The organism is Pantoea sp. 1B4, from assembly GCF_016925765.1.
Classification (GTDB): domain Bacteria; phylum Pseudomonadota; class Gammaproteobacteria; order Enterobacterales; family Enterobacteriaceae; genus Pantoea; species Pantoea agglomerans.
In genome coordinates, this window is sequence record NZ_JAEUWZ010000001.1 from 3055741 (window position 1) to 3113411 (window position 57671).

39 protein-coding genes, 2 tRNA genes, 3 rRNA genes, 10 pseudogenes and 1 other annotated feature (2 of these 55 only partly in view) are annotated in these 57671 nt (G+C 54.6%); of the genes and pseudogenes, 35 read left to right on the forward strand and 19 right to left on the reverse strand.

Annotation, left to right across the window (positions count from 1 at the left end; genetic code table 11):
- The 8 genes from JNO11_RS14685 to JNO11_RS14720 form a co-directional block, all read left to right on the forward strand.
- On the forward strand, positions 1–69 hold the 3' end of the coding sequence (locus JNO11_RS14685; RefSeq protein ID WP_146239940.1) for a hypothetical protein. It extends 330 nt beyond the left edge of the window; only the last 69 of its 399 coding nucleotides appear in the window; the start codon falls outside the window, past its left edge; the stop codon is at positions 67–69.
- A 541-nt stretch (positions 70–610) separates the two neighbouring features.
- The gene (locus JNO11_RS14690) at positions 611–1615 is read left to right on the forward strand and encodes a hypothetical protein (protein ID WP_325177459.1); all 1005 of its coding nucleotides are present in this window, start codon (positions 611–613) and stop codon (positions 1613–1615) included.
- 468 nt (positions 1616–2083) lie between these two features.
- Complete coding sequence (locus JNO11_RS14695; protein ID WP_325177460.1) at positions 2084–2461, forward strand: RNase A-like domain-containing protein; 378 nt, start codon at positions 2084–2086, stop codon at positions 2459–2461.
- 7 nt (positions 2462–2468) lie between these two features.
- Complete coding sequence (locus JNO11_RS14700; protein ID WP_325177461.1) at positions 2469–2765, forward strand: contact-dependent growth inhibition system immunity protein; 297 nt, start codon at positions 2469–2471, stop codon at positions 2763–2765.
- 90 nt (positions 2766–2855) lie between these two features.
- Positions 2856–3317, forward strand: a complete 462-nt coding sequence (locus JNO11_RS14705; protein ID WP_187494679.1) for a hypothetical protein — start codon at positions 2856–2858, stop codon at positions 3315–3317.
- 249 nt (positions 3318–3566) lie between these two features.
- Entirely contained in the window at positions 3567–3812 is a 246-nt protein-coding gene (locus JNO11_RS14710; protein ID WP_010672163.1) for a YmjA family protein, read from the forward strand.
- Between the two features lie 344 nt (positions 3813–4156).
- The gene (locus tag JNO11_RS14715; RefSeq protein ID WP_010257735.1) at positions 4157–4645 is read left to right on the forward strand and encodes a cold shock domain-containing protein; all 489 of its coding nucleotides are present in this window, start codon (positions 4157–4159) and stop codon (positions 4643–4645) included.
- A gap of 326 nt (positions 4646–4971) precedes the next feature.
- Complete coding sequence (locus JNO11_RS14720; protein ID WP_033786757.1) at positions 4972–5826, forward strand: PA4780 family RIO1-like protein kinase; 855 nt, start codon at positions 4972–4974, stop codon at positions 5824–5826.
- A gap of 164 nt (positions 5827–5990) precedes the next feature.
- Here the strand turns inward: JNO11_RS14720 and mgtA are convergent, their stop codons facing one another.
- The gene (gene mgtA / locus JNO11_RS14725) at positions 5991–8693 is read right to left on the reverse strand and encodes a magnesium-translocating P-type ATPase (protein ID WP_033778616.1); all 2703 of its coding nucleotides are present in this window, start codon (positions 8691–8693) and stop codon (positions 5991–5993) included.
- 658 nt (positions 8694–9351) lie between these two features.
- On the opposite strand from mgtA, the gene JNO11_RS14730 reads away from it, so the two are divergent.
- The 6 genes and pseudogenes from JNO11_RS14730 (at position 9352) to speG (ending at position 15126) form a co-directional block, all read left to right on the forward strand.
- Entirely contained in the window at positions 9352–10920 is a 1569-nt protein-coding gene (locus tag JNO11_RS14730; RefSeq protein WP_022624076.1) for an ABC transporter substrate-binding protein, read from the forward strand.
- Positions 10920–11972, forward strand: coding sequence for an ABC transporter permease (locus JNO11_RS14735; protein ID WP_010257745.1), 1053 nt, complete (start codon positions 10920–10922; stop codon positions 11970–11972). Before JNO11_RS14730 ends, JNO11_RS14735 begins: the two co-directional genes overlap by 1 nt.
- A pseudogene (locus JNO11_RS14740) lies at positions 11969–12827 on the forward strand (ABC transporter permease). Before JNO11_RS14735 ends, JNO11_RS14740 begins: the two are co-directional and overlap by 4 nt.
- Positions 12817–13647, forward strand: coding sequence for an ABC transporter ATP-binding protein (locus JNO11_RS14745; RefSeq protein ID WP_033778613.1), 831 nt, complete (start codon positions 12817–12819; stop codon positions 13645–13647). Before JNO11_RS14740 ends, JNO11_RS14745 begins: the two are co-directional and overlap by 11 nt.
- Entirely contained in the window at positions 13640–14317 is a 678-nt protein-coding gene (locus tag JNO11_RS14750) for an ABC transporter ATP-binding protein (RefSeq protein WP_033758674.1), read from the forward strand. Before JNO11_RS14745 ends, JNO11_RS14750 begins: the two co-directional genes overlap by 8 nt.
- 262 nt (positions 14318–14579) lie before the next feature.
- A pseudogene (gene speG, locus JNO11_RS14755) lies at positions 14580–15126 on the forward strand (spermidine N1-acetyltransferase).
- On the opposite strand, the gene JNO11_RS14760 reads toward speG, so the two are convergent.
- From JNO11_RS14760 to JNO11_RS14775, 4 genes and pseudogenes are all read right to left on the reverse strand, one after another.
- Positions 15127–15546, reverse strand: a complete 420-nt coding sequence (locus JNO11_RS14760) for a hypothetical protein (protein ID WP_010257757.1) — start codon at positions 15544–15546, stop codon at positions 15127–15129.
- An 85-nt stretch (positions 15547–15631) separates the two neighbouring features.
- Positions 15632–16568 (reverse strand): annotated as a pseudogene (mmuM, locus tag JNO11_RS14765) (homocysteine S-methyltransferase).
- Positions 16558–17967: an S-methylmethionine permease gene (mmuP, locus tag JNO11_RS14770; protein ID WP_033758676.1), complete on the reverse strand. Its 1410-nt coding sequence runs from the start codon at positions 17965–17967 to the stop codon at positions 16558–16560. Before mmuP ends, mmuM begins: the two are co-directional and overlap by 11 nt.
- 135 nt (positions 17968–18102) lie before the next feature.
- Positions 18103–18438, reverse strand: coding sequence for a DUF2002 family protein (locus tag JNO11_RS14775; RefSeq protein ID WP_003850360.1), 336 nt, complete (start codon positions 18436–18438; stop codon positions 18103–18105).
- A gap of 154 nt (positions 18439–18592) precedes the next feature.
- Between JNO11_RS14775 and JNO11_RS14780 the strand changes: the two genes are divergently transcribed.
- From JNO11_RS14780 to emrB, 12 genes and pseudogenes are all read left to right on the forward strand, one after another.
- Positions 18593–18910: a DUF883 family protein gene (locus tag JNO11_RS14780; protein WP_010257764.1), complete on the forward strand. Its 318-nt coding sequence runs from the start codon at positions 18593–18595 to the stop codon at positions 18908–18910.
- Between the two features lie 304 nt (positions 18911–19214).
- A complete protein-coding gene (gene nrdH, locus JNO11_RS14785) occupies positions 19215–19457 on the forward strand; it encodes a glutaredoxin-like protein NrdH (protein WP_010257769.1) in 243 nt (80 codons plus the stop codon).
- Between the two features lie 4 nt (positions 19458–19461).
- Positions 19462–19875, forward strand: a complete 414-nt coding sequence (gene nrdI / locus JNO11_RS14790; protein ID WP_010257771.1) for a class Ib ribonucleoside-diphosphate reductase assembly flavoprotein NrdI — start codon at positions 19462–19464, stop codon at positions 19873–19875.
- A pseudogene (gene nrdE / locus JNO11_RS14795) lies at positions 19845–21984 on the forward strand (class 1b ribonucleoside-diphosphate reductase subunit alpha). Before nrdI ends, nrdE begins: the two are co-directional and overlap by 31 nt.
- A gap of 8 nt (positions 21985–21992) precedes the next feature.
- Positions 21993–22952: a class 1b ribonucleoside-diphosphate reductase subunit beta gene (gene nrdF, locus JNO11_RS14800; RefSeq protein ID WP_010257777.1), complete on the forward strand. Its 960-nt coding sequence runs from the start codon at positions 21993–21995 to the stop codon at positions 22950–22952.
- 501 nt (positions 22953–23453) lie between these two features.
- A complete protein-coding gene (gene proV, locus JNO11_RS14805) occupies positions 23454–24650 on the forward strand; it encodes a glycine betaine/L-proline ABC transporter ATP-binding protein ProV (RefSeq protein ID WP_010672155.1) in 1197 nt (398 codons plus the stop codon).
- Positions 24647–25738 carry a glycine betaine/L-proline ABC transporter permease ProW gene (gene proW, locus JNO11_RS14810; RefSeq protein ID WP_010257782.1) on the forward strand — a complete coding sequence of 364 codons (1092 nt, stop codon included), beginning with the start codon at positions 24647–24649 and terminating at the stop codon, positions 25736–25738. The genes proV and proW overlap by 4 nt, the downstream gene beginning before the upstream one ends.
- Before the next feature lie 61 nt (positions 25739–25799).
- Positions 25800–26798 carry a glycine betaine/L-proline ABC transporter substrate-binding protein ProX gene (proX, locus tag JNO11_RS14815; RefSeq protein WP_010257785.1) on the forward strand — a complete coding sequence of 333 codons (999 nt, stop codon included), beginning with the start codon at positions 25800–25802 and terminating at the stop codon, positions 26796–26798.
- A 213-nt stretch (positions 26799–27011) separates the two neighbouring features.
- Complete coding sequence (locus tag JNO11_RS14820) at positions 27012–28199, forward strand: MFS transporter (protein ID WP_325177462.1); 1188 nt, start codon at positions 27012–27014, stop codon at positions 28197–28199.
- A gap of 303 nt (positions 28200–28502) precedes the next feature.
- The gene (gene mprA, locus JNO11_RS14825; RefSeq protein WP_003850381.1) at positions 28503–29033 is read left to right on the forward strand and encodes a transcriptional repressor MprA; all 531 of its coding nucleotides are present in this window, start codon (positions 28503–28505) and stop codon (positions 29031–29033) included.
- A 151-nt stretch (positions 29034–29184) separates the two neighbouring features.
- Complete coding sequence (gene emrA / locus JNO11_RS14830) at positions 29185–30357, forward strand: multidrug efflux MFS transporter periplasmic adaptor subunit EmrA (protein WP_325177463.1); 1173 nt, start codon at positions 29185–29187, stop codon at positions 30355–30357.
- A gap of 16 nt (positions 30358–30373) precedes the next feature.
- A pseudogene (emrB, locus tag JNO11_RS14835) lies at positions 30374–31911 on the forward strand (multidrug efflux MFS transporter permease subunit EmrB).
- Positions 31912–31947: 36 nt separating this feature from the next.
- On the opposite strand, the pseudogene JNO11_RS14840 reads toward emrB, so the two are convergent.
- Positions 31948–33130, reverse strand: a pseudogene (locus JNO11_RS14840) (tRNA/rRNA methyltransferase).
- Positions 33131–33289: 159 nt separating this feature from the next.
- On the opposite strand from JNO11_RS14840, the gene trxC reads away from it, so the two are divergent.
- From trxC to JNO11_RS14870, 5 genes and pseudogenes are all read left to right on the forward strand, one after another.
- The gene (gene trxC / locus JNO11_RS14845) at positions 33290–33709 is read left to right on the forward strand and encodes a thioredoxin TrxC (RefSeq protein WP_010257800.1); all 420 of its coding nucleotides are present in this window, start codon (positions 33290–33292) and stop codon (positions 33707–33709) included.
- An 81-nt stretch (positions 33710–33790) separates the two neighbouring features.
- Positions 33791–34468 (forward strand): tRNA-uridine aminocarboxypropyltransferase, encoded by a 678-nt coding sequence (locus JNO11_RS14850; protein ID WP_022624064.1) that lies wholly within the window; start codon positions 33791–33793, stop codon positions 34466–34468.
- A gap of 138 nt (positions 34469–34606) precedes the next feature.
- On the forward strand, positions 34607–37264 hold the full coding sequence (locus JNO11_RS14855) for a bifunctional acetate--CoA ligase family protein/GNAT family N-acetyltransferase (protein ID WP_010672150.1): 2658 nt from the start codon (positions 34607–34609) through the stop codon (positions 37262–37264).
- A gap of 117 nt (positions 37265–37381) precedes the next feature.
- Entirely contained in the window at positions 37382–38737 is a 1356-nt protein-coding gene (gene pssA / locus JNO11_RS14865) for a CDP-diacylglycerol--serine O-phosphatidyltransferase (protein ID WP_029519515.1), read from the forward strand.
- A gap of 26 nt (positions 38738–38763) precedes the next feature.
- A pseudogene (locus JNO11_RS14870) lies at positions 38764–39074 on the forward strand (YfiM family lipoprotein).
- Between the two features lie 9 nt (positions 39075–39083).
- Here JNO11_RS14870 and JNO11_RS14875 read toward each other — a convergent pair.
- The 9 genes and pseudogenes from JNO11_RS14875 to rluD form a co-directional block, all read right to left on the reverse strand.
- Positions 39084–40373, reverse strand: a complete 1290-nt coding sequence (locus JNO11_RS14875) for an MFS family transporter (RefSeq protein WP_010257813.1) — start codon at positions 40371–40373, stop codon at positions 39084–39086.
- A gap of 278 nt (positions 40374–40651) precedes the next feature.
- Positions 40652–40767 (reverse strand): 5S ribosomal RNA (rrf, locus tag JNO11_RS14880).
- Between the two features lie 212 nt (positions 40768–40979).
- Positions 40980–43893, reverse strand: a 23S ribosomal RNA gene (locus tag JNO11_RS14885).
- A gap of 209 nt (positions 43894–44102) precedes the next feature.
- Positions 44103–44178: transfer RNA gene (locus JNO11_RS14890), tRNA-Ala, on the reverse strand.
- Between the two features lie 142 nt (positions 44179–44320).
- Positions 44321–44397 (reverse strand) — tRNA-Ile (locus JNO11_RS14895).
- 73 nt (positions 44398–44470) lie between these two features.
- Positions 44471–46012, reverse strand: a 16S ribosomal RNA gene (locus JNO11_RS14900).
- Together the 16S, 23S and 5S rRNA genes with 2 tRNA genes alongside form the textbook arrangement of a ribosomal RNA operon.
- Positions 46013–46484: 472 nt before the next feature.
- A complete protein-coding gene (clpB, locus tag JNO11_RS14905; RefSeq protein WP_029519628.1) occupies positions 46485–49070 on the reverse strand; it encodes an ATP-dependent chaperone ClpB in 2586 nt (861 codons plus the stop codon).
- A 113-nt stretch (positions 49071–49183) separates the two neighbouring features.
- Positions 49184–49914, reverse strand: a pseudogene (yfiH, locus tag JNO11_RS14910) (purine nucleoside phosphorylase YfiH).
- Positions 49914–50892: pseudogene (rluD, locus tag JNO11_RS14915) on the reverse strand (23S rRNA pseudouridine(1911/1915/1917) synthase RluD). Before rluD ends, yfiH begins: the two co-directional pseudogenes overlap by 1 nt.
- A gap of 129 nt (positions 50893–51021) precedes the next feature.
- Between rluD and bamD the strand changes: the two are divergent.
- The 3 genes from bamD to pheA all read left to right on the forward strand — a co-directional run bounded on the left by bamD (position 51022) and on the right by pheA (position 53787).
- Positions 51022–51753: an outer membrane protein assembly factor BamD gene (gene bamD, locus JNO11_RS14920; protein WP_010248444.1), complete on the forward strand. Its 732-nt coding sequence runs from the start codon at positions 51022–51024 to the stop codon at positions 51751–51753.
- A gap of 281 nt (positions 51754–52034) precedes the next feature.
- The gene (gene raiA / locus JNO11_RS14925) at positions 52035–52370 is read left to right on the forward strand and encodes a ribosome-associated translation inhibitor RaiA (protein ID WP_003849030.1); all 336 of its coding nucleotides are present in this window, start codon (positions 52035–52037) and stop codon (positions 52368–52370) included.
- Between the two features lie 101 nt (positions 52371–52471).
- Positions 52472–52601: a sequence feature (Phe leader region), on the forward strand.
- A 22-nt stretch (positions 52602–52623) separates the two neighbouring features.
- Positions 52624–53787, forward strand: coding sequence for a bifunctional chorismate mutase/prephenate dehydratase (gene pheA, locus JNO11_RS14930; protein WP_010248448.1), 1164 nt, complete (start codon positions 52624–52626; stop codon positions 53785–53787).
- Between the two features lie 56 nt (positions 53788–53843).
- Here the strand turns inward: pheA and tyrA are convergent, their stop codons facing one another.
- A complete protein-coding gene (tyrA, locus tag JNO11_RS14935) occupies positions 53844–54965 on the reverse strand; it encodes a bifunctional chorismate mutase/prephenate dehydrogenase (protein WP_010248465.1) in 1122 nt (373 codons plus the stop codon).
- Between the two features lie 5 nt (positions 54966–54970).
- Positions 54971–56050, reverse strand: coding sequence for a 3-deoxy-7-phosphoheptulonate synthase (locus JNO11_RS14940; RefSeq protein WP_010672116.1), 1080 nt, complete (start codon positions 56048–56050; stop codon positions 54971–54973).
- Between the two features lie 287 nt (positions 56051–56337).
- On the opposite strand from JNO11_RS14940, the pseudogene JNO11_RS14945 reads away from it, so the two are divergent.
- A pseudogene (locus JNO11_RS14945) lies at positions 56338–56875 on the forward strand (GNAT family N-acetyltransferase).
- 97 nt (positions 56876–56972) lie between these two features.
- Here the strand turns inward: JNO11_RS14945 and rplS are convergent.
- Together rplS and trmD are read right to left on the reverse strand one after the other, a co-directional pair.
- A complete protein-coding gene (rplS, locus tag JNO11_RS14950) occupies positions 56973–57320 on the reverse strand; it encodes a 50S ribosomal protein L19 (RefSeq protein WP_003849035.1) in 348 nt (115 codons plus the stop codon).
- Between the two features lie 44 nt (positions 57321–57364).
- Positions 57365–57671, reverse strand: the end of a protein-coding gene (gene trmD, locus JNO11_RS14955) for a tRNA (guanosine(37)-N1)-methyltransferase TrmD (protein WP_010248477.1). The gene runs 458 nt beyond the window's last position; the window shows 307 of its 765 coding nt (coding positions 459–765); its start codon lies off the right edge, out of view — the gene reads right to left on this strand; the stop codon is at positions 57365–57367.

The window sequence follows — 57671 nt, forward strand, 5'->3', positions numbered from 1 at the left end:
TTGATTTTAAAAAAAATAGACTCTTTATCTGAGCACGAACTTAAAAAGAAAGCTGAAGAAGCAGAGTGAGTTACTAGAGATTTAGCATTCACTTTAGTTATCAGATTTGGCAGCGTGAATGGCTTAAGCTATGAAAAATGGCAGTGCGCTTTTCATCCGCTGGATAAACCAGCATGGCGTTCGATGCCAAAGGGCTATCAAATGTTGACATTTGGAATGTTCCCCTACACTTTCTATAATACGATTAGTGGGTGCTATTGGTATACGCTTAGGTATACGATTAAAACTTGAATTCAAATAAAATTATATATAACAATTATTTGCGATACTTACTCAGACTCCGCCAGCGCGACCAGAACCATCATCGAAGTCCTGAGAGCCCGCAAGTTGAAAGCCTTGCGGGCTTTTAATGCTTTTATTCCCCCTTTCCCCATATAGCTAACAATGAAGTGTTAGCGCTTTTCAATGTCATATAGATTTGTCATTTAAACCAATAGTTTGCCTAGATCATTAGAAGTATTTACAATATCCGGCATGATTGATTAAAGTATCTATGGAAAAAATAGGCTTAAATTTTTAACTAAGCCGCTGTTTCAGTGGAGGAAATGACATGCCGCGCAATCTGGCACCCGCATACTGTGTAGTTCAACAACCTGGCAACCTCGGATTCCAGGCAAGAATGCTTTTCAATGACAGTAACTCTGAAGCAGCACGTCTCTTTATGCAGACCAATGCCGACACTCCCTGGTTGAGTCCGGGTCAGATAGTTATAGTGGCTAACCCTGCTTCTTCACAAACTACGCAAATGTTGAGCACATTAAGGCAGGCCAAACAGAAAACCAATATGGCGTTTGTTGGAGTAACTCCTGACGAAGCGAGTTTCATGCAGCAGCATTACGGTTTGATCGCTGCACTGACTACTGCGGGAGATAAAGTCTTTGGCACTATTGGTGACGTTGGTGAGAGATACTTTTCAGAGATCGAGAATACCCTCAAAAAAATAGAAGTCAGTTACCAAAACCAGTTCCGTACTCAGGGAACACTGATTAGTCAGCAATTCTACGCAGAGCGTAACCAACTCTTTAATCAGCTAAAAGAACTTGTGAACAAACCACTACTTAAATCATTGATACGTTATGCAGTTAAGTTAAAACCTTACGAAGACATGCGAAGAGCACTAAATCTATCCAGCCGCTCCATAGTACATGAATGGTCTACAGTGGGACTGGCAGGGATCCCAGGCTATTCAAGTTATGTAGGCAATGCAGCGAAAGCGGCAAAGTTCTTAAAATCAGGTGGTTACATAGGAATGGGGTTTGCCTTTGCTGGAACCACCAATGACGTAGTCAATGCCTGCGTTAAAGGACGTGAGAGCGAATGTAAAAGAACCGCATTCAAAGAGTATGGTAAGTTTGGGGCTTCGACCTTAACGGGTGTGGGAGCTGGTGCAGCCGGTTCTTTCGCAGGCGTAGGTGTATGCGCAGCAATAGGGATCGCCACGGCAGGAACCGGCGCGGTAGTCTGCGCAGCTGTTGGCTCAATAGCTGCGGGCTATGTAGGTGCTAAAGCGAGTGACTCTGTAATGGATACTATCTATGATTACATGGGAATTTGAAGAATGAAGTCGGCCATAATGGTTTTAATCATGCTTCCGTTGGTTTGCTTAGTGGTAAGCGTTTTTTTTGTATCTAATGAACAGGTCTCGCTACAAGGAATTGATCTCAGACTTCCAACAAAAGCATACACTGCCCGCCCCTTACTTGTTGCACTGCAATATGGGATACATGGGTTCACCTCTAATGACCTATTTTTTTTATGCGATTAAAAAAAAAATAAAAAAATTTTCTTTTTAAACAGGAAAGACAATGCTTATAGCTTTGCACATGAAGGTCAAAATCTAAAAAAAATAAACAACTTAAAACCATTATATTATACATTTTTATTAGGGTTTTCCTGTTGCTTTTCACTTTCTATTATTGCACTACTAATCAAAACTCAAATAATTTGATCATGTTAATAAAACATTCAGATAGATAATTTTCTATACCATATTTTATAGTCAACCTTAAAATTAGATTGTATAGTGTATTCTGTCTCTGGATTAAAACCGGGCGGGCATACGCTTTTAAAGCATATTGGAAAATCACCCCATGAACTTCATGAAAGAATCATCCAATCCAATGGGGTATTGGATCTATCTGGTTCGTTCTCGTCGCTGGAGATTGCCGAAGCAGCCATATCAAAGGCACTTCATAATAATCGGGAATGGATAAAACTATGGGCTGCAAGTAAACCACGACATAATATGACGATAAGTTACGATGTGGGTAAAACCGTTAGTTATGTTGTTCAGAAAGGGAGCAACACTGCGTATAAAGCAACTAAAATCAGAGTTGCGCTGAAGTATCAGACTTACAATAACAAACCTTATTATATAATCACTTCTTTTCCAGATAAGTGAGTTGATCATGAGCCGCGCACCTCTTGCCCCAAACTTAGATTTATGCATTGTTGGAACACTGAATCAGGACTTCGACGTTATCACTGGCGCTGATACGATGGAGGGTGCCATTGATGTAGTCGTTGACGAAGCTTCTCCAGAAGAAAGATGTAATTTACGTAAAGAAATTAATGACTTTCTCAAGCTGTCGGAAGAAGAGATAAAGGAAGAGTTTTCTCAACGCTGGCGAGATATTTCACCTGATTACGCCAGCAGTTTTTTGCTCTATTTCCTTGAAAGCATCAAAAGATACGATAAAAAGTGATGTTGCGTGCGCGCCCATTCGTGAACTGATTGGTAGGTTTGCTGGTGGTGCACTTGCTGCCTTTTAAATGGGACGTTTATGGTCACAGGAATGGAACAAATAGCCTCGGTTAAGCTCATTGAGAAAAGCAAAGCCTCTGATTTCAAACAGGCAACCTCTGAAGTTATTGTTGGGGATAAACCGACAGGTATCACCATTGATGGGCAGGAACTGGAAGCGGCTGTTAAGGTGGATAGTGACAGATATATTCTGTTCACGACTGATGATGTCATTTTCGAGGAATCCCTTACCGTCACGCTCATCAGTCTGAGTCAGGGAAAACTTGAAAGCCTGCAGATTGGCAATGAATACTCATCCGGTTCTTTCGAACAGCTGTCTGTGCATGACGAATATATCCGCTTCAATTTCATAGGCCATTCTGCATGGGTGATAAAAGTGAATGACAGCCCAAAGCTGCGTCTTCCTTTTGTTTCGGATCCGCATGGAGTCAAGCGCGCCTCGGGTCTAAAAACATACATCTCTATTGATGCAAAGCCCTGCCCCACTATCTGACTGAACGCCTTAATGGATGGGATAGGTGTAGGCCCGGCGATACCCATAATCTCTGTATCAGGCGTTTCGCTGGCAACAGATAACGCTCAGGCACTTTCCCAATCTGAAAGACCAGCCCTTCTCACACTCCCTTCCGCCCTCCCACTCCCCCCTTTACAGCCCCAACCCAAACACGAAATAATACCCCTCTACGCCGGGCCACCACGCCCTGCCAACGCTTAAACCCAAACTCAACTCTGCGGACAATTTATGAATAACGAAATCTCTCTCAAATACTATGATGTCGCAGATGAGTATGCGACAGAGTCCGCTAAGCCGGTGAGCGAAGCTGAACGTACCCCACTGGCGCATTACTTCCAGCTGCTGATCACCCGTTTGATGAACAACGAAGAGATCAGTGAAGAATCGCAGCAGGATATGGCGCGTGAAGCGGGTATCGATGAGCAACGTATTGATGAAATTGCCGAGTTCCTGAACCGCTGGGGCAACGAGTAACAAACACTCACCGGCTGACGAGCTTTGCACAGTTCGCCGGTTAATCTGCCTGACTCAACAACCTGATTCGACACAGCGCCGGTATCCCCGCAACAACGCCCAGTGCTGACAGCCACGTGTATCACGTGGCTGATGTCCGTTCCCGGCTCTACCGACCCATCACTTCGTTTTTATCTGCCGCTACACACACTCCATCACACTCGCCTTCATCCGCCACAAAGCCCCCCTTCCGCCGCTCACCCTCTGGCGCACCTGAAAATTATCATCCAGACTTATATAGTCTGCGCAGGCATTGTGTTTTACACTGCGCGCTGTAAAAAACTGAGTAGATTAAGCAGGCAAAAATGGCGATGAACGGAACGATCACAACCTGGTTTGAAGATAAAGGTTTTGGCTTTATCAAAGATGAAAACGGTGATAACCGCTATTTTCATGTGATTAAGGTCGCCAATCCTGATCTGATCAAGAAAGATGCGGCGGTGACGTTTGAACCCACCACCAACAACAAGGGCTTATCCGCCTATGCGGTGAAGGTCGCGCCGACAAGCAAATACATCTATATCGCAGGCGAGCGGCTCAAGATCACCTCGATTAAGTCTTATCTGGTCTACAACGAAGAAGTCCCGGTCGATGCCGGTGTTGATAAAGAGAACGCGGTGTTGTCAGTGGGTCTGTTGCTGAATAATATCCGGCCGAAAACTGACCCGAACGCCAATGAGATGCGCTCGCTGAAAAAGCTGGCGGTCACCACCTTCCAGGGTACGACACTGATCTTCTCCGAAGATGAGATCGACATTGAAAGCACGGTTAAAGTGCTTAAAGGCCTGAAGTAATCCCGCAGGCGGGCCGAAATTCTGTTGGCAGAATTCCGGCCTTCAGCCTCCCGCCAGCCTGCACTTCAGGCACATTTCTCTGACACGAAATCCCCGCCCACAGGGCTGATACATAACAAAGCGTTGCTCTGGCGGATAAAACCGTCCTGCTCTCCCCTCTAATCCATTGTTTATGATAAAACAAAGGTCAAAAGCGCAGCTCATCAAGGTTCATCCCCACAAAGCGACTTTCCAGGGTAGAATTAGAAACTTTGTTCAGTCATTGCCAATGTTTTCCATCATCGCAAAGTGATACGAAAAGCGGGTGAAATAAGGTATAAAGCCGCATGAAAATCCCAAACAGAATCCAGCCCCTGGTCGATGACGGCCTGATTGACGATGTCCTGCAGCGGCTGAAAAGCGGCAAAGAAGCAGACGTCTATACCGTGCTATGCGGCGGCAAGGTGCAGTGCGCCAAAGTCTATAAAGAAGCGACCCAGCGTAGCTTCAAGCAGGCCGTGCAGTATCAGGAAGGTCGTAAAACCCGTAACAGCCGTAACGCCCGCGCCATGCAGAAAGGTACAAAGTTCGGCCGTAAGCAGCAGGAAGAGTCCTGGCAGACCGCCGAAGTAGATGCCCTGTTCCGCCTGGCGAACGCCGGTGTTCGCGTTCCACAGCCTTATCTCTGCATCGACGGTGTGTTACTGATGGAGCTGGTGACCGATGCCAATGGCTCGGTCGCGCCACGTCTCAGCGATGTCTCTCTGTCTGAAGAGCAGGCGGTGACGGATTTCCACACCATGATCCGCAACATAGTCCGTATGCTCTGTGCCGGTATCGTTCACGGTGACTTATCCGAGTTCAACGTGCTGCTGGACGAACAGGGGCCGGTGATTATCGACCTGCCACAGGCGGTCGATGCGGCGGCCAATAACCATGCCGAGTCGATGTTCGAACGTGACGTGGACAACATCACCTCCTACTACGGTCAGTTCGCTCCGCAGCTGCTGAAGACGCGCTACGCCAAAGAGATCTGGCTGCTCTATGAAGATGGCAAGCTGACGCCGGAAACACCGCTTACCGGGAAGTTTGTGGAAGAGGAGCGCGTAGTGGATATGGATTCTCTGATGGATGAGATCATCACGGCAGAAGATGAATATTACGAGCGCCAGCGCGCCAGCCGTGAGCGCGACGAAGAGTAATTGCATCAATAAAAAAAGGCAGCGAGTCCCCTCGCTGCCTCTCACTTACCGCACTATCACAACGCCATCACCGCACGATGACCGTCAGCGCAATCAGAGTTAAGCCGATGATCATCACGCCGACAAAGACCGTATCGAGCCTGCCTTTTTTCATCTTCTCCTCCCTAGAACCACTGACCAAAGCGACGGATGTAGAAACGCTTCATGCCCTGCGCCACCAGGCAGTAGCTGAACAGCGTCAGCACCAGCCACGGGAAATATTGCCATGGCAGTGGCACCAGACCGACCATCGCACCCAGCGGTGAGAACGGAATCAGGATGCCCAGCGCCATCACCGCCAGCGTAGTCAGCATCACCGGTAAGGTGGCGCGGCTCTGAATAAACGGAATCTTCCGGGTACGCAGCATATGCACTACCAGCGTCTGTGACAGCAGCCCCTCAATAAACCAGCCGGACTGGAACAGCGACTGCACGCCTGCATGGTTAGCGCCGAAAACAAACCACATCAGCGCAAAGGTGGTGACGTCAAAAATTGACGAGGTCGGGCCCATCCACAGCATGAAGCGTTTGATGTTGCCGGCATCCCATTTACGCGGCTTATTCAGAAACTCACGGTCAACCTTGTCCCACGGCAGCGCCAACTGAGAAACGTCATACATCAGGTTCTGAATCAGCAGATGAATCGACAGCATCGGCAGAAACGGAATAAAGGCACTGGCCACCAGCAGCGAGAAAACGTTGCCGAAGTTGGAGCTGGCGGTCATGTTGAGATACTTGATGATGTTGCCAAAGGTCTCGCGTCCTTTGAGTACACCCTCATTCAGCACCTGTAAATCCTTCTCCAGCAGGATGATATCCGATGAGGCTTTCGCCACATCCGCCGCGCTGTCCACGGAAATCCCGGTGTCGGCTGCCCGCAGCGCAGGCGCGTCGTTAATGCCATCGCCCAGGAACCCGACGGTGTGACCGTTCTGCTGCATCAGCCGCACCAGACGGGATTTCTGCAGCGGCGTCAGCTGAGCAAACAGGGTGCAGCGCTCGGCTTCCTGCGCCAGCTCATCATCGTTCATCGCCTCAATCTGATCGCCCGTCAGCATCGCCGGATCGGTCAGCCCGACATCGGCACAGACCCGCAGCGTCACCAGCGGATTGTCACCGGTCAGCACTTTCACCGTCACACCGCTGTCACGCAGGGCTTTAATCGCTTTGCCCGCGCTGGCTTTAGGCGGATCGCGGAAGGTCAGCATTCCCTGGATAATCAGATCGCGCTCATCACTGTCGCTGAGCGGCGCGTGCAGCTCGCCATCACGGGTTGCCACCAGCAGCACGCGATAACCCTGCTGATGATAGTGTTCAGTCTGCGCCAGCAGCGCCGCACGCTGTGCCGCATCCAGTTCGACCACCGTGTCGCCCTGCCGCACGGCAATGCTGACGGCCAGCATCTCTTCCACTGCGCCTTTGCAGATCAGTTGTGAACGATGCTGAGTCAGATCTTCCACCAGCACCGACACCCGACGGCGGGTAAAATCAAACGGCAGCTCATCGATCAGCTGGAACTGGCTGCGCTGAGACTGTGAAATGACCTTGTCGCCCGCGCAGAGTAAGGCGCGATCCATCAGGTTTTTCGCGCCACTCTGGCTGCCGCTGTTGAGCCATGCCAGCAGCAGCACCTGTGCATCTTCGTTGCCCCGCGCATCCAGATGATGCGCCAGCAGGATGGTGTCCTGGGTCAGCGTGCCGGTTTTATCGGTGCAGAGCACATCCATCGCGCCGAGGTTCTGAATGGCGTTGAGCTTTTTAACGATCACTTTGCGACGTGACATCGCAATCGCGCCCTTAGCCAGGTTGGCGCTGACAATCATCGGCAGCATTTCCGGGGTCAGTCCGACCGCGACCGCCAGTGCAAACAGCGTGGCATCCATCCAGTCGCCTTTGGTGAAGCCGTTAATCAGCAGCACCACCGGAACCATCACCAGCATAAAGCGGATCAGCAGCTTGCTGACGCTGTTCACCCCGCGGTCAAACGCGGTCTGCGGACGGCTTCCGGTCAGCGATGAGGCCAGGGAGCCGAACCAGGTTTCGCCGCCCGTCGCTACCACGACTGCGCTGGCTGTGCCGCTGGCCACGCTGGTGCCCATCAGGCAGATATTCGGTGATGCCAGCCGCTCCTGGGCGGTCTGACCTCCGGCATCGATACCCGCATCGCAGCTCTGTTTTTCAACCGGCAGCGACTCGCCGGTCAGTACTGCTTCACTGATAAACAGATTACGTGAACTCAGCAGGCGGACATCGGCAGGCACCTGATCGCCGGTGCTGAGCAGAATGATATCGCCCGGCACCAGTTCGCTCATATCCACATCCTGACGCTGCGCGGTTTCGCTGCCCGGCTCACGGCGCAACACGGTGACCTGGCTGCGCACCAGTGACTTCAGAGCCTGCGCCGCACGGTTAGTGCGAAACTCCTGCCAGAAGCGCAGCAGCCCGCTCAGCATCACCATGGTGAAGATGATGATCACGCCGGAGAGATCGGTCTCCTGACCGGCGCGCAGCGGCAGAATATAGTCGGTAAACAGGCTCACCAGCGCCAGGACCAGTAATACGTAGATAAACGGGTTATTAAACGCCATCAGCAGCTGAATCAGCGCGGGTGGCGCTTTCTCATGCGCCACTTCATTACGGCCATACAAAGCCAGTCGTTTCGCCGCCTCAGCCTGGGTCAGACCCTGACGCTGGCTGCGCAGATTCGCCAGCGTCATATCAATGTGCTGGTCTGCCTGCTGCGCCACAGCAAACATTTTTTTACTTTTTTTATCATTACGGTTGCCGGATGAAGTGATCGCAACCTGTTCCAGTTTCATGTCGCTCATTTCGACATCTCCCTGATTTAAAGCAATAGTTGTCCTGCACGGGAAATATCGTGCATGGATAAAACCTGGCGTGGCCGGGTTATTTAATGGGGTGACTTTCAGAAACAGTCAGGTTATTCCGCCTGCGCGCTAAATAATGACCCGCGCAGGGTTACCTGACGCCGGTTATACGCGGCGTTTTAAAAGTCTGATATCAGCGATTGGGCGCAGCCTGGGCTACGCCAGACGGGGCGGAGGAAAAAGAGCGAATATAAACAGCAGCATAACGCGCACTCCTGGTGATAGCAGGATTAAAAATAAGGAGCGCGATCGTTAATTAAAGCGGGGATCGCTGCTCGCCGGTCGGCAAGCAGCAGAGGAAACTCAGCTTGCCAGAATAAAGGTTAATCTCGGGTGACTGTCCAACTGAATTCTCCTGAAGTTATCTGCCGCCATTATAAAGAGAGGCCGGCGTCGGTAAAGCAATAACGTATTGAATAACGGTTTCGTTGAGGATTTGTTTCTGCTCAGGTTGCCGCTTCGGTAACAGCGTGGCGATCTTCTTATAACCTCCAGGTAATGCTTATAACCTTTTGGCATATGATTAGCCCATATTCGACTATTCTTCGCATCGGCCCTTTCGTAAACTCGCGTAACTTTTTAGAGGCAAGGAAATTTCATGAAAACTATAATTCCATCATTGCTGGCGCTGACGCTGGCTGCCGCCTTCACAGCCCAGGCCGCAACACCAAAAGATACGCTGGTGATTGCACAATCAACTGACGACGCAGACAGCTTCGACCCGGCCAAAGGGTTTGAACTGACCAGCGTTCAGGCCTTTACTAACATCTATCAGCGTCTGGTGCAGTCTGACCCGCAGAATCCGGTGGATCTGAAACCTACACTGGCCACCTCGTGGCAGCCCGGCAGCGACAACCGCAGCCTGACCTTTGAACTGCGCAAAGATGCGAAATTCTCTACCGGCAACCCGCTGCGTCCGGAAGATGTGATCTTCTCGCTGGGCCGCGTGGTGAAGCTGAACCTCGATCCCTCTTTCATCCTGACGCAGCTTGGCTGGACCAAAGATAACGTCGATGGCTTCCTGAAGAAAGTCGACGACAATCATGTGCAGATCAGCTGGACCGCCAACGTCAGCCCGACCTACGTCCTGAGCCTGCTCTCTGCCCCGGTTTCATCGATCATTGATGAAAAAACCGCGATGGCGAACCAGAAGAACGGCGATTTCGGTAACGCCTGGCTGGCCACCCACTCGGCGGGCAGCGGTCCGTATCAGATCCGCAAAGTGGTGATGCATCAGGTGGTGCTGCTCAGCGCTAACCCGACTTCACCAGCGGGCGCGCCAAAAATGAAGAACATCCTGATCAAAAACGTGCCTGAACCGGCTGCGCGTCGTCTGCTGCTGGAACAGGGTGATGCCGATATCGCCCGTAACCTGGGTGCCGATCAGATTGCTGCGCTGAACGGCAAACCGGGCGTGAAGACGGAAGCGATTCCCATGGCATCGCTCTACTACATCCAGTTCAACATCGGCGCGAACGAGACGATGAAGAACCCGGCCTTCTGGGAAGCAGCACGCTACCTGTGGGATTACAAAGGCATCGCCAGTGAGCTGCTGAAAGGCCAGTTCGATGTGCATCAGAGCTTCCTGCCTAAGGGCTTCCTGGGCGCGATCAACGACACGCCATACAGCTACGATCCGGAAAAAGCCAAAGCGATTCTGAAGAAAGCGGGCCTGAACAACGTCACCTTCAAGCTCTCCACCAGCAACCAGCCGCCTTATCTGGATATCGCACAGGCGCTGCAGGGCAGCTTCGCCAAAGCGGGCGTGAAAGTGGAAGTGGTGCCGGGGCTGAGCTCCGAAGTGTCGACCAACGTGAAAGCGCATAAATATGAAGCGACGCTGAACGCCTGGGGCTCCGACTATTTCGATCCCAACACCAATGCCGCCTCGTTTGCTTACAATCCGGAAGATGGCAGCAAAACCATCGCCTTCCGTTCAGACTGGCACATTCCTGAGCTGAACAAGCAGGTGATTGCGGCGACCGCCGAGAGCGATCCGAAGAAACGCGTGGCGCTGTATGAAGCGATGCAGCGTGAAGTGATGAAGAACTCACCGTATGTGATTGGGATGCAGGCGAAGAACCTCATCGCCCTGCGCGACAACCTGAAAGGCTATGTGCAGGGCATTAACCCTGACATGGTGTATTACTCGCAGGTCACTAAGTAATGGCACAGTCTGTTCCTTCAGCCGGGTTCGCCCGGCTTTTTTGGCAGCGTGGCGGGCGACTGATCGGTAGCGTATTGTCGCTGCTGGTCACGCTGCTTGGCCTGCTCGCCTTCACCTTTATGCTGTCGCATCTCTCGCCGATCGACCCGGTGCAGCAGATCGCCGGCGATCACGCCAGTGAAGCGACCTATGAGCAGGTGCGTCATGACCTGGGTCTCGACCAGCCGGTGCTGATGCAGTTCTGGCGCTACGTCGAACATCTGGCACAGGGCGATCTGGGTGTCTCCCGTCTCACCAATCAGTCGGTGAGCGGCGACCTGATGACCACCTTCCCCGCCACCATCGAGCTGGCGACCTGCGCGATGATCTTCGCGGTGGTGTTCGGTGTGACGCTGGCGCTGCTGGCTGCCTGGAAACCGGGCAGCTGGATCGATAATCTCGCCCGCTTTGTCTCGCTGCTGGGCTACTCGGTGCCGGTGTTCTGGCTCGGCCTGCTGGGCCTGCTGCTCTTCTATGCGGTGCTGCACTGGTCCGCCGGACCGGGACGGCTGGATGATATCTGGGTTTATACCCTGGAGCCGAAGACCGGCTTTGTGCTGATCGACAGCTGGCTGTCGGGTGAACCGGAGATGTTCCGCAATGCGATTGCGCACCTCTGGCTGCCGGTGGTGATCCTCGGCCTGCTGGCGATGGCGGGCATTACCCGCCTGCTGCGTGCTGCGCTGCTGGAAGAGAGCAGCAAAGAGTATGTGGTGCTGGCGCGTGCTAAAGGCGCGGGTCGGGTGCGCATCCTGCTGCGCCATATCTTCCCCAACGTGCTGGGCACGCTGGTCACGGTGATCGCCCTCTCCTACGCTACACTGCTGGAAGGCTCGGTGCTGACTGAAACCGTCTTCGCCTGGCCAGGTGTGGGTCGCTATATGACCAATGCGCTGTTCTCCGGCGATGTGCCGGCGATTCTGGGCTCAACCCTGTTAATCGGCAGCTGCTTTATCCTGATTAACACCCTGGCGGATGTTTTAACCTGGTTAACCGATCCGAGAACCCGATGACGCAACAACTCTCTGAACTCGAAACGCTGCGACCACGCCGTCGCCGTCAACGCGTTACCTCGTTAACTGTTGGGCTGACGCTGGTGGCGATTCTTATCCTGATGGCACTGCTGGCGCCGCTGATTGCGCCGTTCGATCCGAACGTGCAGACCATGTCGAGCCGTCTGCTGGCCCCGTCGGCACAGCACTGGTTCGGCACCGACGGCTTTGGCCGCGATCTGCTGTCGCGCGTGATTTACGGCGCGCGTCCGACCCTGCTGCTGGTGTCGCTGATTCTGGTGCTGACCATTCCGGCCGGGCTGCTGATCGGCATCACCGCCGGTTACGTGGGCGGCTGGACCGAACGACTGCTGATGCGCATTACCGATATCTTTCTGTCACTGCCCAACCTGGTAATCGCGCTGGCGCTGGTGGCGATTCTCGGCCCTGGCCTGATGAACGGCGCACTGGCGCTGGCACTGACCAGCTGGCCGCCGTTTGCCCGTCAGGCACGCGCTGAAACCCTGGCACTGCGCCGCAGCGACTACCTTGCTGCCGCGCGGATGCAGGGGATTACGGGCTTTCGCCTGATGTTCGGTCATATCCTGCCGCTCTGCATGCCGACGGCGGTAGTCCGCGCCGCCCTGAGCCTGGGCGGGATTATCCTGGCTGCGGCCGGACTCGGTTTCCTCGGTATGGGCGTTCAGCCGCCGACGGCGGAATGGGGGGTCGATGGTGGCCGAAGGCAGTAAAGTCATTTTTGATCAGTGGTGGGTTGCTGCTGCACCGGGCGCGGCGATTCTGTTTGCCAGCCTGGCCTTTAACCTGACAGGCGATGGCCTGCGCGACCGACTGGATACCCGACATGCAAAATAAACTGCTCCATGCCGAGGGGCTGACCATTCGCAGCGACGATGCGCTGCTGGTCGATAACATCAGTTTTTCTGTAGGTCGCGAGCGCGTGGCGCTGGTCGGTGAGTCCGGTTCCGGCAAGTCACTGACCGCCCGCAGCCTGATGGGCTTACTCTCACCCGCGCTGCATCTGCAGGCCAGTCAGCTCCAGGTGGCCGGTGAGAATGCGCTGACGCTGAGTGAGCGCCACTGGAACCAGCTGCGCGGTAACCGCGTGGCGATGGTGATGCAGGACCCGAAGTATGCCCTTAACCCGACGCGCACCATTGGCTGGCAGGTTGAAGAGCCGCTGATCCTGCATCGCCGCCTGAGCCGTGCCGAGCGCAAAGAGAAAGTGTGTGAAATGCTGGATGCGGTCGGCCTGCCCGATCCGCGTCGTCTGATGCAGCAGTATCCGCATCAGCTCTCTGGCGGCATGGGCCAGCGCGTGATGCTGGCGATCGCCCTGATTACCGATCCGGACTTCCTGATCGCCGATGAACCGACCTCCGCGCTGGATCATGCCATGCGCGATCAGGTACTGGCGCTGATCCGCGGTCTGGTGGAGGCGCGCAACATGGGCCTGCTGCTGATCAGCCATGATTTGCAGCAGGTTTCAGAACATTGCGAGCGGGTGATGGTGATGTATAAAGGCCGGTTGCTGGATACGCTGCCCGCCGCCGATCTGCCGCACGCTACTCATCCCTACACCCGCACGCTGTGGGCCTGCCGTCCGGGCAAAGCGACCCACGGACAGACTTTACCGGTGCTGGACCGCGCTGCGCTGGAGGCGAATGATGATTAAGCTGCAGAATCTAAGCGTCGCCCACAAACAGGGTTACGAGCTGCGCACCGTGGTGCATGAGGTTAACCTGGAGGTTAACGCTGGCGAGTGTTTTGGTCTGGTGGGTCCGTCAGGCTGCGGCAAGTCGTCGCTGCTGTGGGTGCTGGCAGGTCTGAACCCACACTGGCAGGGTCAGATGCAGCTTGCCGGTCACGAGGTTCAGCCGGGTAAAGCCTTCACCGGCGCGCTGCGTCAGGAAGTGCAGATGGTGTTTCAGGATCCCTATGCCTCGCTGCATCCGCGTCACCGGCTGCGTCGCACGCTGGCGGAGCCGCTGAAGCTGCTGAAACGCGACAATATCAACGATCGTATCGATCAGGGCTTCCGTCATGTCGGGCTCGATCCCGCCCTGGCGGATCGCTATCCGCATCAGCTCTCCGGCGGTCAGCGTCAGCGCGTCGCCATCGTGCGCGCCCTGCTGCTGCAACCGAAGATCCTGCTGCTGGATGAGCCGACGTCGGCGCTGGATATGTCAGTGCAGGCGGAGATCCTCAATCTGCTCAACGATCTGAAACAGCAGGATGGCCTGACCATGGTGCTGGTGAGCCACGATCCCGACGTGATCGATCACATGTGCGATCGCGCCGTGCACATGTCGCAGGGTCGCATCATCGAACAGATCTCTGCCTGAAATCAGGCCGGACGGCGTTCACCTGCCGTCCGGCGCTGCTGCATCCGCCGCGCCTTTCTGTAACATCCCCTTCTTCCGCCATTAGCGTCATCCTCTCCATTGCCAGAACGGTGCGCTGTTCTCTTCCTCTGAGTCATTAGATTGCCACGCGACGCTGTAAACCTTTACAGGCTGAAGCAGGCACGCGAATGCGATAGCGCAAAACGCAGCGGCTGGCTGATGCGGTATACTCGCGACCATTATTTCATGAGAGGAAAAAGCAATGACGGTAAAACTACGTCCGCTGGAACGGGAAGACCTGCACTTTGTCCATCAGCTGGATAACAACGCCAGCGTGATGCGTTACTGGTTTGAGGAGCCGTATGAGGCGTTTGTGGAGCTGTCCGATCTCTATAACAAGCACATTCACGATCAGACCGAACGTCGCTTTGTGGTCGAGCACAGCGGGCAGAAAGCGGGATTAGTGGAACTGGTGGAAATCAACCATGTGCACCGCCGCGCCGAGTTTCAGATCATTATCGATCCAGCGCATCAGGGCAAAGGACTGGCAACCCAGGCGGCAAAACTGGCGATGGATTACGGCTTCTCGGTGCTGAATCTCTACAAGCTCTACCTGATTGTCGATCAGGAGAACGAAAAAAGCGATCCACATCTACACCAAGCTCGGCTTCGAGATCGAAGGCGTGCTTAAACATGAGTTTTTCATCAACGGTGAGTACCGCAACACCATCCGCATGTGCATTTTCCAGCATCAGTATCTGGAACGCCATAAAACGCCAGGCGGAATGGTGAAGCCGACCGCGCAGTAATCAGCCGCGCGCGCCAACCGGGTTCATAAAGGGACGCGGGTGTTCAGGCTTGAGGTCGTACATGCCGCCATAGAAGGGATCGACCAGCAGCCAGCCGGGGAAGCCACCCAGCGGGATATTGCCCAGCAGATACCACAGGTTAGCGCGTGCCTCGATAGGCACCGTGACCGGCACGTAGCCCGGGCTTTCCAGCATCAGCAGGTAGTGCTTTTTGCCGAAGTAGCGGCCGGTAGATTTTTCCAGTTCAACGGTCTGCGGCGTGAAACCCTGCGCAACCGCATAGCCACGCTCATCCTGCACGGTAAAGCGCGCGCCCTGCGGCAAGGAGTCGATGCGCACCAGTTGGGTTTCATTGCCGACAATGGTGGCACAGCCGCTAAGCAGCAGCGCGGCGGCCAGGGCCAGAATTCGCTGTTTCATGAAGGGGTCCACAGAGTGATCAGTGATCAGAGTGTAGACCGCCCTCTCCGCCTCAATCGGGCTATCATCGCCCGATTCAGCCAGCTTATTGCGGTTGACAAGCGCGGGCGATAGCCGCGATGTCGTTGGGTGAGGTGCGACAGCAGCCGCCAATCAGCTTCGCGCCCGCCTGCTGCCACTCTGCCAGCTTGTCATGCAACGTGCAGCCTGATGGCGCTGAGTGCCAGGTTTTGCTGCTGGCATCATACTGCTCGCCAGAGTTGGGATAGACCACCAGCGGCTTGTCGGTCAGTTTCTGCAACTGCTGCAGCGCAGGCGTCACGCTCTCAAGTGCCACACAGTTGATTCCTACCGCTACCACCTGCGGCTGCTGATTCAGCCAGCTCACGACGTCTGAGAGCGGCGTGCCGTCGCTGATGTGTCCGGCGTCACGCAGGGTAAACGAGAACCAGGCGCGGCCTTCAGGAAATTCAGCCAGCAGCTTCACCAGCGCCTGCGCTTCGGCAAACGAAGGCAGGGTTTCGCAGGCCAGCAGATCGGCACCCGCCGCCAGCAGCGCCTGCACGCGTGGGCGGTGAAACGCCATCATCTCTGCTTCCGGCAACGCATAGTCGCCGCGATATTCCGAACCATCCGCCAGGAAGGCGCCATAGGGACCGACCGATCCCGCTACCAGCAGCGTTTTCGCGTCGGGCCGTACCGCCAGATAATCGTGACGGGCGCGTCGCGCCAGTTCGACGCTCTGCGCGATCAACGCCAGTGACTCCCCCCTCATCAAGGCCACGTGTGGCAAAGCCCTGCGGCGTCGCCTGATAGCTGGCGGTAATGGCACAGCGCGCGCCGGCGACAAAATAGTCGTAGTGCACCTGATAGATCAGCTCAGGATTTTCCATCAGCACCTTAGCTGACCATAACGCATCGGCCAGATGACAGCCGCGGGCTTCCAGCTCGGTGGCCAGGGCACCATCCAGAATCAGCAGTGGCGACTCCGTTAAAGCCTGTGCGACAGGGTTATACGACATCATTGGCCTCCTCAGGCTTCGGGGATGATTTGTGAGTCAGATGGTAAGCGGCATAGCAAAACAGCACAAACGGGATGCCACACCACAGCGCGATACGCTGAGTCGGATCGAATGCCAGACCAACGCAGGCCAGCAGGCAGAGCAGGAAACCCAGCACCGGCGTCAGCGGATAGAGCGGCGCACGGTAGGCCAGATCGGCCAGCGATTTGCCCTGCTGAAGATGACGACGACGGAAAACAAAATGCGAAGCGCAGATGCTGAGCCAGACGGCTACCACCGCAAAGCCGGAGATGGCCGACAGCGCCACAAACACCGTGTCGGGCGCGACCACGCTGGAGACCAGCGCCAGCAAACCACCCACCATGCTGACGGTGATCGCCAGCATCGGCACGCCGCGCTTGTTCACCCGGGCAAAGGCGCGCGGCAGCGTATTTTCATTGGCCAGCGACCAGAGCATCCGCCCGGAGGCATAGAGTCCGGAGTTGGCCGCAGACAGGATAGCGGTCAGGATCACAAAGTTAATAATGTCAGCCGCCCACGGGATGCCGATCTTTTCGAAGACCAGCACGAACGGGCTTTTCACGATACCCGCCTGATCCATAGGAATCAGCGCCGCCAGCACAAATACCGTGCCGATGAAGAAGATAATCAGCCGGGCCACGGTAGTACGGATCGCCAGCGGCAGCACTTTCTCCGGCTGCTGGGTTTCACCGGCCGCAATACCGATCAGCTCGGTGCCGGAAAAAGCGAAGTTGACTGCCACCATGGTCATCAGAATCGGCAGTACACCGTTAGGCAGCCAGCCGTGCGCCGTCAGGTTGCTCAGGCCCGGTGCGGGCGTGCCATCCTTCATCGGGATAAACCCAAACATCGCCGCACCGCCGAGCACGATAAAGGCGACAATCGTCACCACCTTAATCAGCGAGAACCAGAACTCCCCTTCGGCGAAGAAGCGGGTTGAGATGACGTTCAGCAGATAGATGGCGCAGCAGAAGACCAGGCACCAGATCCACACCGGGATCTGCGGGAACCAGTACTGCATACAGAAGCCCGCCGCCGTCAGGCTGGAGCCGAGGGCGACTGTCCAGGTGAGCCAGTAGAGCCAGGCCACGGTGTAGCCGGTTGCCGGGCTGAGATAGCGTGCGGCATAGACGTGGAACGCGCCGGTTTCCGGCATCGCCACGGAGAGTTCGCCCAGACAGACCATCACCAGCCAGACCACCAGCGCGCCAATCAGATAGGCGAGCAGCGTCCCCGCCGCCCCGGTGGTGGAAATGATGTAGCCGGTATTAAAAAACAGGCCGGTGCCGATTACGCCGCCCAGCGATAACATCACCAGATGGCGCACTTTCATGGTGCGTTTAAATTGTTCCTGCGAGGGAGTTGGCTGTTCGCTCATCACTTTTATCCGTATGGACGTCTAAACATCTATAAGGAACAGTTTTATACGCGTCACAGCCGGTAATTGCAACGGCAGGGAAACAGGGAGGAGGTAAAGGCGGTTCAGTGCCCCGTCGCGGCGGGGCCTGATGCGTTAGCCGAAAACGCTCTGAATATAACGTTCCAGCGCCATGCGGGAACTAAATCCGTGCGGGATGCCGTAGTGTTCCTGTGAATCACCCGCCAGGTAGAGAGGGAATTGGGTGTAGTGATCGCAGGTCTTCATTTCTGAAGCAGGTTCAGCGAACGGCTGGCTCTTCTCTTTCAGTGTCGGGTGAATGACTAATGCCATGCGCCCCATGCGCGCTTCGCGATTCACATAAACATAGTTCTCTCCACGGCGATAACCATAGGCCCGTGGGGTAATTTCATCGACTTCGAAACCCGCTTTTTCCAGTACGCGCGCTACCTCATCTGGTCGTAAATACATGCTCGATCCTCTCCTCTTTCAAAAGCTTCGCAACCTTACAACAGCATGACAGAGTGGGCATTCGGAATTTTCCCTAAAGAACACTCCCGCGTCTCGTTTATCTCAAGGTCGTCTACACTAGTATTACGTTTTTAAATCAAAGGGAGCTAAAAAAATGTTTAATCGCACTGTAAAAAACGATGACATTGATATTAATCAGGATGTTAACGAACTGGCCGATTCACTGGAAGCGCTGCTGAAATCTTACGGCAGCGACGCCAAAGACGAAGTGGATTCTGCACGCAGTCAGGCAGAAAAGCTGCTGAAACAGACCCGCTCCAGACTGAACGGCGGCAGCAACCGTGTCTCACAGGTTGCCCGTGATGCCAGTGCACAGGTTGACACCTATGTCCATGACAAGCCATGGCACGGTGTTGGTATCGGTGCCGCTTTCGGTATCGTAGTGGGTGTGCTGCTGGCTTCACGCCGCTAAGCTCAACTCCAAAAAATCTCCTGAGCCCTGCCCTGTGCGGGGCTTTTTTTATGCCCTTTTTCTGGCCGATGACATTTACAAAAGATTTTTCCAGGCTGCAGGGCGCATCCCTGCTGGCTTTGCCGCTGTTGCGCAAATGCAAATCATAAAACCCTATATCTGGTGGGCTTGACCCACAAAACCACTACATCTAGTATTTATCTCATCAGCACGACACCAGATGTCCGGCAGAATGAGGCCCGCAACTTGCCGCGTCTGCTTTGTTTTCGGGCATCAGAACCGCATATAGAGGGAAATACGAATCATGCGCATTATTATTTACACTAAAGATAACTGTGTCCAGTGCACGGCAACCAAAAATGCGATGGACCGTCAGGGTCTCGCCTATCAGCTTATCAATCTCGACAGCCAGCCCGAGGCGATCGACAACCTGAAATCACTGGGTTACCGCCAGGTACCGGTTGTGATGGCAGATAACGATCACTGGAGCGGTTTCCGCCCGGACAAAATCGCCACGCTGCGCACGCTTTCTGCTGTCGGAGGATAAACACATGTTCCCGCTGGTCTATTTTTCCAGCCAGTCGGAAAACACCCACCGGTTTGTGACGCGCCTCGGCCTGCCTGCCCGGCGCATCCCGCTTGATGCCCGGCAACAACTGCATATCGACCAGCCCTATATTCTGGTCGTGCCCAGCTATGGCGGTGGCAGCAGTCGCGGTGCGGTGCCCGGTCAGGTGATTCAGTTTCTTAATGATGAGGCGAACCGACGCGGTATTCGTGGCGTGATCGCAGCGGGCAACCGTAACTTCGGTGCCGGTTACTGCCTGGCGGGCAGCATCATTGCAAATAAATGTCAGGTTCCCTGCCTCTACCGCTTCGAGCTGATGGGAACGCCTGACGATATCGCGAAAGTTAAAGCGGGAGTAACCCAATTTTGGCAACAACAGACACCCTCAACGGCGTGACGCTCGATTATCACGCCCTTAATGCCATGCTCAATCTCTACGACGCCGAGGGCCGCATCCAGTTCGACAAGGATCGCGAAGCGACACGTCAGTTTTATCTGCAGCATGTGCAACCCAATACCGTCCCCTTCAATAGCTGCGCTGAGCGTTTACGCTATCTGGTGGCAGAGAGCTATTACGAAGCGGAAGTGCTGAACCAGTACGATTTTTCGTTCCTGCTTGCGCTGCATGAGGTGGCGGAGAACTGGGGATTTGAGTTCAAAACCTTTCTCGGTGCCTGGAAGTACTACACCAGCTACACCCTGAAGACCTTCGACGGCAAACGCTATCTGGAAACCTTCGAACAGCGCGCCTGCATGGTGGCGCTGACGCTGGCTCAGGGCGATGAAAAGCTTGCGCGGGCCCTGCTGGAGGAGATCCTCAGCGGCCGTTTCCAGCCCGCTACACCAACCTTCCTGAACTGCGGCAAACAGCAACGCGGTGAGCTGGTCTCCTGCTTCCTGCTGCGCATCGAAGACAATATGGAGTCGATTGGTCGCGCCGTGAATTCGGCACTGCAGCTCTCAAAGCGCGGCGGCGGCGTCGCCTTTTTTGCTGTCGAACCTGCGTGAGTCCGGTGCGCCAATCAAACGTATTGAAAATCAGTCGTCGGGCGTTATCCCGGTGATGAAAATGCTGGAGGATGCCTTCTCTTATGCGAATCAGCTTGGCGCGCGTCAGGGCGCTGGCGCGGTGTGGCTCAATGCACACCATCCCGATATTTTCCGCTTCCTTGATACCAAGCGCGAAAACGCCGATGAGAAGATCCGCATCAAAACCCTGTCGCTGGGCGTGGTGATCCCCGATATCACCTTCCAGCTGGCAAAAGAGAACAAACCGATGGCGCTGTTCTCGCCTTACGACGTTGAACGGATCTACGGTCAGGCCTTTGGCGATATCAGCATCAGCGAGAAATATGACGAGATGCTGGCCGACGACCGCATCCGTAAAACCTATATTCAGCCACGCGACTTCTTCCAGACGCTGGCTGAGATTCAGTTTGAGTCGGGCTATCCCTACATCATGTATGAGGACAGCGTGAACCGCAGTAACCCGATTGCCGGTCGCATTAACATGAGCAACCTCTGCTCTGAGATCCTGCAGGTGAACAGTGCCAGCGAGTACAATGACGATCTCAGCTATCGCCGGATCGGCAAAGATATCTCCTGTAATCTCGGCTCACTGAACATTGCGCACGCCATGGATTCACGCGATCTGGCGCGTACCGTGGATGTGGCGATCCGCGCTCTGACCTCGGTGTCGATGATGAGCGAAATTGGCTCGGTGCCCTCGGTCGCCGAAGGCAATCGCCGTTCGCACGCCATTGGCCTGGGTCAGATGAACCTGCACGGCTATCTGGCGCGGGAAGGCATCGCCTACGGTTCACCGGAAGCGCTGGATTTCACTAATCTCTACTTCTACTGCATCACCTATTATGCGCTGCGCACCTCTAATCAGCTGGCACAGGAGCGTCAGCAGACCTTCGATGGCTTTGCGGAATCGCAGTACGCCAGCGGCGCCTACTTCGATAAGTATCTGCAGCGCGAATGGCTGCCGCGCACGCAACGGGTAGCGACGCTGTTTGCCGACGCCGGACTGACGCTGCCGACACAGGCGGACTGGCAGGCACTGCGCGACGCGGTGATGCAGCACGGGCTGTTTAATCAGAACCTGCAGGCGATCCCGCCAACCGGTTCAATCTCCTACATCAACCATGCCACCTCCAGCATCCATCCGATTGTCTCCCCTATCGAGATCCGCAAAGAGGGCAAAACCGGCCGCGTCTACTATCCCGCGCCGTTTATGACCAATGAGAATCTCCATCTCTATCAGGATGCGTATCAGATTGGGCCGGAAGCGATTATTGATACCTACGCAGAAGCGACTCAGCATGTCGATCAGGGCCTGTCGCTGACGCTGTTCTTCCGCGATGACGTCTCGACCCGTGACATCAACAAAGCGCAGATTTACGCGTGGAAAAAAGGCATCAAAACGCTCTATTACATTCGACTGCGCCAGATGGCGCTTCAGGGCACGGAGGTTCAGGGTTGCGTCTCATGCTCCCTGTGATGAAAACGATGAAACTAAAACAGATTCAGGCAATTAACTGGAACCGCATTCAGGATGACAAAGATCTTGAAGTGTGGAATCGTCTCACCAGCAACTTCTGGCTGCCGGAGAAAGTGCCGCTCTCCAACGATCTGCCCGGCTGGCAGACGCTGGATAAACAGCAGCAGCAGCTGACCATCCGGGTGTTCACCGGCCTGACGCTGCTCGACACTATCCAGAACGTGATCGGCGCGCCGGGGCTGATGGAAGATGCCATTACCCCGCACGAAGAGGCGGTGCTGTCGAATATCAGCTTTATGGAAGCGGTGCATGCCCGCTCCTACAGTTCGATCTTCTCAACCCTGTGTAACACCCAGGATGTGGATGCCGCTTATCAGTGGAGCGAAGAGAATGCGCCGCTGCAGAACAAGGCGCGCATCATCCTGGAACACTACCAGGCCGATGATCCGCTGAAGAAGAAGATCGCCAGCGTCTTCCTGGAGTCGTTTTTGTTCTATTCCGGCTTCTGGCTGCCGATGTACTGGTCGAGCCGTGGCAAGCTGACCAACACCGCTGACCTGATTCGCCTGATTATTCGCGATGAGGCGGTACACGGTTACTACATCGGTTACAAATATCAGCAGGCGCTGGCTGCCGCTGACGATCTGCGCCGCGAAGAGCTGCAGCAGTTCGCCTATGATCTGCTGCTGGCGCTGTATGAAAACGAAGTGGCTTATACCGAGGCGCTCTATGCCGATGTCGGCTGGGTAGAGGAGGTGAAAACCTTCCTGCACTACAACGCCAACAAAGCGTTGATGAATCTGGGTTATGAGGCGCTGTTCCCGGCGGAGCTGACAGCGGTGAATCCGGCCATTCTGTCGGCTCTGTCGCCCAACGCCGACGAAAACCACGACTTCTTCTCCGGTTCAGGCTCCTCCTATGTGATGGGAAAAGCGGTCGAAACCGAAGACGAGGACTGGAATTTCTGAGGGTTACCGGGTGCTGTTTTGTCAGCATCCGGTTTTCTCTGGCAGCGCCGTGTCAGCCGCGCCATTCCGTCTAATCATAAGAAAAAAATATTACTGCAACACAGCCTGACTATTTCACCGTTTGTTGATTCTCACCCGCCCCGCATTTCCTTTTTTTTCGACCAATTATTCCACTGAACCCGATCGTTTCAGGCGTGATTATTTCTCTGCATCGGAATCCATTATTTCCGTAATATTTCACCCTGGTGACGCTTGTTTTTCTCCCTTTCAGCCGGCAAATCGGCTGAAATGCCAAAAACCCGCCAATGATTTCACAAAAAATTAATCCACGCTTATCCCTTGTGAGCACTGAAGATAATCGTCATCTGAATGTCCTGCGGCCGGCCAATATCCCACTTCAGGGTTGTCAGATAACGTCAGTGTGCTACGGTATGGCCTGCTTAAATTTCAGCGGGAACGACAGGATAATATTAGATATTTCAACCAGGATTTAATGACTGCATGGCTATTAAGCTCGAAGTAAAAAATCTCTATAAAATATTTGGCGACAATCCGGATCGCGCGTTTAAATATATTGAAAAGGGTGCGACCAAAGATGTCATTCTTGAAAAGACCGGGCTCTCCCTTGGCGTAAAGAACGCCAGTCTGGCCATTGAAGAAGGCGAGATATTCGTCATCATGGGGTTATCCGGTTCAGGAAAATCGACCATGGTTCGCCTTCTCAATCGTCTGATAGAGCCGACGCGCGGCCAGGTGATTATTGACGGTGTCGATATTGCCAAAATATCAGCCAGCGAACTGCGTGACGTGCGCAGAAATAAAATCAGCATGGTATTCCAGTCATTTGCTTTGATGCCGCACATGAATGTATTAAATAATACGGCATTTGGTATGGAATTAGCGGGAGTCGCACTGGCTGAACGCCAGGAAAAAGCACTGGAAGCGTTACGTCAGGTCGGGCTGGAGAATTATGCGCACGCTTACCCGGATGAACTTTCCGGAGGGATGCGGCAGCGCGTCGGATTAGCCCGCGCACTGGCCATCAATCCCGACATCTTATTAATGGATGAGGCCTTCTCCGCTCTGGATCCGTTGATTCGTACTGAAATGCAGGATGAGCTGGTTAATTTACAAGCCAGGCATCAGCGCACCATCGTCTTTATTTCCCACGATCTTGATGAAGCGATGCGTATTGGCGACCGTATTGCCATTATGCAGGGCGGCGAAGTGATACAGGTTGGTACGCCGGATGAGATCCTGAATAACCCGGCCAATGACTATGTCCGCACCTTTTTCCGTGGCGTCGATATCAGTCACGTATTCAGCGCCAAAGATATTGCCCGTCGTAGCGCGGGAGCGTTAATCCGCAAAGCGCCAGGTTTCGGCCCGCGCTCCGCCATTAAGCTGCTGCAGGATGAAGACCGCGACTATGGCTACGTGCTGGAGAAACAGAAGTTTCTTGGCGTGGTCTCCACCGACTCGCTGAAAGCCGCGCTGGCAGCAGGTCTGGGACTCGATAGCGCCCTCCTCGACTCGCCAGCCGCGGTGCCCGCCGATACCTCACTGAGCGATCTGCTCTCGCACGTCGCTCAGGCGCCCTGTGCGGTGCCAGTGGTCGGTGAGGAGAATCAGTATGTCGGTATCATTTCCAAAAGCACGCTATTGCGCGCGTTAGATCGTGAAGGAGCCCAGCCATGAGTCAGGAAACCACCAATCCGTGGGATAGCGGCACCGCCGCCAGCAGTCAGGCTGCGCCCACCAGCAGCGGCGGTGCCGATGCCTGGGGCACGCCCGATGGCAGCGCGACACCCGATGCAGCCAGCAGCAGTGACTGGCTCAACAGCGCCCCCGCGCCCGCGCCGGAACATTTCAATATCATGGATCCGTTCCACAAAACCTGGATCCCGCTTGATCACTGGGTGACTACCGGCATCGACTGGGTGGTCAACCACTTCCGCCCGCTGTTTCAGGGTATCCGGGTACCGGTTGACTATATTCTCAGCGCCTTTCAGCAGCTGTTGCTGGGAATGCCCGCGCCGGTAGCGATTCTGGTGTTTGCGCTAATCGCCTGGCAGATCGCGACGCCCGCCATGGGCATCGCCACGCTGGTATCGCTGATCTTGATTGGCGCAATTGGCGCCTGGTCGCAGGCGATGGTCACGCTGGCGCTGGTGCTTACCGCGCTGATGTTCTGCATTCTCATCGGCCTGCCGCTGGGGATCTGGCTGGCCCGTAGTGAACGGGCAGCGCGTATCGTACGCCCCTTGCTGGATGCGATGCAGACGACACCCGCCTTTGTCTATCTGGTGCCGATTGTGATGCTGTTTGGTATCGGCAACGTGCCAGGCGTGGTGGTCACGATTATCTTCGCCCTGCCACCGATTGTGCGTCTGACTATTCTCGGCATTAAGCAGGTGCCCGCCGATCTGATCGAAGCGAGCGAATCCTTTGGTGCCAGTCCGCGTCAGCTGCTATTCAAAGTGCAGTTGCCGCTGGCGATGCCCACCATTATGGCGGGCGTTAATCAGACCCTGATGCTGGCGCTGTCGATGGTGGTGATCGCCTCGATGATCGCCGTGGGCGGACTCGGTCAGATGGTCCTGCGCGGTATTGGCCGTCTCGACATGGGGCTGGCTACGGTGGGTGGTGTGGGGATTGTGATCCTTGCCATTATCCTTGACCGTCTGACCCAATCGTTTGGTCGCGATAGCCGCAGCCGCGGTAATCGTCACTGGTATCACACCGGCCCGCTGGGCCTGATCTTCTCTCCTTCGCGTAAAAAATAATCTGTCGGGCGGTGCCTGCGCGCCGCCCATCCTGACGCGACATCTGAAATAAGGAATGACTATGCGCAACAGAGCCTCTCTGCTCGCCGCCGTGGTAACCACGCTGGCCGTTTCACACGTCTCCGCTGCCGATCTGCCGGGCAAAGGTATTACGGTACAACCCATACAGAGCACTATCGCTGAAGAGACTTTTCAGACCCTGATTGTCAGCCGCGCGCTGGAAAAACTCGGCTATCAGGTCAGCAAGCCGAGTGAAGTGGATTACAACGTTGGCTACACCTCTATCGCCGCTGGCGACGCCACCTTTACCGCAGTGAACTGGCAGCCGCTGCATGACGACATGTACAAAGCCGCCGGTGGCGATCAGAAGCTCTATCGTCAGGGAACCTATGTTACCGGTGCCGCCCAGGGTTATCTGATTGATAAGAAGACCGCCGAGAAATATCACATCACCAATATCGAACAGCTGAAAGATCCTAAGATCGCCAGCCTGTTTGACGCCAACGGCGATGGCAAAGCGGATATGACCGGCTGTACGCCAGGCTGGGGCTGTGAAGCGGTGATTAATCATCAGAACAGCGCCTTCGGTCTCAGTGATACCGTGACCGCCAATATGGGTAACTATTCGGCGATGGTGGCGGATACGCTGGCACGCTACAAACAGGGTAAACCGATCCTTTATTACACCTGGACGCCCTACTGGCTGAGCGATGTGCTGAAGCCGGGCCGCGATGTGGTCTGGCTGCAGGTGCCGTTCTCTTCGCTGCCTGGCGAACAGAAGGATGTGGATACTAAGCTGCCAAACGGTGCGAACTACGGTTTCCCGGTTAACACCATGCACATCGTCGCCAACAAAGCCTGGGCGGCGAAAAACCCGGCTGCTGCCCGTCTGTTTGCGGTCATGAAGTTGCCCATTACCGATATCAATGCTGAAAACTCAGCAATGCATGCCGGACAAAACTCAGAAGAGGCGATTAACCGTCATGTGGATGGCTGGATTAAGGCGCATCAGGCTGAGTTCGATAAATGGATCAGCGAGGCGCAGGCCGCCGCGCAATAACATGAAAACATTTCCGCCCCAGGGCGGTTGATAAAAGAGCTGGCTCAGTGGGCATACGCTTTTAGTCGGGCAGTTATCTGAGGGCAGAAATTTTTCTGCCCTTTTTTTTATGCCTGCTTTCCCGACTGGTATGGCCTGTTAATAAACATGCGTGTGAAATAGTTTTTTGAGTTACTATTAACCTCAAATGATTATTAGCGACCGATGCTGTTTATGAATGCGACTCGCCAGGGTCTGACGCCTGCTTTAGTAATGCTGATGTCAGTAGCAACCGGCCTCTGCGTAGCCAGTAATTACTACGTTCAGCCACTACTGAATACCATCGCCCAACAGTTTGATCTCTCTGTCAGCCTCGCCGGATTTATTGTCACCACGGCGCAGCCGGGCTACGCCTGCGGCCTGCTGCTGCTGGTGCCGCTTGGCGATCGGTTTGAACGACGCAGCCTGATTGTTACGATGATCCTGCTTGCTGCTGCCGGCATGGTGATTATCGCCCTTTCGCACTCCTTTCTCTTTTTACTGCTGGGCACGGTGATGACCGGCCTGTTCTCGGTCGCCGCACAAATCCTGGTGCCACTGGCCGCCACGCTGGCAGAGCCGGAGCGGCGCGGCAAAATAGTGGGGACGGTAATGAGCGGTTTGCTGCTGGGGATTCTGCTGGCGCGCACCGTGGCAGGCGGCCTGGCGCAGCTTGGCGGCTGGCGTACCGTTTACTGGACTGCCAGCCTGCTGATGGTGGTGATGGCCCTGGCGCTGTGGCGATCGCTGCCGCGCGTGAAACAGTCCGTGCCCATGAGCTATCCGCAACTGCTGGCCTCCATCTTTCGCCTGTATGCCGGTAATCGGGTGCTCCGCACCCGCGCCTGGACCGGCTGCCTCTCCTTTGCCAATTTCAGCCTGCTGTGGACCTCAATGGCCTTTCTGCTCGCCGGGGCGCCTTATCATTTCTCAGAGGGCGAGATTGGCTTGCTGGGGCTGGTCGGTGCCGCGGGTGCGCTGGCCGCACGTCAGGCGGGCGCGCTGGCTGACAAGGGTAAAGCGAAGCTGACCACCCAACTGGGCCTGCTGCTTATGCTGCTGTCGTGGGCTGCCATTGCGTGGGGCGCGGAGCAGCTTGCGCCGCTGATCGTCGGCATCCTGCTGCTGGATCTGGCGGTACAGGCCGTCCATATCACCAATCAAAGCGTGATCTACGCGCAGATGCCGGAGGCGCGGAACCGTCTTAATGCCGGTTACATGACCAGCTACTTTATGGGTGGCGCGGCCGGCTCACTGCTCTCCGCGACCGCTTACCATCTTTGGGGCTGGTATGGCGTCTGTGGCGCTGGCGCGCTGCTGACTGTGGTTAATCTGCTGATTTGGGCAGCCGGATCGCGCTTTGAGCCGGAAAAAATCAACTGAAGCCTGGCCGGACAGCGCATTGCGTCTGGTCACAAATGGTTAGGTTTGTTATGGTTAGTAGCAAACCTATTCACTTCAGTTATTTTTCCCCGCGATATTATTAAATTTGCCCCCTTTTTTGATCACGTTCCGGCACAGCGGCTGCCGCCGGACGTACGGGTTTTTGACCCAGGGCCAGGGAATGGCCTGGAATACCTTTGATGGTGAATAGTGATTCTGTCAGCGATCACCTGCCAAAAAGTGACTACGCTTATCCTGTCACCATAGTTATTATACAAGTTGCAATTAGTGAGGTTTTTTTTAATGGAAAGTTCGTTTACTCCCATTGAGCAGATGCTAAACATCCGTGCCAATCGCCATAAGGATTTTCCGTTGCAGGAAATTATTCTGACGCGTCTCTGTATGCATATGCAGGGTAAACTGCTGGACAACCGTAATAAGATGCTGAAAGCACAGGGTATTAATGAAACCCTGTTCATGGCGTTGATTACGCTGGATGCACAGGAAAACCATAGTATTCAGCCCTCTGAGCTCAGCTCTGCCCTTGGTTCTTCGCGCACCAATGCCACGCGCATTGCTGATGAACTGGAAAAGCGCGGCTGGATTGAGCGTCGCGAAAGCGATCACGACCGTCGCTGCCTGCACCTGCATCTGACCGATAAAGGGATGGAGTTCCTGCGTCAGCTGCTGCCACCTCAGCATCAGAGCCTGCAGTACCTCTGGTCTTCGCTCTCCGTCGATGAGAAGTCACAGCTGGAAGGCATCACCCGTAAGCTACTTAATCGTCTTGATAAAATGGATGAAGATCAGCTGATCGCCTCGCTTTCCCGCTAATAGCAATAAGTGCGACACAATCACCTGTCGGAATCGTTATTTTAATTTCCTTTTTTTATCTGGCCAGCGCTCAGTCGCTGGCTTTTTCGACTCGGGCGCTGGCGAAAAGGGATTTCTGCCGCCCGACTAAATGGAAAACGTGGAGAAAGACATGAGTGCAACGGCAGAAGCACAAAGCCCGCAACCGTCAGCCAACAAAAAGAAGAAGCGCAAAAGTGTGCTCATCGTGCTGGCGTTGATCTTTGTGCTGATTGGTATTGCCTGGGGAGTTTACTGGTTCCTGGTCCTGCGCCATTTTCAGGAAACGGATGACGCCTACGTTGCGGGTAACCAGGTGCAGGTGATGGCACAGGTCTCCGGTAGCGTGAATAAAGTCTGGTTTGAAGATACCGATTTCGTCAAAAAAGGCGATGTGCTGGTTTCACTGGATAAGACGGATGCGGAGCAGGCGTTTGAAAAAGCGCAGACGGCACTCGCCACCAGCGTGCGTGAGACGCATCAGCTGATGATTAATGGCAAACAGTATCAGGCCAGCATTACCTTGCAACAGACCGCTCTGGCGCAGGCACAGGCCGACCTGAAACGCCGTGAGCCGTTAGGCGCGGCTAATCTGATTGGCCGTGAAGAGTTGCAGCACGCCCGCGATGCCGTCGCGACGGCCAAAGCACAACTGGACGTGGCGATTCAGCAATACAATGCGAATCAGGCGATGATCCTCAACACCTCACTGGAAAATCAGCCTGCCGTGCAACAGAGCGCGGCTGAGCTGCGTGACGCCTGGCTGGCGCTGCAGCGCACCGAAATCCGTAGCCCGATGGATGGTTTTGTCTCCCGTCGCAGCGTGCAGGTCGGTTCGCAAATCTCCACCAGCACCCCGCTGCTCGCCGTCGTGCCTGCAACGAATCTGTGGGTCGATGCCAACTTTAAAGAGACTCAGCTGGCTGGCGTTCGTATTGGTCAGCCTGTCACCGTAGTTGCCGACATCTACGGTGACGAAGTGGTTTATCAGGGCAAAGTTGCAGGACTGGATATGGGCACCGGCAGCGCCTTCTCACTGTTGCCGGCACAGAATGCCACCGGTAACTGGATCAAAGTGGTTCAGCGCCTGCCGGTTCGTATCGAACTGAATCAGGAAGATATCGCCAGACATCCGCTGCGTATTGGTCTCTCAACGCTGGTTAAAATAGATACCACCAGCAAAGAGGGCAGCGCGCTGGCCACCAGCGCCCGTCAGCAAGCCGCTTACAGCAGCAACGCACTGGCGATTGACCTTGCGCCGGTCAATCAGCTGATCACCGATATCGTCCGCGCCAACGCCGGATGATGACGCGGAGGCTGTAATGGCACAAAAACCGCTTGAAGGAATGCCGCTGGTCCTGATGACCATTGCGCTGTCGCTGGCGACGTTCATGCAGGTTCTGGACTCGACCATCGCCAACGTGGCTATCCCCACGATTGCCGGTAATCTGGGAGCGTCGAACTCCCAGGGAACCTGGGTGATCACCTCGTTTGGTGTGGCCAATGCGATCTCGATCCCGCTGACCGGCTGGCTGGCAAAACGCATAGGTGAAGTGAAGCTCTTTACCTGGTCGACCATTCTGTTTGCTATCGCCTCCTGGGCGTGCGGCATGTCAGACAGCCTGGAGATGCTGATCTTCTTCCGCGTCATTCAGGGGATCGTCGCGGGTCCCTTGATCCCGCTGTCGCAAAGTCTGCTGCTCAACAACTATCCGCCCGCCAAGCGCAGTGTTGCGCTGTCGCTGTGGGCGATGACGGTGATCGTCGCACCGATCTGTGGTCCGATACTGGGCGGCTGGATCAGCGATAACTATCACTGGGGCTGGATCTTCTTTATCAACGTGCCCATTGGTGTGGCGGTGGTGATACTGACGCTGCAAACCCTGCGTGGCCGGGAAACCAAAACCGAAATCCGGCGGATCGATATGGTCGGGCTGGTGCTGCTGGTGGTGGGGATCGGCTGTTTGCAGGTGATGCTGGATCGCGGAAAGGAGCTCGACTGGTTTAACTCGTCCGAGATTATCGTGCTCGGGGTAGTGGCCGTGATTGCGCTGTCAGTCCTGCTGGTGTGGGAGCTGACTGACGATCACCCGATCATAGATCTGTCGCTGTTTAAGTCGCGCAACTTCACCATTGGCTGCCTGTCGATCAGTCTGGCTTATATGCTCTACTTCGGCTCGATTGTTCTGTTGCCGCAGCTGCTGCAGGAGGTCTACGGCTACACCGCAACCTGGGCCGGTCTGGCGTCTGCGCCGGTGGGCATTTTGCCGGTGATCCTGTCGCCGATCATCGGACGCTTTGCCCATAAGCTCGACATGCGACGGCTGGTCACGTTCAGCTTCATTATGTATGCCGTCTGCTTCTACTGGCGCGCGTATACGTTTGAACCGGGAATGGACTTTGGTGCCTCAGCCTGGCCGCAGTTTATTCAGGGCTTTGCCGTGGCCTGCTTCTTTATGCCGCTGACCACCATTACGCTGTCGGGATTGCCGCCGGAGCGCATGGCCGCAGCCTCCAGCCTGTCGAACTTTATGCGTACCTTTGCAGGCTCGGTGGGAACGTCGATTACCACCACTATGTGGAGTAACCGCGAGTCGATGCATCATAGCTACCTGACGGAGTCGATTACCCCTTACAACGTCAATTCGCAGCAGATGTATAGCCAGCTGGAGAGCATGGGGATGACGCAGCAGCAGGCGTCGGCCTGGATCGCGCAGCAGATTACTAACCAGGGACTGATTATTTCAGCGAATGAAATTTTCTGGGCGTCGGCGGGGGGTCTTTTTTGATTCTGCTGGTGCTGATCTGGTTTGCCCGTCCGCCGTTTAGCGCAGGCGGCGGTGGCGGTGGCGCGCACTGATGTGACACAGCAAAACGGGCCTTTCGGCCCGTTTTTTTATGCGTTCTGACGCCACCATTCGGCGAGCAGTACGCCGGTTGCGACCGAGACGTTAAGGCTTTCTACGTTGCCGGTGCCGCCAATCGACAGGCTCATGTCACCCTGTTTGAACGCGGTATCAGAAAGACCTTCACGCTCCTGCCCTAACACCAGCACCATTTTCTCCGGCAGCGGAGCCTGCGCCAGCGGCGTGCCCTGATGGCTGGAGGTGGTGACGATGGTGTAACCCGCTTTACGGAACGCTTCCAGACCTTCACTGAAGGTTGCGCCGCTTATAGCCTGCACATGCTCAGCACCGCCTTCTGCGGTACGTACCGCTGCGCCGGACTCCAGCAGTGAGGCGTCGTTCACCAGCAAACCTTTTACGCCAAAGTGCGCGCAGCTGCGCATAATCGCGCCGAGGTTATGCGGGTTGCTGACATCTTCCAGTGCCAGCACGCAATCTTTGGTATTCGCCTGGCTCAGCCATTCAGAAACCGCCATACCCATGCGCTTTTTGATCAGGAAGCAGACGCCACCATGATGCTCAGTGCCTGACGCTTTGGTAATCTCTGCATCTTCCACGACGTGATAGGCTTTGCGGTTAGCCGCCAGCCAGCGCAGCGCTTCGCGGAAACGCGGAGTCACTTCCTGCACGAACCAGGCGCGAACAATCGCTTCAGGACGGCTCTGGAACAGCGCCTGACAGGCGTTCTCACCATAGACGCGCGTCTCTTCGTTGCGCTGACGACGGATCTGCTCGGGATCGACGAAGCTCTTGCCGCTGATGCCGCCGTGATCCGGCTTATCGCTTTCGGTTGCCGGACGATCTGCTGATGGCGCGCGTGACACAGTGCGCCATGGGGAATCGCTGCTGCCATAGGCGCCGCGATTATCATCGCCACGATCGTTGCGGCGGCCTGCGCCATCGTCTGAACGGCGTGGAGCGCCACGTCCGCCTTCATCACGACGCGGTGAACTGCTGCGACCGGTGTCGTCGCTGCGACGGCCAGCGGAGCGACCACCTTCCTGACTGCGTTCAGTACGGGGGGCCAGACGAACGACGATTATCATCCGAACGGGCAGCAGCGTGACCACCTTTGCCTGTACGAGGATTAGGCGCGCGCGCGCTTTTATCGTCCTCGCCACGCACGTACATCACCTTAACCTTACCGCTCTTGCCTTTAAATTCGTCGTTCATGTCTTCCTCCTGCATTGAGAGCGCGCAGATTACCTGATGTGCTGGCGCTTAGCTATCAACTATTGAACCTATAGAGCAATCCAGATTGAGAGGGAATCCGTCCCCTTTCATAGTGAACAATATTTATCAGACTGACACTTTTCAACATCAGAGGTTCCTATGAATACGGTATGCGCTTCCTGTCAGGCAACCAATCGCGTTCCTGAAGAACGCCTTGCCGACGTGGCGAAATGTGGTCGCTGTGGAAATGCGTTATTTGATGGCGAAGTGGTGAATGCCACCAGCGCTAACTTTGACAAATATCTGCAGGACGATCTGCCGGTGGTGATCGATTTCTGGGCGCCCTGGTGTGGTCCCTGTGTCAATTTTGCGCCGGTGTTTAAAGATGTCGCCAGTGAACGCAGCGGTAAAGTCCGCTTTATTAAAGTGAACACCGAAGCGGAACCGGCCCTGAGCGCCCGTTTCAACATTCGCAGTATCCCGACCATCATGCTGTTTAAGAACGGCGAGCGGGTCGACATGCTGAATGGCGCGATGCCCAAAGCGCCTTTCAATGAATGGCTGGATGAGTCACTTTAATCTTCAGAGGCCAGCCTGGCTGGCCTTTTCCTTTTCGCCTGCGCTTCGATTACACTGACGTTTTTCCTGCCCTGAATACTCATGTCTGATAATGCTGTTTTGCGCTTGCGCACCCAACGCCTGGCCCGATCCACCCGTCCTTTCCTCGCGCGCGGGAATCGGGTCATCCGCTGTCAGGGCTGCCTGCTGCCAGAAGTCAACTGTCTCTGCAGTCAGATCGTGCCGCAGTCCGCCCGTAGCCGCTTCTGCCTGGTGATGTTCGATACCGAGCCGATGAAGCCGAGCAACACCGGCCGGCTGATTGCCGATATTCTGCCGGATACCCAGGCTTTTGGCTGGTCACGCACCGAGCCGGATCCGCTGCTGCTGGCGGCGGTGCGCAATCCCGATTATCAGCCGCTGGTGGTTTTCCCGGCCGCTTATGCCGACCCCGGTCGCGAAGTGCTGACAACGCCGCCCGTCAGTGGCAAGCCGCCGCTGTTTATTATGCTGGACGGCACCTGGACCGAAGCCCGCAAAATGTTCCGTAAAAGCCCCTGGCTCGACGCCCTGCCGGTGATGTCGCTGGATGTCAGCACCCCGTCGCGCTATACGCTGCGTGAAGCCCACGGCGCAGGTCAGCACTGTACTGCTGAAGTGGCCGCGGCGCTGCTGGCGCAGGCGGGCGATCGGCTGGCAGCTGAGGCGTTATCTCACCATTTTGATCAGTTCCGCGCGGCCTACCTGGCAGGGAAACCGCACCACGCCGGACAGGTTTAATCGCCCGGTCACCTCCTGGCGGGAGCGTCCCTGCGGTGACAGAGATTAAAATCGGGATGCGCAGCCTGCGATCTGCCCGGAAGCACTGCCAGCAAAAAGCGTTTACAATCACGCAAATCCCGAACTCTGGAGAGCGAGATGAGCCAACGCGGACTGGAAGCGCTGTTACGACCTAAATCAATTGCGGTGATTGGTGCCTCGGTCACGCCAGGGCGCGCCGGATATTTTATGATGCGTAACCTGCTGGCGGGCGGTTTTAGCGGCCCGGTGTTGCCGGTGACGCCGAAATATAAAGCGGTCAGCGGCGTACTGGCCTGGCCCACCATCGACAGCTTACCTTTCGCGCCAGACCTGGCAGTGATCTGCACCCACTCAAAACGTAACCTCGAACTGCTGCAACAGCTCGGGGAGAAAGGTTGCAAAGCCTGCATTATTCTCTCTGCGCCCGCCAGCCAGTCTGCCGAACTCAAAGCCTGTGCCAGCCAGTGGCAGATACGTCTGCTGGGCCCGAACAGTCTTGGCCTGCTGGCCCCCTGGCAGGGATTGAATGCCAGCTTCTCGCCAGTGCCGATAGAGAAAGGCCGTATCGCATTTATCTCCCAGTCCGCCGCCGTATCCAATACCATTCTCGACTGGGCGCAGCAGCGTAATCTCGGTTTCTCCTGGTTTATCGCGCTGGGTGACAGTCTGGATACCGATGTCGATGATCTGCTCGACTTCCTGGCTCGCGACGGTAAAACCAGCGCTATCCTGCTCTATCTTGAGCACCTCAGCGATGCGCGTCGTTTTGTTTCTGCCTCACGCAGCGCCTCCCGTAATAAACCGATTCTGGTGATCAAGAGTGGTCGCAGCCGGGAAGCACAGGCGCTGCTGGGCACCCACAGCGGTCTGGACGCCGCCTGGGATGCAGCCATTCAGCGTGCCGGGTTACTGCGGGTGCAGGATACCCATGAGCTCTTCTCCGCCGTTGAGTCGCTGAGTCATATGCGGCCGCTGCGTGGCGACAGGCTGATGATCATCAGTAATGGTGCCGCCCCCGCCGCGCTGGCGCTGGATGAGCTCTATGCCCGCAACGGGAAACTGGCGCAGCTCAGCGAGCAGACGATTCAGCAGCTCGAGGCGCTGTTGCCCGCTGGCGCAGGCCGCGGCAACCCGCTGGATTTAAAAGATGACGCCACAGCAGAACGTTATGCCGCCTGCACAGAGATCCTGCTCGACAGCCATGAACTTGATGCATTGATGATTATTCATGCGCCAAGCGCGGTCGCGCCCGCGACTGAAACGGCCGGACATCTGATCGACACCATCGCCCGTCACCCGCGCGGTAAGCTGGTGACGCTGCTGACCAACTGGAGCGGCGAGTTCTCTTCACAAGCCGCGCGCCGAGCCTTTACGCAGGCGGGGATACCGACCTGGCGCACGCCAGAGGGAACGGTGACCGCTTTTATGCATCAGGTTGAGTACCGCCGTAACCAGAAGCAGCTGCGCGAAACCCCTGCCCTGCCCGCCACCCTGAACCTGGACAGTGCCCATGCACACCAGCTGCTGTCACAGGCGCTGGAGCGCGGTGTTACCGCGCTGGATACCCATGAAGTGCAGCCGGTACTGCAGGCTTACGGCCTGGCCACGCTGCCGACCTGGATCGCCAGCGACAGTAAGGCGGCAGTGGCGATTGCCGATCAGATTGGCTATCCGGTGGCGCTGAAACTGCGTTCACCCGATATCGCGCATAAATCGGAGGTGCAGGGCGTGATGCTCTACCTGCGTAATGCCAGCGAAGTGGAGCATGCCGCTGAGGCCATTTTTGATCGGGTAAAACAGACGTTGCCGCAGGCACGTATCGAAGGGCTGCTGGTTCAGAGCATGGCGAGTCGTGCAGGCGCACAGGAGCTGCGGGTCGTGGTCGAACAGGATGCCCTGTTTGGCCCGATCATTATGCTGGGGGAAGGCGGCGTTGAATGGCAGGCCGATAAACAGGCTGCCGTTGCCCTTCCCCCGCTGAATATGACGCTGGCACGCTATCTGGTGATTCAGGCGATCAAGAGCGGAAAAATCCGCAGCCGCAGCGCGCTGAATCCGCTGGATATCCCCGGTTTAAGCCAGCTGCTGGTGCAGGTCTCTAACCTGGTGGTGGATTGCCCGGAGATCCAGCGACTGGATATTCATCCGCTGCTGGCGGCGGGCAATGATTTTACCCTGCTGGATGTCACCCTGACGCTGGCTCCGTTCCACGGCGATAACGAAGCGCGGCTGGCAATACGTCCTTATCCTCAGCATCTGGAAGAGCAGGTAGAGTTAAAGGATGGGCAATTCTGCCTGTTCCGGCCCATTCTGCCAGAGGATGAGCCCCTGCTGCGCGATTTCATCAGTCAGGTCACCAAAGAGGATCTCTACTACCGCTACTTCAGTGAAATCAGTGAGTTTACTCATGATGATCTCGCCAACATGACCCAGATCGATTATGACCGCGAGATGGCGATTGTGGCGGTACGTCAGCATCATGGACGATCCGAGATCATCGGCGTCACCCGCGCTATCTCTGATGCAGATAACATTGATGCGGAGTTTTCGGTGCTGGTCCGTTCCGACCTGAAAGGCTTAGGCATGGGCCGTCGTCTGCTGGAAAAAATGATCCGCTATACCCGGCATCACGGCTTGCAACAATTGAACGGTATCACCATGCCCCATAACCGCGGCATGATTACGCTGGCACGAAAGCTAAACTTTCATGTTGATATTCAACTGGATGACGGTATTGTCAGCCTGAAATTGTCTTTACAGAATGAGATCAACTAACCTTGTAGAGAAAGGTAAAAAACGTTCGAATCGGCGAAGTTGATGTTATTATTTGTGGTTATAACCCTGATTTGATGGCAAAAGGCCATGCAATGAACAGAGAAGAAGTGCACTGTGATGTTGTCTAAATTTAAACGTAACAAACACCAACAACACCTCGCACAGCTGCCGAAACTGTCACAATCCGTTGCGGATGTGTCGACACTTTACTCGCCTGCCGAATTTCGCCAGACGTTGCTGGAGAAGATTGCGGCAGCGCAGACTCGCATCTGTATTGTTGCGCTCTATCTGGAAAATGATGACGCCGGACGTGCCGTCATGGATGCGCTTTATAGTGCGAAGCAGGCGCGGCCGGAGCTGGATATCTCGATTCTGGTTGACTGGCACCGTGCGCAGCGTGGGCGAATTGGCGCAGCGCGAGGCGTAACCAATGCCGACTGGTATTGCGAAATGGCGACACGTTATCCGGATATTGCCATCCCGGTTTATGGTATCCCGGTCAATACCCGTGAAGCGCTGGGCGTGCTCCACCTTAAAGGGTTCATTATTGATGATATGCTGCTCTACAGCGGCGCCAGCATCAATGATGTCTACCTGCATCAGCATGATAAGTATCGCTATGACCGTTATCAGGTTATCCGTAATTCCCAGCTGACAGATACGATGTATGACTGGATCACGCTCAATCTGAAGTCAGCAGAGGCGGTAAACCGACTCGATTTTGCTGAGCGCCCCTCAAGTCCTGAAATTAAAAATGAGACACGCCAGTTCCGTCAGGACCTGCGCGGTTTCAATTATCAGTTTGAAGGGAATGCCGGCAACGATGAACTGACGGTCACGCCGCTGGTCGGTCTGGGTAAGCATAGCCTGCTCAATAAAACCATTTTCCACCTGATGCCCTGTGCGGAACAGAAGCTGATCATCTGTACCCCCTACTTCAACATGCCCGCCTTGCTGGTACGTAATATCATTCATCTTCTGCGTCAGGGAAAACAGGTTGAGATCATCGTCGGCGATAAAACAGCCAATGACTTCTATATTGCGCCCGATCAGCCGTTCAAAATCATAGGCGCGCTGCCTTACCTGTATGAAATCAATCTGCGTCGCTTTATGAGCCGTTTGCACTACTACGTTACGACCGATCAGCTGGTCGTGAGACTGTGGAAGGATGGCGAGAACAGTTATCACCTTAAAGGAATGTGGGTTGATGACGAATGGCAGCTGATTACCGGTAATAACCTCAATCCACGTGCCTGGCGGCTCGATCTGGAAAATGCGGTGCTGATCCACGATCCTCATCAGGAGTTAGCGGCTCAGCGTGAGAAGGAACTGACGTTAATCCGGCAGAACACGACGGTAGTGACGCATTTCCGTGAGCTTGAGAGTATTGCTGATTACCCGGCCAAGGTGCGCAAGCTGATTCGCCGTCTGCGCCGGATACGTATCGATCGCCTGATCAGCCGGATTCTTTAATCGCTGCGGCCAATAAGGCATCTGCTATGCGAAGTGTGCTGCTTGCTGTGCTGTTGTGTAGCGGATGCGCCCATATAGCGGAAGATCAGTGAACCGGACGGGATAAAGCGGAGCATTTTGTCGCCTCTGCAGTCCTGGCCGCTGCCGGTAGTGAATATGGGAAGGCAGCGTCAGCACCATTCTGACCGGCAAAGCCAGACTGTTTTCATTAACGCCTGGGGCGGGAAAAGAGTGGTATGACAGCCGCCCGAATGGCAGCGGCTGGAGCTGGAAAGATTTCGCCTGGGATGCCGCCGGTGCTGCCAGCGGCATTGCCCTGTGGAATCTGAGTCAGTAGCTTTCTCTGTTAAAGCTTAATCCCCTTACCGCGCTTGTGCAGCAACAGCGACACCAGAAATGCCACCGCGCCCATCGCTGAAACATACCAGAAGAAAGTCGTCTCAATCCCCTGCTGCTTCATCAGCAACGCAACATACTCTGCCGACCCACCGAAGATCGCATTCGCTACTGCGTAAGATAGTCCTACACCCAGTGCGCGCACCTGTGGCGGAAACATTTCTGCTTTAAGAATGCCACTGATGGCGGTGTAGAAGCTGGTAATCAGCAGCGCCAGCATGATCAACAGGAAAGCCACACCAGGGCTCTGCACGTTTTGCAACAGCGTCAGAATGGGGACCGTACAGATGGCCGCGCCCGCGCCAAAAATCATCATTGAGGTGCGACGACCGATTTTATCTGACAAAGCACCGATAATCGGCTGAATCAGCATAAAGACCAGCAGCGCACCGGTCATCAGGCCGCTGGCGGTTTTAGGATCCATACCTGACGTATTAACCAGATACTTCTGCATGTAGGTGGTGAAGGTGTAAAAACTCAGGGAGCCGCCTGCGGTGAAACCCAGCACCATCAGGAAGGGACGAGTATGATTACGCAGTAACCCGATTACGCTACCCGCATCGCGATGTTCGCGGCTCGTCTTATCTGAGGTTTCTTCCAGTGAGCGTCGTAACCATAATGCGACAACGGCAAGCAATGCGCCGAGGAAGAACGGAATACGCCAGCCCCAGCTTCGCAGCTCTGCATCCGTCAGCAGAAATTGCAGGACCACGACGGTGAGTACCGCCGCTAACTGACCACCTATCAGCGTGACATACTGGAATGAGGCGTAGAATCCTTTGCGTCCTTCCAGAGCCACTTCGCTCATGTAGGTTGCGCTGGTCCCATATTCTCCGCCCACCGATAATCCCTGAAACATACGCGCCAGCAGCAAAATGACGGGCGCAGCCACGCCGATCGTTGCGTAACCGGGTAAGCAGGCGATCACCAGCGAACCAAAACACATCATGCAGACTGAAACCAGCATCGAATTTTTTCGGCCATGTTTGTCGCCGATATAGCCAAACAGCCAGCCGCCAATCGGACGCATTAAAAATCCTGCCGCAAAAACGCCCGCCGTCTGTAACAACTGAGTGGTGGTATCGCCCTGCGGAAAGAAAATGTGGGCAAAATAGAGTGAGAAGAAGGAGTAAACGTAGAAGTCGAACCACTCAACCAGGTTACCTGATGACGCGCCGACGATAGCCCAGATACGTTTCTTTGTATCATCCGTCTGAGTTTTATTATTTGTGGGTGCCATGCCTTACCTCTGTTCCTTGCTGATCAACAGCGTTTAAAGGAGTGAGTAAAGCATTTAAGTCTACTGAAGGTAAAGGCGGCGTAATCCGAGATTATTATTGTGAGCCATGTCGCTAATTATCGAAAAATCAGCGGGTTGCTGGTCATTCAGAAGTCAAGAATGGGGAGTTAAGGGTGACATACCGCGTGCCTGCAGATCATATTTTCAGCTTAACGTGGCAAAGTGCAGACGTAAAAAAAGCCCCGCACTTTCGTGCGGGGCTTCTTCACTTATTTAATGCCTGGCAGTTCCCTACTCTCGCATGGGGAGACCCCACACTACCATCGGCGCTACGGCGTTTCACTTCTGAGTTCGGCATGGGGTCAGGTGGGACCACCGCGCTAAAGCCGCCAGGCAAATTCTTTGTGCTCTGTCCTGTGTCTTTTGTGCTGATGCTGCGTTGGCCGCCCTCGCGCTACTCCGTCACATACTTCAGTATGCTCCTTCGTATCGGTCGGTTGCCGCCTTGCCTCAGCGCAAAATCCTTCGGACTTCAGTCCGCAGGACACAACTGTATCCGGTTAACAAGCTGAAAATCGTGTCTCTCAAAAACGCCTCTGGCGTTGTAAGGTTAAGCCTCACGGGTCATTAGTACCGGTTAGCTCAACGCATCGCTGCGCTTACACACCCGGCCTATCAACGTCGTAGTCTTCAACGTCCCTTCAGGACTCTCAAGGAGTCAGGGAGAACTCATCTCGGGGCAAGTTTCGTGCTTAGATGCTTTCAGCACTTATCTTTTCCGCACTTAGCTACCGGGCAATGCCATTGGCATGACAACCCGAACACCAGTGGTGCGTTCACTCCGGTCCTCTCGTACTAGGAGCAACCCCCCCTCAATTCTCCAGCGCCCACGGCAGATAGGGACCGAACTGTCTCACGACGTTCTAAACCCAGCTCGCGTACCACTTTAAACGGCGAACAGCCGTACCCTTGGGACCTACTTCAGCCCCAGGATGTGATGAGCCGACATCGAGGTGCCAAACACCGCCGTCGATATGAACTCTTGGGCGGTATCAGCCTGTTATCCCCGGAGTACCTTTTATCCGTTGAGCGATGGCCCTTCCATTCAGAACCACCGGATCACTATGACCTGCTTTCGCACCTGCTCGAGCCGTCACTCTCGCAGTCAAGCCAGCTTATGCCATTGCACTAACCTCACGATGTCCGACCGTGATTAGCTGACCTTCGTGCTCCTCCGTTACTCTTTAGGAGGAGACCGCCCCAGTCAAACTACCCACCAGACACTGTCCGCAGCCCGGATTACGGGCCTACGTTAGAACATCAAACATTAAAGGGTGGTATTTCAAGGTTGGCTCCACGCAGACTGGCGTCCGCGCTTCAAAGCCTCCCACCTATCCTACACATCAAGGCTCAATGTTCAGTGTCAAGCTGTAGTAAAGGTTCACGGGGTCTTTCCGTCTTGCCGCGGGTACACTGCATCTTCACAGCGAGTTCAATTTCACTGAGTCTCGGGTGGAGACAGCCTGGCCATCATTACGCCATTCGTGCAGGTCGGAACTTACCCGACAAGGAATTTCGCTACCTTAGGACCGTTATAGTTACGGCCGCCGTTTACCGGGGCTTCGATCAAGAGCTTCTCCTTGCGGATAACCCCATCAATTAACCTTCCGGCACCGGGCAGGCGTCACACCGTATACGTCCACTTTCGTGTTTGCACAGTGCTGTGTTTTTAATAAACAGTTGCAGCCAGCTGGTATCTTCGACTGGCTTCGGCTCGGGGAGCAAGTCCCTCCACCTACGCGCCAGCGTGCCTTCTCCCGAAGTTACGGCACCATTTTGCCTAGTTCCTTCACCCGAGTTCTCTCAAGCGCCTTGGTATTCTCTACCTGACCACCTGTGTCGGTTTGGGGTACGATTCTGTGTTACCTGATGCTTAGAGGCTTTTCCTGGAAGCTGGGCATTTATCACTTCAGCACCGTAGTGCCTCGTCGTCACGCCTCAGCGTTAACAAGCGTCCGGATTTACCTGGACACTCCGCCTACACGCTTAAACCGGGACAACCGTCGCCCGGCTGATATAGCCTTCTCCGTCCCCCCTTCGCAGTAACACCGAGTACAGGAATATTAACCTGTTTCCCATCGACTACGCCTTTCGGCCTCGCCTTAGGGGTCGACTCACCCTGCTCCGATTAACGTTGAACAGGAACCCTTGGTCTTCCGGCGAGCGGGCTTTTCACCCGCTTTATCGTTACTTATGTCAGCATTCGCACTTCTGATACCTCCAGCATGCCTCACAGCACACCTTCGACGGCTTACAGAACGCTCCCCTACCCAACAACACATAGTGTCGCTGCCGCAGCTTCGGTGCATGGTTTAGCCCCGTTACATCTTCCGCGCAGGCCGACTCGACCAGTGAGCTATTACGCTTTCTTTAAATGATGGCTGCTTCTAAGCCAACATCCTGGCTGTCTGTGCCTTCCCACATCGTTTCCCACTTAACCATGACTTTGGGACCTTAGCTGGCGGTCTGGGTTGTTTCCCTCTTCACGACGGACGTTAGCACCCGCCGTGTGTCTCCCGTGATAACATTCTTCGGTATTCGCAGTTTGCATCGGGTTGGTAAGCCGGGATGGCCCCCCTAGCCGAAACAGTGCTCTACCCCCCGAAGATGAGTTCACGAGGCGCTACCTAAATAGCTTTCGGGGAGAACCAGCTATCTCCCGGTTTGATTGGCCTTTCACCCCCAGCCACAGGTCATCCGCTAATTTTTCAACATTAGTCGGTTCGGTCCTCCAGTTAGTGTTACCCAACCTTCAACCTGCCCATGGCTAGATCACCGGGTTTCGGGTCTATACCCTGCAACTTAACGCCCAGTTAAGACTCGGTTTCCCTGCGGCTCCCCTATACGGTTAACCTTGCTACAGAATATAAGTCGCTGACCCATTATACAAAAGGTACGCAGTCACCCCCCATAAAGAAGGCTCCCACTGCTTGTACGTACACGGTTTCAGGTTCTGTTTCACTCCCCTCGCCGGGGTTCTTTTCGCCTTTCCCTCACGGTACTGGTTCACTATCGGTCAGTCAGGAGTATTTAGCCTTGGAGGATGGTCCCCCCCATATTCAGACAGGATACCACGTGTCCCGCCTTACTCATCGAGCTCACAGCATGTGTGCTTTTGTGTACGGGAGTATCACCCTGTACCCTGCGACTTTCCAGACGCTTCCACTAACACACAAACTGATTCAGGCTCTGGGCTGCTCCCCGTTCGCTCGCCGCTACTGGGGGGAATCTCGGTTGATTTCTTTTCCTCGGGGTACTTAGATGTTTCAGTTCCCCCGGTTCGCCTTGCAGCACTATGTATTCATGCTGCAATGATGCACAGAGTGCACCGGGTTTCCCCATTCGGACATCGACGGCTGTAGCGGTTCATATCACCTTACCGTCGCTTTACGCAGATTAGCACGTCCTTCATCGCCTCTGACTGCCTGGGCATCCACCGTGTACGCTTAGTCGCTTAACCTCACAACCCACAGGCGTTTTTCAACGCTGCGTGTTGCAAGCATTTGAGAGACTCGAACGCATCGCTTTGCCATCCCTTATTACGGAGGAATGACGCGCTGCGTCGTTTCAATTTTCAGCTTGTTCCGGATTGTTAAAGAGCATAATACGTCGCAGCACACCGTCGCCGGTATGCTCTGAGGTATTTCAGAAAAAAACAGATAAACGGTATGGTGGAGCTAAGCGGGATCGAACCGCTGACCTCCTGCGTGCAAGGCAGGCGCTCTCCCAGCTGAGCTATAGCCCCATACAGTTACTGCAGAGACCACTACTACCACTCAACCGAGTACACTTCGTGAGAAATGTAATTCGTGCTCAGGCAAGGCATGTTTCCGCGAAGCATAGTGAACTATGCGAGCCGGAGACATAACGCAGCGTGAGTGCGAATTTGGTAGGCCTGAGTGGACTTGAACCACCGACCTCACCCTTATCAGGGGTGCGCTCTAACCACCTGAGCTACAAGCCTGTAGAGGTTTTTTCTGCTCGTTACTTTTTATCAGACAATCTGTGTGGACACTGCGCGGGAAGGTATCTTCAGGTAAGGAGGTGATCCAACCGCAGGTTCCCCTACGGTTACCTTGTTACGACTTCACCCCAGTCATGAATCACAAAGTGGTAAGCGCCCTCCCGAAGGTTAAGCTACCTACTTCTTTTGCAACCCACTCCCATGGTGTGACGGGCGGTGTGTACAAGGCCCGGGAACGTATTCACCGTGGCATTCTGATCCACGATTACTAGCGATTCCGACTTCACGGAGTCGAGTTGCAGACTCCGATCCGGACTACGACGCACTTTGTGAGGTCCGCTTGCTCTCGCGAGGTCGCTTCTCTTTGTATGCGCCATTGTAGCACGTGTGTAGCCCTACTCGTAAGGGCCATGATGACTTGACGTCATCCCCACCTTCCTCCGGTTTATCACCGGCAGTCTCCTTTGAGTTCCCGACCGAATCGCTGGCAACAAAGGATAAGGGTTGCGCTCGTTGCGGGACTTAACCCAACATTTCACAACACGAGCTGACGACAGCCATGCAGCACCTGTCTCAGCGTTCCCGAAGGCACCAAAGCATCTCTGCTAAGTTCGCTGGATGTCAAGAGTAGGTAAGGTTCTTCGCGTTGCATCGAATTAAACCACATGCTCCACCGCTTGTGCGGGCCCCCGTCAATTCATTTGAGTTTTAACCTTGCGGCCGTACTCCCCAGGCGGTCGACTTAACGCGTTAGCTCCGGAAGCCACTCCTCAAGGGAACAACCTCCAAGTCGACATCGTTTACGGCGTGGACTACCAGGGTATCTAATCCTGTTTGCTCCCCACGCTTTCGCACCTGAGCGTCAGTCTTTGTCCAGGGGGGCCGCCTTCGCCACCGGTATTCCTCCAGATCTCTACGCATTTCACCGCTACACCTGGAATTCTACCCCCCCTCTACAAGACTCAAGCCTGCCAGTTTCAAATGCAGTTCCCAGGTTAAGCCCGGGGATTTCACATCTGACTTAACAGACCGCCTGCGTGCGCTTTACGCCCAGTAATTCCGATTAACGCTTGCACCCTCCGTATTACCGCGGCTGCTGGCACGGAGTTAGCCGGTGCTTCTTCTGCGGGTAACGTCAATCGACAGGGTTATTAACCCCATCGCCTTCCTCCCCGCTGAAAGTACTTTACAACCCGAAGGCCTTCTTCATACACGCGGCATGGCTGCATCAGGCTTGCGCCCATTGTGCAATATTCCCCACTGCTGCCTCCCGTAGGAGTCTGGACCGTGTCTCAGTTCCAGTGTGGCTGGTCATCCTCTCAGACCAGCTAGGGATCGTCGCCTAGGTGGGCCATTACCCCGCCTACTAGCTAATCCCATCTGGGTTCATCCGATAGTGAGAGGCCCGAAGGTCCCCCTCTTTGGTCTTGCGACGTTATGCGGTATTAGCCACCGTTTCCAGTGGTTATCCCCCTCTATCGGGCAGATCCCCAGACATTACTCACCCGTCCGCCACTCGTCACCCGAGAGCAAGCTCTCTGTGCTACCGTCCGACTTGCATGTGTTAGGCCTGCCGCCAGCGTTCAATCTGAGCCATGATCAAACTCTTCAATTTAAGTTTGATTTGCTTAAACAAGTTAAGCGGTGCTCATCTGTAAAACGTCATAATGAATTTCATTATGTGTTCACTCGTGAGGCTTGATATTTTTTACGTCCGGAGACGCTGATATCAATCCTGCGAGTGCCCACACAGATTGTCTGATAAATTGTTAAAGAGCAGTGCGAACAGTGCGTTAGCGTCCTGTCGCGAGGTGGCGTATATTACGCTTTCCTCCTGCAGAGTCAACCTCTTTCTCAGAAGTTTTTCTCCGGCGGCTCAGTCTCCTGTGCCTTCTGACCCGTTTTCCGTTTCCGGTTTGCCGTGTCAGTGGAGGCGCATTATAGGGAACGGCTCAGATAGCGCAAGTGCAAATTGAGACTTTTTTTACTGACCGTTCACTTTGCACTCAAAAGGAGTATTAAATAAGCAAAAACCCCTCAAAAGGGCAAAAAAAACGGGCCAGAGGCCCGTTTTTCATTCCACACCCTTACTGATGTGCAGTAATGATGTTGTTCTCCACATCCATTTCGATGGTTTTGCCTGGCACCAGCGAACCGGCAAGGATCTGCTGAGCCAGCGGGTTCTCGATCTGCTGCTGTATCGCACGTTTCAGCGGACGTGCACCGTAGACTGGATCATATCCGTTCTCCGCCAGCAGTTTGATCGCATCATCAGAGATGTGCAGCTGATAACCCCGTTCATCCAGACGTTTGTACAGCCGCTGCAGCTGAATCTGCGCAATGGACGCAATATGTTTCTCAGCCAGCGGATGGAACACCACCACCTCATCAATACGGTTGACGAACTCAGGACGGAAATGCTGTCCGACCACACCCATCACGATATCTTTCATTTCCGGGTAGCTGAGATTGCCGAACCGCTCCTGGATTAAATCTGATCCCAGGTTAGAGGTCATAATCACCACGCTGTTACGGAAATCGACCGTGCGGCCCTGCCCATCCGTCAGACGCCCATCATCCAGCACCTGCAGCAGAATGTTAAAGACATCAGGATGCGCTTTCTCTACTTCATCCAGCAGGATGACCGAATAAGGCCGACGGCGCACAGCTTCGGTCAGATAACCGCCCTCTTCATAGCCGACATAACCCGGAGGTGCACCCACCAGCCGTGATACTGAGTGTTTTTCCATAAATTCAGACATGTCGATACGAACCATCGCATCGTCACTGTCGAACAGGAAGTTAGCCAGCGCTTTACACAACTCCGTCTTACCGACCCCGGTTGGCCCCAGGAACAGGAAGGAACCGATAGGCCGGTTTGGATCAGAAAGGCCTGCGCGACTACGGCGAATAGCATTCGATACCGCCTCAACCGCTTCATCCTGTCCAATGACCCGGCCATGTAAGTCCTGCTCCATGCGCAGTAACTTATCGCGCTCACCTTCCATCATTCGTGCGACAGGGATACCGGTCCAGCGTGCCAGCACATCGGCAATCTCCACATCGGTTACCCGGTTACGCAGTAACTTCATGGTCTTGCCTTCGGCCTGAGTCGCTGCGGCTAACTGTTTTTCCAGTGCCGGAATTTTACCGTACTGCAGCTCTGACATCTGAGCGAGGTCACCCTGGCGACGTGCCTGCTCTAAATTCAGACGCGCCTGCTCAAGTTCAGCTTTGATGTTCTGCGTGCCGGACAGCGAGGCTTTCTCTGTCTTCCACTCATCTTCCAGCTCGGCGTATTCGCGCTCTTTCTGGTTGAGTTCGGTTTCCAGCATCTCAAGACGCTTGATGCTGGCATCGTCCGCCTCTTTCTTCAGCGCCTGCTGCTCCAGCTTCAGCTGAATGATACGGCGCTCAAGGCGATCCAGTGACTCCGGCTTCGAGTCCATCTGCATACGAATGCTGGAAGCTGCCTCATCGATCAGGTCAATCGCTTTATCCGGCAGCTGCCGGTCAGCAATATAACGATGAGACAGGGTCGCCGCCGCGACAATCGCCGGGTCAGTGATTTGCACATGGTGATGCAGTTCATAACGCTCTTTCAGACCACGCAGAATGGCGATGGTATCTTCCACACTTGGCTCAGCCACAAAGACTTTCTGGAAACGACGCTCCAGCGCGGCATCTTTTTCAATGTACTGGCGATATTCGTCAAGCGTAGTGGCACCCACACAGTGCAGTTCACCACGCGCCAGCGCAGGTTTAAGCATATTGCCGGCGTCCATCGCACCGTCCGCTTTACCGGCTCCCACCATGGTGTGCAGCTCGTCGATAAACAGAATGACGTTGCCTTCCTGTTTCGACAGGTCACTCAGTACGCCTTTCAGACGCTCTTCGAATTCACCGCGATATTTCGCCCCGGCCACCAGCGCACCCATATCCAGTGCCAGTACCCGACGTCCTTTCAGACCCTCAGGCACTTCACCATTGATGATGCGCTGCGCCAGCCCTTCGACAATCGCGGTTTTACCCACGCCAGGTTCACCAATCAGTACCGGGTTGTTTTTGGTACGGCGCTGCAGAACCTGGATGGTGCGGCGAATCTCTTCGTCACGACCGATGACCGGGTCGAGTTTGCCCTTCTCTGCCCGCTCGGTCAGGTCGATAGTGTATTTTTTTAAAGCCTGGCGCTGATCTTCAGCCCCCTGATCGTTCACGTTGTCTCCTCCCCGCATCTGTTCAATCGCACTGGTGATTTTTTCGCGCGTTGCGCCCGCTGCTTTGAGCAGATCGGCCAGTGAGCCCCGCGATTCCAGCGCGGCCAGAACAAATAATTCGGATGAAATAAAGTTATCGTTGCGCTTCTGTGCCAGCTTGTCGCACAGGTTTAATACCCGGACGAGGTCAGATGAGGGTTGTACATCGCCTTCGCTGCCTTCAACTTGTGGCAGGCGATCAATAGCCTGCTCAACCTGAGCGCGAAATGGCGTAACGTCGACACCGGCCGAAGTCAGTAAAGGTGAAACCGATCCGCCTTCCTGTTTGAGCAATGCGCTCATCAGATGCAGAGGTTCGATGAATTGATTGTCGTGTCCCAGAGCGAGGGACTGCGCGTCGGCGAGAGCCAGCTGAAATTTATTAGTAAGACGATCCAGACGCATAATTCCTCCCATTACAGGTCAAAATGCTACTGGAGATTAAATGAGGTCATCCCTCAAAATTTCAAGGTTAATGACCTGAGATTTGAGTAAAAAATATGCTAACTGGACCGTCTTATGGCGTAAGGTTATAACAGCCAGATCAAAGTTGCCATACGCCCGGTGATCCCATCGCGGCGGAAAGAGAAGAAATCGTCGCGCTGCGTAAAGGTACAAAGGCTGCTGGCGCTGACTGAATTCACGCCCGCTGCCTGTAGTCGCATCTGCGCCAGCAGGCAGATGTCGGCGTAAAAGCGGTCACCTGATGGACGGAAAGCCTGCACAGCCCTGGGATCCTGAGCCATAAAGGCCTGACGGACTTCGGCGCCGACTTGAAACGCATCAGGTCCGATTGACGGTCCAAGCCAGGCATGAATCTGATCAGGCGGCGAACGAAACTGCGCCAGCGTATTTTCCAGTACACCCGCACAAAGTCCGCGCCAGCCTGCATGTGCCGCCGCCACTTCCGTGCCATCCTGCGAACAGAACAGGACCGGAAGACAGTCAGCGGTCATGATGGCGCAGACGACGCCGGGCTGATCGGTAATACAGGCATCAGCACGTAATGGCGTACTTCCCCCCTGCAGTCAGACGCACAGCCTCAGTGCCATGAACCTGATCCAGCCACTGCGGCATGGCAGGCAAACCCGCCTCTTCCAACAGCAACTGCCGGTTACGCGCCACCGCATCCGGATTATCCCCCCACATGCCCGCCAAGATTCAGTGCATCCCAGGGCGATGTGCTGATGCCGCCCTGTCGCTGCGTCGAGCAGGCCCGAACGCGTGACGGAGCGGGCCAATGAGGAGTAATCAGATTCATCACCAATTCAACTGGTCTTTAAATTCTTCAGTGTCTGCTTTTAACGCCGCGATTAAATCAACCATGTCCTGCGGAAGCGCAGCATGGAATTCCATTTCAATACCGCTGATGGGGTGATAGAGGCGCAACATCGTGGCGTGCAGTGCCTGACGATCGAAACCGCGCAGCGTAGTAATAAATGCTTCAGACGCGCCTTTTGGCGGACGCGGACGGCCACCGTAAAGCGGATCGCCCACCAGCGGATGGCTGATGTGAGACATATGCACACGGATCTGGTGAGTACGACCGGTTTCCAGACGCAGACGCAGACGGGTATGGGCCCGGAAGTGCTCCATGATGCGGTAATGCGTGACCGCCGGTTTACCCATTGGGTGTACCGCCATGTGGGTGCGTTTGGTTGAGTGACGGCTGATAGGCTGCTCAACGGTGCCGCCCGCAGTCATATTGCCAATCGCAACCGCTTCATATTCACGGGTGATTTCGCGACGCTGCAGCGAGTCCACCAGATGCGTCTGAGCCGGAACGGTTTTCGCGACCACCATTAAGCCGGTGGTGTCTTTATCCAGCCGGTGTACGATGCCCGCGCGCGGCACATCCATAATTGCCGGATAGTGATGAAGTAAGGCGTTTAACACCGTGCCATCCGGATTACCGGCGCCAGGGTGAACCACGAAGTCGCGTGGTTTGTTGATGACAATAATGTCTTCATCTTCATAAACGATGTCGAGTGGCAGATTCTGCGGTTCCCAGCGCTGCGCCTCCTCGATCTCAGCGTCAATCGCGACCAGCTCGCCGCCCAGCACTTTTTCTTTGGGTGTATCGACCATGACGCCGTTTACAGTAACGCGACGATCGAGGATCCACTCTTTTTATGCGAGAACGTGAATAATCAGGGAACAATTCCGCCAAAGTCTGATCTAAGCGTTGTCCGAGTTGTGATTCGGATACCGTTGCGGTGAGTTGAACTTGTTGTGCCATATACAGCTTCTTCGTTAACGTTGGGTTTTCACGGCGATGCCGTTTAATATAATGTGCTATCGTACCTGGTCATTACCGGGAGCTATACGGACAGCTTCCGCCATAACATTTGAGGATAATCACTTCGTCATGACGCGTATGAAACATCTGGTGGCTGCTGCCACACTGAGCCTGGCACTTGTTGGTTGTTCCGGCTCAAATGACGCGGTACCGGACAGCCCGCCTTCTGAAATCTATGCTACAGCGCAGCAAAAGCTGCAGGACGGTAACTTTAAAGCTGCGATTAAGCAACTGGAAGCGCTGGATAATCGTTATCCGTTCGGTCCTTATTCGCAGCAGGTGCAGCTGGATTTAATCTACGCGTACTATAAAAATGCCGATCTGCCCCTGGCGCAGGCTGCCATTGCTCGCTTTATGCGTCTGAACCCCACGCATCCGAACATTGACTATGTCATCTATATGAAAGGTCTGACGGACATGGCGCTGGATGACTCCGCGCTGCAGGGCTTCTTTGGTATTGATCGTTCTGACCGCGATCCGACGCACGCTCGTGATGCTTTCCGCGACTTCTCTCAGCTGCTGCGGAGTTACCCGAACAGCCAGTATGCGGCTGATGCTCAGAAACGCCTGGTCTATCTGAAAGACCGTCTGGCTAAATATGAGCTGTCAGTGGCGCAATTCTATACTAAGCGTGAGGCTTATGTCGCGGTTGTTAACCGTGTCGAAGGTATGATGCGCGATTATCCGGATACGCAGGCAACACACGATGCCCTGCCGCTGATGGAGAATGCTTACCGCAATCTGCAGCTGAACGCTGAAGCCGATAAAGTGGCGAAAATCATTGCTGCTAACAAAAGCTGATAGTCAGACAGATTCTCAGCCATAAAAAAAGCAGCCTCTCAGGGCTGCTTTTTTTTGCTTACAGAACAGTCAGATTTGGATCTGTTCTCAGCGAGCTAACTCATCAAGCATGCCGTGTTAATCGTTTCGCTTCAAGCCATTTCGGCCAGTTTCTCTGCCTTTCTCACAGAATGTTGTGACTGACAAAAAGTGACATTTTTTCGTGATCGAAATCCCACATTGAACGCTTTTTCGCGCTATGCTGAGAAGACCAAGACGGAAATGACAGAGAGGTAAGAACGATGATTCTGAACATTACCAGTAAACAAATGGACATCACTCCGGCAATCCGAAGCCATGTTGAAGACCGTCTCGCCAAGCTCGAAAAATGGCAAACCGACCTGATTAATCCACATATTGTCCTTTCCAAAGAGCCCAAAGAATTCGTGGCTGACGCCACTATTAACACACCTAACGGGACTCTGGTGGCCAGCGCCAAGCACGATGATATGTATACCGCTATCAACGATTTGATTGCCAAGCTCGAGCGTCAGCTGAATAAAGTTCAGCACAAGTCTGAAGCACGCCGCGCCAGTGCCAGCGTGAAAGACATCATTCCCGCCGACGAAGAGTCCTGATTTTCTTAACGCTGTTTCTTGACGCGCCTGCGGGCGCGTTTTTTATTGACAGCTTTTAAGCAGTACGGTTACTCTCAGGTCACTCTCTTTTCGGACATGACAATGAAACCTGATCTGTTTTTCTTCGCTTTCTTTTTTTACCTTCCCCTGAACGGACGGGAGGCCATTCGTCGTGTGAAAATGAAAGCGAAGACGAACACCGAAGCCTCCCAACCGGGAGGCTTTTTTTTTGGATAGCATACAGGTGAGCCCTATGAATCCCGATAATCCATTGCTGGCGCTACGCGATAAAATCAGCGCCGTGGATAAAAAACTTCTGACGCTGCTGGCCGAGCGTCGTTTGCTGGCAGTGGAAGTTGCACAAGCGAAACTGGCGACGCATCGCCCGATTCGGGATGTGGAGCGCGAACGCGCGCTACTGGAGAATCTCATCGTACTGGGTAAGGCACACAACCTGGATGCGCACTACATCACCCGTCTGTTCCAGCTGGTAATTGAAGATTCCGTGCTGACTCAGCAAGCGCTGCTGCAAAAAAACCTCAATCATCCCCATGCGCATGCCGCCCGTATCGCCTTTCTGGGCCCGAAAGGCTCTTATTCGCATCTTGCAGCACGCAACTACGCGTCGCGCCATTTCGATAGCATGGTGGAGTGTGGCTGCCTGAAGTTTCACGACATCATCAAACAGGTCGAAAATGGCGTGGCTGATTACGCCGTGATGCCGATTGAGAATACCAGTTCAGGCTCGATCAACGATGTCTACGATCTGCTGCAACAGACCAGCCTCTCAATCGTGGGCGAGCTGACATTGCCCATCGACCATTGCGTATTGGTGAATGGCCCCACCGACCTTCAGCAGATTGAGACGGTTTACAGCCATCCTCAGCCGTTCCAGCAGTGCAGCCAGTTTATTAATCGTTTCCCGCACTGGAAAATCGAATACACCGAGAGTACCGCGGCAGCGATGGAGAAAGTGGCTGCGCTCAACTCACCTAAGGTGGCGGCGCTGGGCAGTGAGGCCGGCGGCGAACTGTATCAGCTGCAGGTGCTGGAACGTAATCTGGCGAATCAGCAGCAGAATCACACCCGCTTTATCGTGCTGGCCCGCAAAGCAATCGAGGTTTCCGACCAGGTGCCAGCGAAAACCACGCTGATTATGGCAACCGGCCAGCAGGCGGGTGCGCTGGTCGACGCGCTGCTGGTACTGCGTCAGCACAACCTGATTATGAGCAAGCTGGAGTCCCGCCCGATTAATGGTAATCCGTGGGAAGAGATGTTTTACATTGATGTGCAGGGCAACCTGCAATCAGAGCGGATGCAGCAGGCGCTGCAGGAATTACAGACCATGACCCGCTCTCTGAAGGTACTGGGCTGTTACCCCAGCGAAAATGTGGTGCCCGCTGAACCTGGCGAATAAAAAGAAGAAAAAAGGCATCCAACTGGATGCCTTTTTCATTGATGGATGGCTGTCATTTATGGGCGGCTGTCATTGGCCGATCGCAACAGGCTTCGGCTTTCGACCAGGAAGCGTTTTGCGTGATCGCCAAACCACTGTTCAACCCGGTTAAAGCTGGCGATAAACGCCTGCTTGTCGCCCTGCTCCAGCAGCGCAATCGCTTCACCAAACCGCTGGTAATAGCGTTTTATCAGCGCCAGATTACTCTCTGAAGACATGATGATATCCGCATAGAGTTGCGGATCCTGAGCGAACAACCGCCCCACCATCGCCAGTTCAAGCCGGTAAATGGGCGACGAGAGCGCCAGCAGCTGATCCAGATTGACGTTCTCTTCGGCTAAATGCAGACCATAAGCGAAGGTAGCAAAGTGACGCAGCGCCTGAATGAATGCCATGTTCTGGTCATGCTCAACAGCGCTGATACGATGCAGACGCGCACCCCAGACCTGAATCTGCTCCAGGAACCACTGATACGCTTCCGGTTGTCTTCCATCACACCAGACCACCACCTGTTTTGCCAGGCTGCCGCTGTCCGGGCCAAACATCGGATGCAGACCCAGCACAGGCCCGTTATGGGCAGCCAGCATTGCCTGCAGAGGCCGGTTTTTGACCGACGCCAGATCGACCAGAATACAATCTTCCGGCAGTGGTGGCAGTTGGGCAATCACCTGCTCGGTCAGGTGAATCGGCACGCTAATGATCACCATTCCGGCATCGCTGAGCAGAGTCTCAGCCTGAGGCCAGTCCTCTTTATCCAGCGTTTTAACCGTGTAGCCTGATAGCCCGAGCATTTTTTCAAACAGCCGGCCCATCTGGCCCTTACCACCGACAATCACCACCGGGCGCAGTTCAGGACAGAGGGTTTTAAAGCCTTTGTCATTCTCGCTGGTATAGGATTCCCGCATCACGCGACGCAGCACATCCTCAATCAGATCCGGTGGTACACCGAGCGCTTCGGCCTCTTTGCGACGCGAAGCCAGCATCGACGCTTCACGCTCAGGCACATAGATAGGCAGGCCGTAACGGCTCTTCACTTCACCTACTTCGGCCACCAGTTCCAGTCGCTTAGCCAGCAGATCCAGCAGCGCTTTATCAACACTGTCAATTTGATCGCGTAACGCGGTCAGTTCAGCCACCATTGCTCTTACACCTCTTGTGACAGACGCGCCGACAGCACTCCCTGCAGATCCTGATGCATTTCACGCAGCAACGTTTCGGTCACTTCCCAGTTGATGCATGCATCGGTTACGGAAACGCCATACTTCATTTCGCTGCGTGGCTGCTCAGAAGACTGGTTACCTTCATTGATATGGCTTTCCAGCATCAAACCAATGATTGAACGGTTCCCATCTTTGATCTGCGCAATAGCGGATTCCGCTACGCCAGGCTGACGGCTGTAGTCTTTGTTCGAATTACCATGGCTGCAATCTATCATTAAGGCTGGACGCAGTCCCGCCTTGAGCATCTCTTTTTCACACTGCGCGACATCTTCAGGACCGTAGTTCGGCGCTTTGCCGCCACGCAGGATCACGTGACCATCCGGATTGCCCTGAGTCTGCAGCAGGCAGACCTGACCGGCCTGATTAATCCCGACAAAACGGTGTGGCATTGCGGCTGCACGCATGGCGTTGATTGCCGTTCCCAGACTGCCATCGGTGCCATTTTTAAAGCCTACCGGCATCGACAGGCCCGAGGCCATTTCACGGTGCGTCTGCGATTCAGTGGTACGGGCGCCAATGGCAGACCAGCTGAACAGGTCGCCCAGATATTGCGGACTATTGGGATCCAGCGCTTCAGTGGCCAGAGGCAAACCCATTTCAACCAGGTTCACCAGCAGCTGGCGCGCAATGTGCAGACCCGCTTCCATATCAAACGAGTTATCCATGAAAGGATCGTTGATTAGCCCTTTCCAGCCGACGGTGGTACGAGGTTTTTCAAAATAGACGCGCATCACGATAAAGAGCTGATCTTTCAGCTGTTCAGAAAGGGTTTGCAGACGACGAGCATAGTCCAGTGCCACTTCGGTATCGTGAATTGAGCAGGGTCCGCACACTACCAGCAGACGCGGATCGCGGCCGGCAATAATGTCAGAGATGGTCTGGCGCGACGCCGCGACCTGATCCTGCTGTTCAGTGGTCAGTGGAAACTTCGCTTTCAGCTCTTCAGGCGTGATTAATACCTGTTCACCGGCGATATGCACATTGTTCAGCGCGTCTTTTTGCATGATGGCGATCCTTTGGCTCGTATTGGCAGTCATGGACTCCTCACTGAGGAATGCAAATACTGTATCACAGGCAATACATAGCGCAATATTATATGTACAGTTTTATTACCACGGATGAAGAAGGGTGCGAAATATACTTAAAATAAACAATAAAATCATGCATATAATAAAAACCTCAACCACAAAAACCAAAGACAATTGTACAAATAAGTTTACAGTTAAGGTTATTGCCTTTCTTCTACCCACAGGCAGAATAAAAGAATCATTCTGTTCGCGCTGAGAGAGTTATGTACCCATCACCACAAAATATTTATCTGCGACCTTTTGAGCTCAGCGACGTATCTGCGTTTACCACTGCGGTTAATGCCTCGCTGGATAGCCTTATCCCATGGATGGTCTGGGCGCATCACGATTATCAGCCTCATGAAGCAGAAAGCTGGATCCGCTTTACCCACTGGCAACGGATGAAAGAGGAAGCGGAAGAGTTTGCCATCGTTGATCAGCATGACCAGCTGCTGGGGGGGCGCAGGAATACGCTTTGCCCGTCATCCGGGTGACACCAGCGCAATTGGCTACTGGGTTCGCAGTGATGCACAGCGTCAGGGAATCGCCAGCCGCGCGGTGGCCGCGTTGCTGCCGCTGGGGTTTTCACGTCCGGAGACCCGGGTGATTGAGATTCTGGCAGCAGAGGATAACCTGGCCAGTCGGGGCGTGGCTGAAAAGTGCGGTGGTCAGTTCATTGGCTGTCGCTATGGCCTGATCGTATTAGAGGAAGGGCCGGTTAATACCGCGATTTATCATTTTCAGCGGCCGGACGACGATTAACTGTAGGCAGCAAGGTTGGCAGTGACATAAAAAAAGGGGCTGGCAGATGCCAACCCCTTGTTTGCTATTAACTTTTAGATGTCGCGTTAGCGATACCTTAGTTAAGACGCTCTTTAATACGAGCAGACTTACCAGTACGCTCACGCAGGTAGTACAGTTTGGCTTTACGCACAGCGCCACGACGTTTAACAGCGATGCTGTCAATTACAGGTGAATGAGTCTGGAATACACGCTCAACGCCTTCGCCGTTAGAAATTTTGCGAACAGTGAATGCAGAGTGCAGACCGCGGTTACGGATAGCGATAACCACGCCCTCGAATGCCTGCAGACGTTTTTTAGAACCTTCAACGACCCATACTTTCACTTCCACGGAATCACCCGGGCGGAAGGAAGGTACGTCCTGTTTCATCTGCTCTTGTTCAATTTGCTTGATAATGTTGCTCATAATTAAATCTCATATCCTGGGTAAACTGATAGTCGGGGAAGAGCTTACTCTTCCACATCATCGTTTTGTTGCTGCTGAGATTCCCGCTGGAACTCATTCAGCAACCTTGCTTGCTCTTCAGTCAGAGCCAGGTTTTCCAGAAGTTCAGGTCTTCTCAGCCAGGTACGGCCTAGCGACTGCTTCAGACGCCAGCGGCGAATATCAGCATGGTTGCCTGACAGTAATACTGCCGGGACCTCCACGCCGTCTAACACTTCAGGTCGGGTATAGTGCGGACAATCCAGCAAACCTTCCGAGAACGAATCCTCATCGGCTGACGCCTGCTTGCCGAGCACGCCAGGAATAAACCGG

Excerpts from the sequence above, each read along its gene's own strand:
- clpB (WP_029519628.1), bottom strand. The coding sequence starts at position 49,070 with ATGGGAGGAATTATGCGTCTGGATCGTCTTACTAATAAATTTCAGCTG.
- JNO11_RS14745 (WP_033778613.1), top strand. The coding sequence starts at position 12,817 with ATGCAAAATAAACTGCTCCATGCCGAGGGGCTGACCATTCGCAGCGAC.
- JNO11_RS14730 (WP_022624076.1), top strand. The coding sequence starts at position 9,352 with ATGAAAACTATAATTCCATCATTGCTGGCGCTGACGCTGGCTGCCGCC.
- JNO11_RS14940 (WP_010672116.1), bottom strand. The coding sequence starts at position 56,050 with ATGCAAAAAGACGCGCTGAACAATGTGCATATCGCCGGTGAACAGGTA.
- JNO11_RS14715 (WP_010257735.1), top strand. The coding sequence starts at position 4,157 with ATGGCGATGAACGGAACGATCACAACCTGGTTTGAAGATAAAGGTTTT.
- proV (WP_010672155.1), top strand. The coding sequence starts at position 23,454 with ATGGCTATTAAGCTCGAAGTAAAAAATCTCTATAAAATATTTGGCGAC.
- mmuP (WP_033758676.1), bottom strand. The coding sequence starts at position 17,967 with ATGAGCGAACAGCCAACTCCCTCGCAGGAACAATTTAAACGCACCATG.
- JNO11_RS14780 (WP_010257764.1), top strand. The coding sequence starts at position 18,593 with ATGTTTAATCGCACTGTAAAAAACGATGACATTGATATTAATCAGGAT.
- nrdH (WP_010257769.1), top strand. The coding sequence starts at position 19,215 with ATGCGCATTATTATTTACACTAAAGATAACTGTGTCCAGTGCACGGCA.
- JNO11_RS14720 (WP_033786757.1), top strand. The coding sequence starts at position 4,972 with ATGAAAATCCCAAACAGAATCCAGCCCCTGGTCGATGACGGCCTGATT.
- proW (WP_010257782.1), top strand. The coding sequence starts at position 24,647 with ATGAGTCAGGAAACCACCAATCCGTGGGATAGCGGCACCGCCGCCAGC.
- proX (WP_010257785.1), top strand. The coding sequence starts at position 25,800 with ATGCGCAACAGAGCCTCTCTGCTCGCCGCCGTGGTAACCACGCTGGCC.
- JNO11_RS14820 (WP_325177462.1), top strand. The coding sequence starts at position 27,012 with ATGAATGCGACTCGCCAGGGTCTGACGCCTGCTTTAGTAATGCTGATG.
- trxC (WP_010257800.1), top strand. The coding sequence starts at position 33,290 with ATGAATACGGTATGCGCTTCCTGTCAGGCAACCAATCGCGTTCCTGAA.
- JNO11_RS14775 (WP_003850360.1), bottom strand. The coding sequence starts at position 18,438 with ATGTATTTACGACCAGATGAGGTAGCGCGCGTACTGGAAAAAGCGGGT.
- nrdI (WP_010257771.1), top strand. The coding sequence starts at position 19,462 with ATGTTCCCGCTGGTCTATTTTTCCAGCCAGTCGGAAAACACCCACCGG.
- nrdF (WP_010257777.1), top strand. The coding sequence starts at position 21,993 with ATGAAACTAAAACAGATTCAGGCAATTAACTGGAACCGCATTCAGGAT.
- JNO11_RS14875 (WP_010257813.1), bottom strand. The coding sequence starts at position 40,373 with ATGGCACCCACAAATAATAAAACTCAGACGGATGATACAAAGAAACGT.
- emrA (WP_325177463.1), top strand. The coding sequence starts at position 29,185 with ATGAGTGCAACGGCAGAAGCACAAAGCCCGCAACCGTCAGCCAACAAA.
- JNO11_RS14735 (WP_010257745.1), top strand. The coding sequence starts at position 10,920 with ATGGCACAGTCTGTTCCTTCAGCCGGGTTCGCCCGGCTTTTTTGGCAG.
- JNO11_RS14705 (WP_187494679.1), top strand. The coding sequence starts at position 2,856 with ATGGAACAAATAGCCTCGGTTAAGCTCATTGAGAAAAGCAAAGCCTCT.
- JNO11_RS14710 (WP_010672163.1), top strand. The coding sequence starts at position 3,567 with ATGAATAACGAAATCTCTCTCAAATACTATGATGTCGCAGATGAGTAT.
- pssA (WP_029519515.1), top strand. The coding sequence starts at position 37,382 with ATGTTGTCTAAATTTAAACGTAACAAACACCAACAACACCTCGCACAG.
- mgtA (WP_033778616.1), bottom strand. The coding sequence starts at position 8,693 with ATGAGCGACATGAAACTGGAACAGGTTGCGATCACTTCATCCGGCAAC.
- bamD (WP_010248444.1), top strand. The coding sequence starts at position 51,022 with ATGACGCGTATGAAACATCTGGTGGCTGCTGCCACACTGAGCCTGGCA.
- JNO11_RS14760 (WP_010257757.1), bottom strand. The coding sequence starts at position 15,546 with ATGAAACAGCGAATTCTGGCCCTGGCCGCCGCGCTGCTGCTTAGCGGC.
- raiA (WP_003849030.1), top strand. The coding sequence starts at position 52,035 with ATGATTCTGAACATTACCAGTAAACAAATGGACATCACTCCGGCAATC.
- tyrA (WP_010248465.1), bottom strand. The coding sequence starts at position 54,965 with ATGGTGGCTGAACTGACCGCGTTACGCGATCAAATTGACAGTGTTGAT.
- pheA (WP_010248448.1), top strand. The coding sequence starts at position 52,624 with ATGAATCCCGATAATCCATTGCTGGCGCTACGCGATAAAATCAGCGCC.
- JNO11_RS14855 (WP_010672150.1), top strand. The coding sequence starts at position 34,607 with ATGAGCCAACGCGGACTGGAAGCGCTGTTACGACCTAAATCAATTGCG.
- JNO11_RS14750 (WP_033758674.1), top strand. The coding sequence starts at position 13,640 with ATGATTAAGCTGCAGAATCTAAGCGTCGCCCACAAACAGGGTTACGAG.
- rplS (WP_003849035.1), bottom strand. The coding sequence starts at position 57,320 with ATGAGCAACATTATCAAGCAAATTGAACAAGAGCAGATGAAACAGGAC.
- JNO11_RS14700 (WP_325177461.1), top strand. The coding sequence starts at position 2,469 with ATGAGCCGCGCACCTCTTGCCCCAAACTTAGATTTATGCATTGTTGGA.
- mprA (WP_003850381.1), top strand. The coding sequence starts at position 28,503 with ATGGAAAGTTCGTTTACTCCCATTGAGCAGATGCTAAACATCCGTGCC.
- JNO11_RS14850 (WP_022624064.1), top strand. The coding sequence starts at position 33,791 with ATGTCTGATAATGCTGTTTTGCGCTTGCGCACCCAACGCCTGGCCCGA.
- JNO11_RS14690 (WP_325177459.1), top strand. The coding sequence starts at position 611 with ATGCCGCGCAATCTGGCACCCGCATACTGTGTAGTTCAACAACCTGGC.